We start from the raw sequence: 56,507 nt of genomic DNA, 5'->3' as shown, positions 1-56,507 counted from the left end.
TACGCGGCCACGGGCCGTGGTCGAAGGCCGTGCGCGCGGCGGCTACCGCCCGGTCGACATCGGCTACCGACGCGGCGGGAACCCGGGCGACGAGCCGCTCGGTGTGGGGCGAGATCACCTCGATGGTCTCGGCGGTCGTTGGCGTCACCCAGCCTCCGGCGATGAAGAGGTGTTCGGATGTCACCACGGGTGTGCCTCGCACGAGATCGTCTCTGCTCATCACGGTGCGGGCGCGGTGATGTCGCGGTAGAAGCGGACGGTCGGCGGCGGGTCGGTGGACAGCCCGACCGGCGCTGAGAAGCCACCCGCCTTGGTCGTTTCGCCCAAGCGGGCCTGCACGAGGGCGATATCCTCGGCCTCGATCTCGTAGATCGCGACGAACGGGCCGTCGCCGGTGACAGGCGCGAATCGCCGGGCGGAGACGATGCCGTCGATTCCCAGCATCTCCTTCATGTGGGTCCGGTCGTACCAACTGGTGAACGCCGCCGCTTCTTCGGGCGAGTTGGGCCGTGACTCGACGTACAGGATTCCCTTTGCCATGTCGTACCTCCTGGTATCGGATGAGCTCAGCAGTGTTTGTGGACCCGGCCGTCCTTCATCACGAACCGCACGTCCTGGACGGTGGTGATGTCGGCGGTGGGATCGCCCGGCACGGCGATGATGTCGGCGAGCAGTCCGGGGGCCAGCTGTCCGCGGTCGTCGACGCCGATGAGTTCGGCGCTGGTGACGGTAGCCGCGCGCAGTGCCTGACTCGGTGTCATGCCGCGATCGACCAGTGCCCACAGCTCCTTGGCGTTGTCGCCGTGGGGAACAGCGGGCGCGTCGGTGCCGCAGGCGATCTTGACTCCGGCCCGGATCGCCTTGCGCAGGGTCTCCCGTGCCCGGGGAAATACCTCGGCGGCCTTCTTCTGTAGTGCCGGTGCGGCTTTGGAGACGTCGAGACCTTCGGACAGATAGCTGGTCGGCACGAGGAAAGTACCGTGTTCGACCATCATGGCGATGGTGTCGTCGGTGGCCAGGGAGCCGTGTTCGATGCAGTCCACGCCTGCCCGGATGCAGGCGACGATTCCGGCGTCGCCGTGCGCGTGCGCGGCGACCCTGACACCGGCGCGGTGTGCCTCGTCGACGATGGCCGCCAACTCCTCGTCCGAATACTGTTGTGCCCCGGCGACGGTGCCGTGCGACATCACTCCCCCGGACGCCGAGATCTTGATGACCTGTGCGCCGTATTTGATCTGGTATCGCACGCATTCCCGGACTTGGGGGACGCCGTTGGCGCGGCCCTCTTCGACGCTGAGCGGCATGATGTGCGGGGCGAGACGTTGGAACATGGTGGGGTCGAGATGCCCACCGGTCGGCGTGATCGCGTGCCCGGCCCCGACGATGCGCGGGCCTTCGACCCAACCCTGTTCGATCGCGCGGCCCAGATCCACGTCGAGCAGGTAGCCGCCGGTTTTCACCATCAGGCCGAGGTTGCGGACCGTGGTGAATCCGGCGTGCAGGGTGGTGCGGGCGTTCACGGTGCCGCGCAGGGTGCGGTACACCGGGTCGTCCTGCACACCGTGCATCGGATTCGGCAGCCCGGTCGGCGTATCGGGCCCGCCGATGAGCAGGTTGATCTCCATATCCATCAACCCGGGCAACAGTGTGAGCTCGCCCAGATCGATGACCTGGGCGCCGGCGGGCAGTTCGGGTGGGTCGATCGCGGCGATGAGATTGTCTTCCACGACGATCACTGCCGGTGTGTGCACCTCGCCGGTCGCCACGTCGACCCAGCGCGCCGCTTTCAACACGACGACGTTACGGCTCACAGGGCCGGCTCCACGACACAGGTCAGGGTCGCCGTTCCGGTGTCGGGGATGCGCGGCTGGCTCCACACCTCGACCGGGAAGGACACCATGATCATCGAATACAGCAGATACATGAGGTTCTTGGCGTCCTCGGGCATGTTCTCGATGGTGAACTTGTCGCAGTAGGTGAGCGCGTCCTCGGCGCGAGGAGTGATCGCGTCGTAGAACCGCTGCATATCGGCCATCGAACTGGACAGACGTCGGTCGTAGCGTTCGGGCTCGGTGGGCAGACACCACGTCGAGGCGAACTGCTCGAGATCGGCGAAATCGTCGGGCAGCAGGGTTTCACTCATCGCTCGGTCTCCTGGCGCTCACGCTGGTAGTCGCCTACCCAATCCGCGGCGACCTTGTGCAGGTGCCGAAGCAGGATTTCCTGGTCGTTCAATTGGAAAGTCGTGACCGCACGCGATTCCAGCATCATCTGGGTCGCTTCCAGGGTGCTCGAGTCCTGTAGCCCGTATTCCTTGAAGGTCAGCGCCGCCATTTCGTGTGCGACACGGTCACGGGGGCTGCGTGCGGGCACGAAGTACAGATTGCCCTCGAAAGTGTGGGTGTTGTACGAGGTCGGCCAGTACTGGTAGGTCAGATACCAGCCGCCCGACCAGATCAGGATCACGAAATTGGGCCACAGCTGGAACGAATCCAACCCCCACGGATCGCAGCCTGCCGGGTTGAGTCCCTTCGGCATCGGTCCGAGATCGGGGACGTCCCAGGGGCCGAACAGTCCGCTGCGGGTGATGTCCTCCATGGGTTTACGCATGGTGGGATCGAGTTCCCAGGTGACGACACCGGAGGTGCTGACCAGCCGGTGCGGACCGTCGAGTTGATAGTGCGGCGCCTCGAAACCGGCCTGCTGTGCGGCGACGGAGAAGTTGTCGGGTGTCTGCTTCCCGTGCAGGATCGGCGCGTGGTAGAACTCCTGGAAAGCGTCCATGTACAGCTTCCAGTTCGCCCCGACCTCGGACCGATACGAATAGCGTTCGGTCAGTTCGTCGAAGGGGTAGCCCTCGAGGTCGGTGACCATGGGTCCGAGGAACTCGCGCAAGCTCTGACGTGGTCGGGAAGCGAGGTTGACGAAGATGAAACCCGCCCAGACCTCGCAATGCACCTTCGCCAATCCGAGAGCGCTCTTGTCGAGGTCGAAGAACTCTCCCTCCTGCTGCACGAAAGCGAGCGATCCGTCGAGCCCGTAGCGCCAGCCGTGGTATTTACAGGTGAACTGGCGACAGGTACCCGAAGTCTCCTCGCGCGGGAATTCGTCCCACACGAGTTTGTTGCCGCGGTGACGGCAGATGTTGTGGAAGGCGTTGATACCGCCGTCACGATCGCGCACGACGATCACCGAGCTGTGCGCGACCCGGATCTCCTTGGTGAAATAGCTTCCGGTGCGCGGAAGTTGCTCCACCCGACCCACATTGAGCCAGGCGCGTTTGAAGATCGCCTCGCGCTCGAGTTCGAAGAACTCCGGCGAGATCGAATCCTCGTACGACATCGGTTCCGTGCCGAGCTCGGGATAGTGCTGCGTCCAACTGCCTTCGGCGGGTTTGGGCCAACGAGCCATGGTGTAACTCCTGAAACGGGCTGTGTGACGGGGTTATACGATCGGTTCTTCACCGAGCACGGTGGTGCGCAGCATCTCTCGCGGCGAGTCCTGCGGATACGGGGCCGCGCGATGGATGACACCCCGGTTGTCCCAGATCACGGTGTCACCGACCGACCACTCGTGGCGGTAGACGCGGTCGGGCGCGGTACCACGACGCAACAGTCCATCCAGCAGAGCCCGGCTCTCACTCGGCGGCAGGCCGACCACATGGTCGGTCGACGCGCCGAGCACCAGTGAGCGCCGCCCGGACTTGTGCGTCCAGATCAGCGGATGTTCCTTGGTCGGACGGCGGCGCCACGCGGCGAGTTGTTCCGGTGTCGGATCCGCGGTCACTCCTCGCTGCGAGGCCTCGAGCGAATGCACGACCCGCATCGGCGCGAGATACTTCTGTTCGGCGGCACTGAGATTGTCGAAAGCCTTGTAGGTACTGGCGAATTCGGTCTCACCACCACTGGTGGCGACCGCCTTCGCGGTGAGCATCGTCGCCATCTGCGGGTAGGCGTCGTCCTCCGGGGTGCAACCGTCGATATGCCAGTCGAAAGTCGCGCGCAGATAGCTCGCCGACGAGTTCTTCGTAGTATCCAGGCTGACGCGGTAGATGCCCTCGACGGGATGATGTCCGGGTGAGGTGTCGACCTGGCCCAGTTCGCGGCAGAACGCCACCTGTGTCTCCGGGTCGAGATGCAGGTTTCGGAATACCAGGACACCGTGCTGTTCGAGGGCGTCGAGAATGGTCTCGGGCAGCGTCGGGTCGGTGAGCAACCTGTCGGCGTCGACGCCGTCGACCTCGGCGCCGACTTCGTGGCTGAGCTTGGCGATGGTGATTGTCATGAGGGTGTGATCCTTCCGGCCGAACCCGCTCGCGGCGGCGCGGCCGAGGTGGAGGAACAGGTCAGGGCCAGGGTTCAGCGACGCGTTCGAGTTCGGCGTCCGCGCTGTCGACCGGTTTGGGCTGTTTGAAGATCTCGATCGCCATCGCGACGATCACCAGCGAATACACCATCTGCAGCAGATGGATCGCGTCGTCGGGTAACTCCTCGAGCGGGAATTTGTCGCAGTAGGTGATCGCGTCGTCCACCCGCGGGAAACAGGCGTCGTAGAACGCTTGCATCTCGGCCATCGATTTGCCGAGCCGCTGCTTGTAGCGCTCGGATTCGACAGGCAGACACCAGGTTCGCGCGAACGGCTCGAGGTCGGCGAACGCGGCGGGCAGCATCGTCCGGGTCATCGCCCACTCCCCTGCGCCAGGTCACCGCGATATTCGTCGACCCAGTCGGCGACCGCCTTGTGGAAGTGGCGGACCAGGATTTCCTGGTCGTTGACCGGGAAATGCGTCATTCCCGCGGTCCGGTACGCCGACTCCAGCGCGGTCTGGGTGCCTGTGAGCATGCCGGCATCCTGGAGGGCGAATTCCTTGAACACCACCGAGGCGACTTCGTGTTCGACCCGTTCGCGCACGGTGCGGGCGGGCTGGAAGCACAGCATTCCCTCGAAGCGGTGAGTGTTGTAGGAGGTCGGCCAATACCGGTAGAGCAGGTACCAGCCCCGGTAGATGAGGATCTCGATATTGGGGAAGATCTGGAAGTTGTCGATACCCCACGGTTCGACCCGGCCGGGATTCAACCCTTTCGGCATCTCACCGAGATCCGGGGATTCCCACGGCCCCACCAGACCACTGCGGGTGACCCGTTCGATCGGATACATGAACTCCGCGGGCATCGTCCACCGTCGCGCACCGCCGGTGGACACCATTCGGTGCGGACCGTCGACCTGGAAATGCGCGCACTCGAAACCCTTTCCCGGTGTGCGCACCGCGCTGGGCACCTGCTGGGAATGCAGGCCCGGCACGTGGTAGTACTCCTGGAACGCGTCGGCGAACAATTTCCAATTGCTCTGGTTGTCGGCCTTGAATTCGTACCATTCGGTCATCTTGTCGAACGGATAGCCGTCCAGGTCGGTGATCATCGGGCCGAGGAATTCCCGCAGCGTCTGGCGGGGTTCGGCAGCCAGATTGACGAAGATGAATCCCGCCCACACCTCGCAGTGCACCGGGGCGAGTCCGAGGTTCTTCTTGTCCAGGTCGAAGAACTCGCCTTCCTGCTGCACGAACGTCAGGGCACCGTCGAGTCCGTAACGCCAGCCGTGATACTTGCAGGTGAACTGCCTGCACGTACCGGAATCCTCCGCGCGCGGGAATTCATTCCATACGAGCTTGTTACCGCGATGGCGGCACACATTGTGGAATGCGTTGATGCCACCGTCGCGGTCACGCACGACGATGAGCGACGCGCGTGCGACATCGAGTTCCTTGGTGAAGTAGCTGCCGGTGCGGGGAAGTTGTTCGACGCGTCCGACATTGAGCCACGCGCGTTTGAAGATCGCTTCCCGCTCGAGTTCGAAGAATTCAGGGGACACCGAATCCTCGAACGACATCATGCCGGTACCCAACTCCGGATAGTGTTGGGTCCAGCTGCCTTCGGCCGGTCTGGGCCAGAGTCGCTGGGTGGTCGGTTCGCTGGCGAGTTCGGTCACGGTTGTTCCTCCATTTCCGGGGGTGCGGATGGTCGTGGCCTGTCGTTTTCCGGGTCCGGTTGCAGAGCGACGCTGTTGAACACCATCGCCAGGCACAGATAGGCGCCTGCGACGAACAGCAATTCGATGAGCTGACGTTCATCGAAATACCGGGCCAATTCGGTCCAGGTGCGGTCGGTGACGCAGTGGCGTTCCATCAGTTCGTCGGTCATGGTCAACAGCAGTCGCTGCACGGAGGACCACCCCGGTGCGTCGGGACCGCGACGCACCGCCGCGACCTGCTCCTCGGTGAACCCGAGACCGGCCGCCATCCGCGCGTGCTGACGCCACTCGTAGTCCGAGCCGCTGCACCACGCCACCCGCAGGACGACCAGTTCTCGGTCCAGCGGATCCAACGAGGGACGCTCGAGCAGCAGACCGTTGAAAGCCAGCCACGCCGAAGCCAATTCGGTGTGATGAGCGAGAACGCCGAGGATATTGGGCACCGGTGGTGCGTCGGGATCGCCCGACAGGTACCGATCGGCGGAGCGCACATGCCCGCGCAACATCGCCCGTGTCCGGTCGTCCCATTTCTCGAGTGGTAACGGAGCCAGACGGGGAGAGACGGATTCGGTCATATCACCGATCCGCCGTTCACCCCGAGCACCTGGCCGGTGATGTAGCCGGCCTGATCGGAGCACAGGAATACGCAGGCGGCGGCGATATCGTCGCCGGTGCCCAGATGGCCGACCGGGATCGCCTTCGCAATCACGGAGTCGTCCGGAAGAAATCCCTCCGCCTGCGACTTCCGTTGCATGGGGGTGTCGATACCCGAAGGCGGAATGGTGTTGACGGTGATTCCGCTCGCGGCGTACTCGCGCGCCAGGCCCTTGGTCATCGCGACCACCGCACCCTTGGCGGCGGTGTAGTGCACCATCCGCGGTGATCCGCGCTGCGCGCTCGAGGACGAGATGGTCACGATCCGGCCCCATCCCGCCGCCACCATGTCCGGGATCGCGGCTTGCACACAGTGGAATACGCCGTTGAGGTTCACGTCGACGACTCGGTTCCACGCCTCGGGCGAGATCTCGGTGAACGGGGAGAAGCCGACCAAACCCGCACTGGTGACCAGGATTTCGATCGCGCCGAACTTGGCGCGGGTCTTGCGCATCGCCTCGTCGACCGCTCGGCGATCGGTCACATCGACCTCACACGCGATCGCCGCGCCACCCGCGGTCCGCAGTTGTTCGGCGACACGCTGAGCAGCGGCGCCATCGATGTCGAGGATCGCGACCCTGTATCCGCTCGCGGAGAACGCTTCACAGATGGACAACCCCATCCCCGAGGCTCCTCCGGTGACCATCGCGACCCGAGAGCGCTGAAACGGACGCGGGTCGACGCCCTCGGGACCGGGCGTCGGGTGTGGGCCGGTCACAGGTCACCGGCCGGAATACTGCGCACAGCGAGGCCACCGGACATGCGACGCGAGCGGACGCCGCGGACAGGCGTCGACAGTCGGGGCTGCCGTATCGCCGAGTTGAGGAACGGGAGATTTTCCACGCGCAACACCACATTCTTCGTTCGGACCAGCGACGACCGGGGTCGCGCCGGAGACATCGAATGACCACGAAGGTCCAGAGAAGGAGTCTTAAGCGACTGATCAATTCAATCGAGTGATTAAGTAATACGTGACGCGCTTCACCCCTGTCAAGATCCGTGCGCGAGCCCGGCCGCCCGGCACCTCGGCGGCAGTCGAAGGACTACGCCGCGGTCAGCGCCCGACGCCTCGCCGCCCGAATGGAATTCGTCGCCCTCGACACCGCCCACGACGAGGCGATCGAACTCATCGAGTCTTTTCTGCGTGAGGTCGAAGGCGAACGTCGCCGGCCCACAGACCCATTCGCGAACCAGCCAGTCCCATCGGTTTCCGACGAATCGGTGCGTCGTGTCGGCCCGAAGCAGCAGGTCGAGTTGTCGACCCCTCATTTTCCTTGCTGGTACGGAACGATCTCCGGAACAGTCACACCCTCCGGCAGGACGAGTCGACCGTCCTTGTCGATATAGCCGGATCCGTACCGCGGCAATGGCAGAGCCGGATCGGGGCACGGTTTGTCTGTCCCGGCACCACAGATGCCGCCGTTGAAGTACGAACGTTCTTGTATGTCCACCGGCCAGGGGTCGGCATGCATGCCGAACCACTGGGCGGGAACGTTGTAGAACACGAAGAAGATCGCGCTGACCGCGGCGAAGATCGCCAGGAAGCGGGTGGCTTGCTGTTGAACGACACCGCCTCGGAGCCGGTCCAGCCCCCGCTCGACCACCGTGCGTCCACGATCGTCGGTGAAGTAGTACAAGCAGCACAGACCCGCCTGGACTCCGCCCCACATCAGACCCTCATAGACCGGCCATTGGTAGTAGTGGCCCGCGTTGAACGACACGGACCGGATGGCGCCGGGGAAGGTGTACAGGCCTATCGGCATCAGCACCAGACCCTCCATGACGAAATCGAAGACGAAAGCCCAGACCGCCACCACTCCGATCAACCGGAGGTTGCTGATCGTCGGCCACTTCGCTTTGACCCGGCGCATGACCCAGGCTCCGAAGATCGTGCACAGCAGAACTCCGTAGGCATATCCCGGTGCGTTCATCAGCAACGGTTCGGCCACCTGATGACCCGGTTCCTCGGGCGAGACCCAGCCCGGAATGTGTGAGGACCAGGAGCCGCGGTTGAACATCCAGGTGTTGTAGGTGCACCACGTGTTGAAATAGTTGAGCAGTGGGTCCTGAAAGAACATCAGGCCGGTCGCGACGAGAAACATGCCGTCGAGGGTGATGCGCCGTTCACGGCGCCAAGGCCTGACGATGAACCACCAGATGCCCAGCGGCAGGCCGATCACGATGCCGATCGTGTAGACCGTGAGGATCGTCTTCATCAGCGTGGGCAGTTCGGTCGGTCCTGCGGGGACCCGCTCGAAATAGGGTCCGGTGACCCACCGAATCCACACGTAGACCTGAAGAATCAGAAGCGCCGCGCCGACCGCCGCCCAGATTCGGACGGGCTTGACCGAGGGCTGAGGCTCGCTGCCGAGTGCGGCCGTTTCTCCGATCGGCTCGGTGACGGTCGAGGCCTTCTTCCTGTCCCAGGGCGCGCTCATCGCAAGCCCCGCTTTCCGACCACGAAGGCCTGGCGCTCGCGGACTTCGCCTGGGACGAGAAATAAATCTGCCACGACCGCGGGGACGTCCTGGTCGTGGCACACATCTGCGGTGGTCGGTGCCGTCATCGGTCACCCTCCTTAAGTAGCCCAACGTCCGTAAAGATACCACTGAGAATCTCAATGACCACCCAGTCTTCAAGAATCTGAAAGAGTGATTCCCGGTGGCTCAGCCGCGATCGACAAATGCAACCCCGCGGCGCCTACTGCTGTCGCTTCTCCGCGACACAGCGTCAATGCCGGACTGTCGCCGACATTGCACAAGCTGTTACTCCACGCGAAATCGGCTGTCCGACAACAACTCAACGGTAGGGAGATACTTCCGCGAGGACAGCTCGCCGACTCGGCACGAGATCGGCTCCGGCGCCCTGGCCGCACGAGTCGCGGTGCGCCGATGTGTCCAGGGTCAAGGGGCGCCGATCAACATGGAGGATCTACCCACGGCGTCCACGACCTCCGAACACTCTCGTCGGCAAGCGACGATCACACCTGATATCAGGGCAATTTGATTGCCGACAGGTACATTTCGAGGACCGGTCGGTAGAGGTCGACACCGTCGAGTTGGGTACCCAGCACGACGGAGTCGGTCGTGTGGACGAGGATGCGCGCGAACGTCAACGGGGGGATCAGCAGCGTCGCACCGATTCGGTCGAGACCCTCGATGATGAATCGCGCCAGCGCTTCGACGACCTCTTCGCGTTTGGCCGCGACCCGTTCCTGCGCCTCGGGGTTGCGCAGCAGATACAGGGTGAATTCCAACCCCAGCGCGGCATGGTCGGCGCCTCGGTCGGCACTGAGTTGCCGCCACAGCGCCGCGACCTGGTCGAGTTCGTGCGCCTCCACCTTCGATGCCGCCGACAGCACTTCGGTGAAGGTGTCGAAGTAGCGCTGCCAGTACCAGTCGTTCACCGCCAGGAAGAGTTCTTCCTTGGTCGGGAAGTGCTTGTAGATAGCACCTTTGGTGTAGCCCGCGGCATAGGCGATGTCATCGAGGGTCGCCGCCGTGAAGCCCTTCTCGGCGAACACCTCCTGCGCGGCATCCAGCAGCAGTCCACGCGTGCGCTCGAGTCGTCGCTCCCTGGTCCAACGCTCAGCCATACAGCGAGTATGCCACGAATCTGAGAAACCCTTCCAATACATAGATTCTTGTTGGTATATTTTCTCCCGCACAGCTACTGAAGGAGGGCGAGCGATGGCTGCCCGAGCAACAACAGACCAGTGCCGCGACACCCACGTTGTCGCAGTCACCACCGATCCACCTCCGAGTCCCCACCGGATCAGAGTGCGTCGGACCACAAGGACTCAGCGGGAGGGAACGCGATGAGCGGACCGTGGGACAGAAAGAAGTCCTCGACAGTCACCGAGCCGCTCGGCGAGGCGGCTGCACTGGGCGCCAAGGTTCAGTCGACGAGCAAGCCGGTCAAGATCTGGGCGATCATCGGAGCGCTGATCCTCGCGTTCCAGGTCTACATCTGGGTTCGGTGGGCAATCGGACCGCACTTCGAACGGGTTCCCACCGGCCCCAGCGATCCGCCGACGTGGATGAAAACGATCCTCATCGTGTGGACGACCGTGATCCTGATCGGTTGGCCGATCGGCGTCTACTACTTCATCATCCGGCCGTGGCGGCGCGAGCGGCGCATCACTCTCGACGGCATGCTGCTCGTTGCCTGCGGACTGCTGTTCTTCCAGGATCCGCTGCTGAACTACTTCAACACGTGGAGCACGTACAACACCTGGATGTTCAACCGCGGCTCCTGGGTTGCCGAGATCCCGGGCTGGCGATCGTATTCCGAACCCGGCGCGATGATGGCCGAACCGTTGCTCATGAATGCCGCCGGATACTCCTACGGAGTGCTGCTGTGCACCATTCTCGGCTGTTGGATCATGCGCCAGGCCAAGAAGAAGTGGCCGAATATCAGCAATATGGGGCTGATCGGGGTGCTCATCGTCTGGACATTCTTCTTCGATCTCGTCATCGAGGGCATGTTCCTCATGCCGATGGGACTGTTCACCTACCCCGGCGCCATCCAGTCGCTATCGATCAATGCCGGTACCTACTACCAGTGGCCCATCTATGAAGGGCTCATGTGGGGAGGCGTACAGGCGGGTCTGTGCTCGTTGCGCTACTTCACCGACGATCGCGGTCGCACCTTCGTCGAACGCGGCCTCGAGAAGATCCAAGGCGGTTTCGCCAAGCAACAAGCCACGCGTTTTCTGGCGATCTTCGCGGCATGCAGCATGTTCTTCTTCGTCTGCTACAACCTGCCCGCGCAGTGGTTCGCGATGAACGCCGATCCGTGGCCCGAGGATATCCAGAAGCGTTCCTACTTCGACATGGGCATCTGCGGCGAAGGCACCGACCGGCTCTGCCCTCATCCGATCCTGCCGATCCCCGGCAAGGACACCGGCTACATCGATCCGGAAGGCCGACTCGTCCTGCCCGAGGGCGAGAAACTACCGGAAATCGTCCCCTTCGAGCGAGGAAATTGAGATGTCGATCAGTCAAGCCGATAAGGTACTCGCCGAACTGGATGCGCCGTTCTACCGAGCGGTCGGTGACGAGGTGGAAGTCTTCCAGGCGGCGGCTCGGCGTGGTTCGCCTGTTCTGCTCAAAGGTCCGACCGGGTGCGGCAAAACCCGATTCGTGGAAACGATGGCTCATGGACTCGGCCGTGAACTGATCACCGCCGCGGGCCACGAGGATATGACCTCGGCGGATCTGGTCGGACGGTTCCTGCTCAAAGGAGGGGAAACGGTCTGGGCGGACGGGCCGTTGACCCGGGCCGTGCGCGAGGGCGCCATCTTCTATCTCGACGAGGTCGTCGAAGCCCGCCAGGACACGACCGTGGTTATCCATCCGCTCGCCGATCACCGCCGTGAGCTACCGATCGACAGACTCGGCACGACATTGCGCGCGGCGCCCGGTTTCCAGCTGGTGATCTCCTATAACCCCGGCTACCAGAGCGTCTTGAAGAGTCTCAAGGAGTCGACCCGTCAGCGTTTCGTCGCCATCGAACTGGACTTCCCGCCTGTCGATATCGAGACCGAAGTGGTCACCTACGAAGCCGGGATCCCACCCGAGACCGCGAGCGCCCTGGTAAAGGTCGGTCGCGCTATTCGCACTCTCGACGGGTCGCCGCTGCGGGAAGTGGCCTCCACCCGGCTGCTGATCCTCGCCGGCGGCCTGGTCGCGGAAGGACTGAGTTTGCGCAGTGCCGTCCAGTCGGCCGTCGTCCAGGCTCTCTCCGACGATCCGGACGTGGTGCGCGCGCTCGGTGAACTCGTCGACGCGGTCCTGCCACGAGCATGAGCGCTTCCGATCCGAACAGTCCCGAGCGGTTTCGACTGCTCGGCACCTTCCTCGCGGGCCGATCCGTCGCCATCGTGGAGGCGCCGGGAGACCAACCAGCTCACACCGACGGCCGGGCGATTTTCGTCTCGGCGGGCCGCCCGCTCGCCGAGCAGCGCCGCGAGATGGTGGTCCAGACCGCATTACTCGGCGCAGGGAGTCTGGACCAACACTTGGTGAAGACCTTTCGGGCACGTCCGGCGACAGCGCGCAGGTATCTGGCGCTGGAAGGTCGGCGAGTGCTCGCCGACCTGGCCGGACGGATTCCCCTCGCGGCCACCCTCGACCTCGACGAACCACCGAGCACTTCCGACGCCGAACAGTCACTTGCTGTGGCAGTCGGTCGTGGGCCTGTCACCGACCCACCCGAGTGGTTCGGTGTCATCAAAGCCTCCCGACTGTTGGGCCCCACCAACGCCCCGGGAGGGCGGGCCACCAACAAAGAGCTGCGCTTGGATTTCGATCCCATCGACCTACCCGAGTCCGACGACGAAGACGAAGACGGCGGAGATACCGAACAGCCCGGGGGCAGCAAGATCCTCAAACTGTTCGAGAACCCGCTGTTCAACTCCAAAGCACTGTCGGACCAACTGCGCAAGTTGTTCGGCAACTCCCGCTCTCCGGGCGACGGCGCCGCGGGTGCGGAGATGCAGGTCCGCGCTGTACGCCGAGTGCAGCGAGTAGGACCGAACGCCCAGCCTCTGCCCACCCGTATCCAATTCACCGACGACGGCAAGCCAGGCACCGCCCTCGGAGTAGGCGGCGCCTTGCATCCGGAATGGGATGTACACAACAACCGCTACCGACCGGACTGGTGCCGAGTCATCGACTTCCCGCTGACAGTCGCTGCCGACATCTCCGCCGCGGGTATTCCGCCCGACGACGTCCTGCGGCGGCGCCTGTCCCGTATCGGACTGGGTCCCAAGGTGTTGCGTCGCCGTCCCGACGGTGACGAGCTCGATATCGAGGCGCTCATCGATCTGGTCGTCGATCTGCGCTCTGGATACTCTCCACCGGAAAACGTCTATCTCGAACATCGGAAACTCGAACGCAATCTCGGCGTGCTCGTCCTGCTCGACGCCTCGGGATCGGCCACCGACACCGACACCGACGGTTTGGCGGTCCACGACCATCAACGACGCGCGGCAGCCACACTCGCGCTGACCCTCGAAGAGCTCGGTGACCGTGTCGCGGTCTACGCGTTCCGGTCCCAGGGTCGACACGCTGTCCATCTGCCCGCGATCAAAACGTTCGATCAACGTTTCGGCGCCCTCGGGCGCGCCCGCCTCAATCAGCTGCAACCCTCGAACTACACGCGGCTCGGCGCCGGTATCCGCGGGGCGGGAGAAATCCTCAAAAACGAAGCGGGAACACAGAACCGGCTCCTGGTCGTCCTCTCCGACGGCCACCCGTACGACGACGGATACGAGGGCCGCTACGCCGAAGCCGACGCCCACAAGGCACTCGAGGAACTCCGCGCCGACGGCGTGGCCTGTCTCTGCCTTTCCATCGGCGCGACGACCACTACCGACGCACTCGCCCGCGTCTTCGGCTCCGCCAGCCATGCCAGCGCGACCACCCTGTCCGAACTGAGTCCTCGAATGGACGAATTGTTCCTTTCGTCCTTGAGAGAACTGGCTGCACCCCAACCGCGCTAGGGACAGATACGCGCAGGCGAACCCCCTCGGCACCCACGTCGAGGGCCGATCTGTCGTGCGCACCCCGTCGACGCCGATCACATCGAGACCGAACAAGGGAGGCTCATAGTGACATTCGATGAGACCCCGACTATCCACCCGACCACGCCCACCGCGGTCGCCGAGATCAAGGACTGGTCGAAGGATTACGCCCGGCGACACCCGATCGCGTCGCTTCGGACCGTCGGACGGCAGGTCGCACTCGGCCGACAGGCTTTCCGCTATCTGTTCACCGACATCGCCGCACGTCGTTTTCCCTTCGACGAGTTCGTCACCCAAGCGGTGTTCATGATCAAGACGTCGCTGCTACCGACGATCGCGGTGGCAGTGCCGATCAGCGCGACACTGTCGATCCAGTTCGGTCTGCTGGCCGGGCAGGTCGGTGCCACCGCATTGGCCGGGGCGGCAAGCGGACTGGCGGTGATTCGGCAATCCGCGCCACTGGTCACCGCCATTCTGCTGGCGGCAGCGGTGGGTTCGGCGTTGTGCGCCGACCTCGGTTCCCGCAAGATCCGCGACGAGATCGACGCCATGGAGGTCATGGGAGTCTCGGTGCTGCGCAGGCTCGTGGTACCGCGATTGGCCGCGGGCATTGTCATCGCCATGGCGCTCACCAGTGTCAGTTGTTTTGTCGGATTCCTCGCCGGCTATCTGTTCAACGTCTATGTCCAGGACGGAACACCGGGTAGCTATATGGCGACCTTCTCCTCCTTCGCGACCGCGGGAGACCTGTACCTCGCCATGGCCAAGGCCGCGGTATTCGGGGTCATCGTCGTCGTGATCGCGTGCGAGAAGGGCCTGAACACGCGAGGTGGCCCGGGCGGTGTCGCGAACTCGGTCAATGCCGCGGTCGTCGCGTCCATCGTCGTGCTGATGGTGGTCAATCTCGGTTTCACCCAGATCTACACCATGCTGTTCCCGAGGACGACCCTGTAATGGCCACCATCTATCGCCCGCCGGGAGTTCGGGCCGTGATCGCGGTAACGCGTCCACCGTGGCACGGCATCATCCGACTCGGGCACATGTTCACCTTCTTCATGCGCGCCGTGACCGCCATCCCGGTGGCGCTGCGGAACTACAGGAAGGAATCGTTGCGGATCCTGTCCGATGTGACATGGGGCAACGGCTCGCTCATCGTCGGCGGCGGAACGGCGGGGGTGATGATCATCCTGGGAGCCGCGGCCGGGGGCATCGTCGGTATCGAGGGATTCAACGCGTTGAAGCTACTCGGAATGCAGCCCGCCACCGGGATGATCGCCGCGACCGCCGCGACTCGCGAACTGGCTCCGATCATGGCCTCGATCGCGTTCGCCGCGCAGGCGGGATGTCGATTCACCGCACAGCTGGGTGCGATGCGGATCTCCGAGGAAATCGACGCCCTCGATTCGATCGCGATCCGCCCCGTTCCCTTCCTCGTGTCGACACGGTTGATCGCCTCCGTCGTGGCGGTGATTCCCCTGTTCCTGGCCGGATTGGCCGCGGACTACCTCGCGGTGAAGCTGTTCGTCGGATTCGTCGGTGGTCAATCGTTCGGCACCTACGACCACTACTTCGATCTGGTGCTCAGCGGCACCGACATCGTCTACTCACTGCTGAAAGCGATCGTGTTCGTCATCGTCACCACGACCATCCAGTGCTACTACGGCTACTACGCGCGCGGAGGGCCACAGGGAGTCGGCATCGCGGCCGGTCGCGCGATGCGCGCGAGTATCACCGTGATGATCTCGGTCAACCTGCTGATGACCTTGGCACTGTGGGGATTCGACGCCGGTTCGAGGATAAGCGGGTGACGCGATGACGATAATCTTCGAATCCGACGACAGGCATCTGAGCAATGCGGGCCTGTTCGTGCGCGGACTGGCGGTTCTGGCGGTGATCACCGCTACCGCCACGGCGATGATCGCCCGGTCCGAAGGCGCGTTCACCGACACTGTCGCGGTCACGGCGATGCTGGTCGATGTCGGCGACGGCCTCCCCACGAGATCCGACGTCAAGTACCGCGGTGTCCTGGTCGGCAGCGTGCGGGAGGTGGTGCCCGCGGCCGGCGGCGGACCCAACACGGTGCGCATCGACCTACTGCCGGACCATGTCGCCGGGATTCCCTCGACCGTCACCGCACGGGTGGTCCCGAGCAACGTATTCGCTGTTCCCTCGGTACAACTCATCGACAACGGTCCCGGTGCCACGCTGTCCGACGGCGCCTCGATTCCGGAGGATCACAGCCGCGCCAGCGTGCAGTTGCAAACCTCTCTGACCGCGTTGAGTCACATCGTCGCCGCCGTCGGACGCCCGGATTCCGACCCCACCGTCGGCATCTTCGAAACCCTCGAACGAGCGACCAGCGGCCGAGGCCGAGATGCGCTGGCCGCCGCGACCCAGCTCGAGCGAATCGTGCGCGCCTACAACGCGGAGACGACCACCGACGACGAGTACTCCTTGCTCACCGGCCTGTCGGAAGCGGTGCACGGGCTGCAACAATCCGCCCCCGACCTGCTCGCCGCGCTACACGAAGCGGTCGGACCCATGCGCAGCGTGGCCCAGCAGCGACTTCGTCTGGCGCAGTTGCTGACCGGCGCCGACGCGACCACCGCAACCGTCGGCACGGCGATGACCAATCGCACCGACACCCTCATCGACCTCAACAGCAGAATGGGACCGGTCCTGCAGATTCTCGCCGCGGGAAGCCCCAACTTCGTGCAGATGACCACCTCACAGACCCGCGTCGCCAGGGTGTTCGCCCACGATTTCTGGAACACCGACAACCAGAGCGGCACCGCCAAGGTCATCGTCGAACTCACCCCGCACAAGCAGTACACCCGCACCGACTGCCCCCGCTACGGCGAGCTCGCGGGAGCGAGTTGTGAGAACGGTCCGACCGCGGGCCCTCCCGTGATCGGCGCGCTCGACGGTCCGGTCAGCACCGCCGAGCAACGACAGCGTCTTGCCGAGCGCCTCGGCCTACCACCCGAATCCGTCGGTTTCGCAGAGCTTTTCGGCTTGACAGGCCAGGAGCCCGCCGCCCCGGGCACTACCGGTGCGCCGGATACCGCCCCGACGAGCTCTCCGGTACCGACAGCGGGAGAACCACGATGAAACGAAGCCGTGAACTCGTCGGCCTGACCGCCTTCCTGCTCGTCGCCGCCCTGCTCACGTGGATGGTCCACGTGACGCTGCGACGAGATGTCACCGGCGACACCCACACCTATTCGGCGATTTTCACCGACGTCTCCGGACTACGCGTCGGCGACGACGTCCGGGTCGCCGGAGTGCAGGTAGGCCGCGTCGACGACATCCAGGTCCACGGGCCGCAGGCCGAGGTCGGCTTCCGGTTGCGCCGGGACCAGACCGTGTACGGCAACACAGTCGCTTCGGTCACCTACCAGAATCTGATCGGACAGCGCTACCTCGGACTGAGCCTGTCCGACGTCGGCGAACAGGCTCCGCTGCCACCCGGCGCGCAGATCCCCCTCGAACAAACTCGAGCGTCTTTCGATCTCTCCGGGCTGCTCAACGGTTTCCAGCCGTTGTTCAGCACTCTCGATCCGAACGACGTCGACAACCTGACCTCCGCGCTGATCCGCGCACTACAGGGCGACGACGGCGCGGTCGCCGCGCTGATCACCCAGACCGCGACGCTGGCGCAATCCTTCGCCGGACCCGACCAGATCCTGGGCACACTCATCGACAACCTCTCGGTCGTCATGAGCACGCTGGCCGGTCAGAGCGCCGGGATGCAGACGACAATCACCCAGACCCGCAAGATCTTCGACGGACTCGAAACTCGCCGCGACACCCTGATCGAGCAGACCAGCCGAATCGCCACGGTCCTGTCGGACGCCGCCACCGTCGTCGACGGCGCCGCCCCGGCACTGAGCGAGTTCGTCCGCCGCGAACCCGGCTTCGCACACCACTTCGTCGACGGCCGGGACCGTTTCGCCTACCTCGGCTTCAATCTTCCCCTGCTGCTGGAAGCCATGGTCCGGGCCACCGACAGCGGCGCCTTCGTCAACGCCTACGTCTGCGATATCGAATTCAGCGTCGTCCCGGGAATCGACCCGGTGATCTCCCGGATCCTCGCAGGCTCCTCCCCCACCGGCCGTCCCCAGAACTCCGCGATCTGCAGGTAGAACGATGATGAGACAACTACGTGCCCTCACCCGCGGACGCTCACGGACCGGCCGAGACCACGTCGACACGACCGACACGGACACGTCGCTGCGTCTCGGGATCACCGCCGTCGGCGCGGTGGTACTGGTACTGGTCGCGATGGTCGGAATCAACTCGCTACACCTGGGTTCACGCACCTGCCGAGCCGATTTCGCGCAGGCCGCCGGACTCGGCGCGGGCGACGCGGTGACCTGGGCCGGAATCCCCGTCGGCTCGGTGACCAGCACCCGACTGGCCGGTGACCACGTCGAAGTCACCATGACGATCGACAACGACGACGTCACACTCGGCGCGGACACCGAAGCCGCGATCAAACTCACCACACTGCTCGGCTCCCGCTACGTCGAACTGCGCTCCAGCGGCACCGGAGAACTGCCGGACAATCGGATTCCGCTGTCCCACACCACTGTTCCCTACGACCTGGAAACCGCGCTACAAGACGCCACCACCACCTTCGACCAACTCGACGCGGACCAGATCGCCCGGTCGATGGCCTCGCTCTCACGCGGACTCGACGGCGTGCCGTCGCTGATCCCCGGCATCCTGCGCGATATCCGATCCCTCTCGACCGTCATCGCGCAGCGCCGCGACCAGATCGGCGCGCTGCTCACCAGTACCGCTCGGGTCAGCACCGTCATCGGTGAGCAGCAAGCCGATCTGGCCGCCGTGATCGGCCAGGGCCGCACCGTCCTGCAGCAGATCAACGCCCGCCAGGACGCGCTGCGCCGACTACTCGAGGCGACCACCTCCCTGGTACAGCGACTCGAACCGATCGTGGTCGGTGAGCACGCCGAAATCGAACAACTACTGACCGATCTACACGACATGACCGCGATGATCGCCGGCCACGACGATCTGCTGCGCAACATCCTGCAGATCCTCCCGGTTCCCTGGCGGCTTTTCGCCAATGCCACCGGCACGGGTGCCGAGCTGAACGCCAATGCCCCCGATGGAGCCTTCGTCGACTCGTGGATGTGCGCGTTGAGCGCCGTCGCCGCAGGCCGCGCCCCCTACCTCCAGGACTGTCGATGAGCGCCACCCTGTCCACTCTCAAGCTGGCCGTGCTCGCACTGAGCGCGGCATGTCTGGCCGGATGCTCGTCCGGTCCCGGCGCCGACACCACCACGATCACCGCCCGATTCGCCAACGCCAACGGACTCTACGAAGGCAACTCGGTCTCGGCACTCGGGATGCGTGTCGGCCGGATCGTCCGCATCGATGCCCGCGGCACCGACGTCGAGGTCGAGATGGACATCGACAACGGAATCCGGCTACCCGCCGACGTGCAGGCGGTCACGGTGTCGGACTCGATACTCACCGACCGCCATATCGAACTCACCCCGATCTACCGAGGCGGTCCCACCCTGCCCGACGGGGCGACGCTCGACACCACCCGCACGAAAACCCCGGTCGAATTCGACGCCCTGCTCTCGATGGCACAGAAGCTGTCCACCTCCCTGTCCGGTGACGGCAACGGCTCGGGCCCGATCGCCGATCTGATGAACCTGGGTGCGGCGGCCACCAGTGGAAACGGCGACGACATGCGAGCCGCGCTCGGTGAACTCTCCCGCGCGCTGCAACTCGGCCAGGACAACGGCGCCGCCACCCGCGACGCGATCACCACCGTCGTCACCAACCTCGACTCCCTGACCGACGCAGCCGCACGCAACGATCAGACGCTCCGCCAATTCGGCTCCGCCGTAGCACAACTCAGCGACTTCCTGGCCCAACAGCACTTCGGAACAGGCGAGACCGGTGCCGCGCTCAACCGGATCATCACGCAGGTCACCGACCTGCTCCAACGCCACCGGGGCACCATCGCCGGCCTCACCGGCAACGCCGACACCCTGGCGACATCCCTGGCCGACTACGACTACAACCTCGCCGACTTCCTGGACGTATTCCCCCTGGTCACCGATAACGCCTACAACGCGATCGATCACAACGTCGGCGCACTGCGTGCCGCGGTCGATGTCAACAGACTCCTGCTCGACGGCCAGATGGTCAAGGAAATCTGTAATCTGTTGCAGCTCAACAGTCTCGGCTGCGCCACCGGCACCATGCGGGATATGGGACCGGATTTCGGCATCACCGCCATCCTGACGGGACTCGCGGAAAAGAACAGCCGATGACACGACCGACGCGTGCGATATTCTTCGCCGCAACCGCCGCCACGCTGGCACTGTCCGTCACCGGATGCGCCGCCGGACTCGACCGACTGCCGCTGCCCGCCCCCGGACTCCGCGGCGACACCTACACCCTGACAGCGACATTCGACAACGCACTCAACCTACCGACCAAAGCGAAAGTCAAACTCAACGGCGCCGATATCGGACAGGTCGACTCCATGTCCGCCCGCGACTACACCGCCGTCGTGACGATGCGAATCAACTCCACCGTGCGCCTGCCCGAAGGCACGTCGGCAGAACTGCGATCGGCCACGCCGATGGGCGATGTGTTCGTCGCCATGAAACCGCCCCCCGCCGCCGAGGCCGGCACCGCGACGCTCGGCGAGGGCGGCGCGATTCCCCTCGAGTCGACCTCGGCCGCGTCCACCATCGAGGAAATGCTCACTCGCGCATCACTTCTGGTCAGCGGCGGCACCATCGACTACCTCACCGAGGTCATCGCCGCGCTCGGCGAGCACGTCGGCGGCCGCGGCGAACGACTCGCGGCGCTACTCGACCAGACCCGGACCCTGTTGGGCACCCTCTCGGCCCGGTCCACGCAGATCGGCGACGTCCTGCGCTCCGCGGCCGACCTCAGCGCGACCGTCGCCACCCAACGCGCCACCCTCACCGACACCGTCGCCGCGGCCGGACCCGCCATGGAAGTCCTCGCCGAGAACACCGACTCGTTGCTCACCCTCGTGGACCGCATCGACGTGATCACCGCACAACTGGCCAGGTTCCCCAGCATCCAGGGCACCAACGACACCAGCATGGCGGCCAATATCAATCAACTGGCCGCGGGCCTCAACGCCGCGGCGCTCAATCCCGAAGCCGACCTCGACGAACTCAACACCATGCTGGGAATCGTGATCAAGATGATCAGCGGCCCCAACGGCCACGTCGACGTGGACGTCACCCAGGTCGCGGTCGGCGCTGTCCCCGACCCCGGATTCCCCGGAACCCCCGGCGGCAGGCTCCCCGACGTGACGGACTGGACCGCCTTCGTCGGCTCGCTGCAGCACATGCTCGATCGACTGGGTAACCGTCTGGAAGGCACGCCGCGATGACCACGACGATCCACCGAAGCCCTTGGGAGGCGCCAGCTCGCCTGCTTCTGGGTGTCGTTGGCCGCGCCCACCGCCACCGAATCGCCGTGTCGTTGCTCGGGTTGCTCGCGATCCTCGGCAGCGCCGGCGGGTATCTGCTGCTGGGCACCCTCGACATCGATCCGCTCGACGACCCGTATCGGGTGCACGTGGAACTGGAGCGATCCGGCGGGCTACTCCCGGGGCAGGATGTCACCCTGCGCGGAGTTCGCGTCGGACGCGTCGAAACCGTCGAGGTCGCCGGTGACAAAGTGGTCGCCGTCGCCGCCATCGACGAAGACGTTCGCATCCCCGCCTCCGGTCAGGTCCGCGCCGCCGCTCTGTCCGCTGCCGGTGAGCAGTACCTGGACTTCCTCCCCACCACGAATGACGGCCCCTATCTCACCGACCACGCTGTCATCACTTCCGACCGCACGACCACCCCCGTTCCGCTCTCGGACATGCTCGAAAGCCTCAGTGCCACACTCGCGCAGATCGATCCGGCGCGGCTCACGGCGATCTCCCGGGAACTCGGTGTCGGTCAGGCCGGCCCCGACAAACTGGCGACGATCATCGACGGCGGCACATTCCTCATCTCGACGCTGGACGCGACCCTCCCACACACGGTGAACCTGCTCCACAACAGCAGAGTCGTCCTGACCACCCTGACCGACGGCCGGCACGCACTGCGGTCCACCTCGGCCGACCTGTCGACCACACTCGCCGGGGTGTCCTCGATGACCGGTGGTTTCGAACAACTCGTCACACAGACACCGCCGATGCTGTCCACGCTCGACGTCCTGCTCGCCGAGAACTCACCGACCATGGTCCAACTGCTCGGCAACCTCGTCACCGTCTCCCAGGTCGCCTACTCCCGAATCCCGGCGCTGAACGAGTTCTTCTTTCCCCAACAGCGAAACGGCTCGGCGCTCGACGCGGTGACCTCGGCATTCCACGACGGCGGCGTCTGGGCCCTGGCCAGCATCTATCCCCGCTACGCCTGCGACTACAACCTGCCACGCCGTGCCGGATCGGCGCCCGACTACGCCCCGCCCTACCTGCACGCGGACTGCACCGACCCCGACCCCACGCTGATGCCACGCGGAGCCCGCAACGCCCCCCGCCCCCTCGAGGAGCCCGTACCCCGGCCACCGGTCACCGATCCACAGCGGACCGCAGACCCGGCACCGATCGGCCCCCTGTCCATCCCCACCCCCTACGGCGGACCCCACGCCCCGGTCCCACGGTGAAGCAGGCATCGCCGGCTGTGGTTGCTTCGACAGCGACAGGGGCCGAGATATTCTCATGACCGCTCGAATCGCACCTACACCAACGGTTCTCGCCGATCGAGGACGACCGCGAAAATCAATGCTCGTTCGCGAGCAGCAACTCAACGGACTCCTTCGAGTCGCGCTGAAGACGATCGCGATCCACGGCCCGTCGACGTCCATGGACGATATCGCGAGAGCGGCCGGCATGAGCAAACCGCTCATCTATACGCTGTGCGGATCGAAATCCGGATTCTCGGCCGCCATGGTCGATTACGTCTTCGGTGACATGCTTTCTACGATTGCCGGCTCGACCGAAGAATTTCCGGTCCGACTGACACAGGCCATCGACGGAATCGCGACCGCGGTAGCGCACAATGTGGATGTGTATCGGTTTCTCGTAGACAGACACACGCTGGCGAATCAACCTTTGTTAACCACACTGGCACCGCTGATCTCGAAAATTTTCGAGGTCGAGAAAACACCCGCCGAGATCGGAATCACCCCGGTACTCGCGATGATTTTCAGTGGACTCGAATGCTGGATCCTGGACGAGAACCGCATACCGCAAAACATCTTCGTCGAGAGAATGACGAAGATGCTGTCCACCGCGCTTGCCTAGGTCGAACCGGAAGATCAGAACAGTGATGACGCGCCCGGTCGACCGGTATCGGTCACGCACGGAATTCGAGATAGGTCGACTTCTCCCGTTGCTCGGGGTCGTCGGCGATCGCACGCGCGAAAGCCGCCGGATGCGGCACCGACAGCGCGGTGACCGAGTCGATCCGTTCCGGGTGATGAGCCGCGGTCGCCCACGCGACGACCGCACCCCGGTCATGGCCGACCAAATGCACAGTATCCAGGAACAACTCGTCACAGAAAGCAAGGACGTCGCCGAACAGTTCAGCCGAACGATAGTTTTCGACTCCGGCAGGTCGGGCGCCGCGCGAGTAGCCGCGCTGATTCGGCGCCCACATCGACACACCTTGGGTAGACAAGCAATCGGCGACTCACCGCGCGCCCGTGACCGGTGCCGCGAGCCGCTGCTCGTGCACTATTTGCTGTAGTTTGTCGATGGTCTCGTCCAATCCGGCTCCGCATCGCGGACCGGGGGTGAAGGTCGCGGGAAGTTTGCGCATACCTTGGATCAGGCCGATGGTTTCATAGTGGACCGCACCTTCGGGGTCGCAGTGGAAGTCGGGCATGCGATCGAGCACTGCGATCAACATCCGTTTGAACACCGTTCGTGCCACGTTGGACCCGATGCATCGGTGGATACCGAGCCCGAAACTCAGATGTCGGTTGCCTTTCCGATCCAGCACGACCTCGTTCGGGGACGAGAAGACGGTGGCATCACGATTGGCCATCGCCCAGGACAGCCATAGTCGCTCACCTTCCTTGAACTGCTGACCGGCGACCTCGCAATCTTCGGCGATGGTGCGGCCGTCCCCCGGCGCGGGAGTGAAGTATCGCAGGAACTCCTCGGTTGCCGAGTTCAGCAGGGTCTCGCGTTCCCGACTGAGAGTTTCACGGTCATCAGGGTGCTGCGACAGCCATTCCAGCGAATGGGCGGTCAGTGCCGTCGTCGTGTCGAATCCCCCGCCGATGAGTAGTCCGAGTATGCCGAGAAGGTCGATCTCCTCGGGTTTGTGGCCGTCGATCTCCATGCGCGCCAAAGCATCGATCAACCCGGGGCGTGGATCGTCGCGTATCTCGTGCAGATTGGACATCAGGTCCATCCCCATCTCCATGTTGAGGTTCTGGACTCGTTCACGATCAGGTGAATCCGGAGGGGTGTAGACCGCGGCGTGCGCCGGCTCGTTGTAGACCGCCCACTTCCGCAGCGGGATGCCCAGCATGGCGAGTGTCAGGACGGCCGGAACGATATTGGCCAGATCGTCGACGAAATCGATCCGCCCGGATTCGATCCGCTCATCCAGGCAAGCCCGCACTATCTCATCGATGAACGGCTCCCACCGAGACACCGCACTCGGCGACAGATACGGGTTGAGTACGGCACGAAAAACCCGATGCTCCGGGTCGTCCATCTCGAGGATCCCGTTGCGTAGGGGTATGACCGGCGCGCTGTAGGGGATCGTGATCCCGAGATAGCCGCGACGCTCGTTCTTGTAGTCCCGATCGTTGGAAACGTGTGGGCAGCGGGCGAGCTCGAACACTTCACGATTGCCCGCGGCGACCCAGTGTCCATCGTAGGTATCACTCCACGCTATCGGACACTTCGCGTGCATCTCCTCGGTGATCGCCTCGAACCGAAAGCGATATTCGGGTGTGTGGCGGTCGAACTGGTAGCGGCTCCGCTCACGATGCGGCTCCATCGACCAAGGGTTCGAACTCACTTCTACGTCCTTTCGAGAGGCCCGATCGTCTGCTTCCGATTCGAAGGTGACGCACGAAAACTCTTGCGGCCGAGCTTCGTACCGCCCTCGCGACTCGGCGCGAGACAGAGGGAGTCCGAATCCCGCGCGAGGTATGTTCCGCTCCCACCAACTTGCTATCCGATCAGGATGTCAGAGTCTATCAGGACACTCAGATACTTTGTAGTATATCAATGTGGCTCCGGTATCGCGGGGGCCGGAGTCGTTGTGCCCATAGTTGCGGAGGTCCGATGGAATCCACCGAACGCGCCGGACTGTCCGCCGCCCAACGCTGGCTGCTGACACTGTCGTGTCTCGCGGTGGTCCTCGTCATCGCCTCGACGGTTCACACAGCCACCGGTGGGTGCGGCGCGCTTCCTGGCGCCGCGCCCGCCCCACTCCTGGGACGGTGTCCGTAACGCTTTCGAGTTCGGACCGCCGCCACCGCAGGATCCGGGGATCTCCGGGCTGACCGGCATGACCGACATCCCCGCTGGTGACGACTGGCTCACCGTGAATGTGTGGACGCCCGAGCCGGATTCGGCCGCGAAACGGCCCGTCCTGGTGTGGATCTACGGCAACGCATACAAACTGGGCTTCGCGGGCAGTCCAGGTTATGACGCGTACCGGGTCGCTCGCGACAGCGATGTCGTCGTCGTCACGTTGAATTACCGAGTCGGCGTGGAAGGGTTCACCCGGATCGACGGGGCTCCGGCGAACCGAGGTCTGCTCGATCAGATCGCGGCACTGCGCTGGGTGCAGGAGAACATCGCGGCCTTCGGCGGCGACACCGACCGAGTCACCGTCTGCGGCGAGTCCGCCGGTGCCGGATCTGTGGCAGCACTGCTGGTCATGCCCGACGCCACAGGGCTTTTCCGGCGAGCGATCATCCACAGCATGCCCGGCAAGTATTTCTCCGACGAGTTGGCTTCCGACGTCGCCGGGGCGCTCACCGCGACCATCGGCCTGCGGCCCACGGTCGCCGAACTGTCCGAGGTTGATCCGCGTCGGCTGCCGGAAGCCGGCGTCATACTCAACGCCGAGATGCGCCGATATACCCGAACCTGGGGAGTCGGTGCCCACCTGCTCGCCCCCTTCGCCCCCGTCGTCGACGGCCAGGTGCTGCCGACGGCACCGTGGCAGGCGGTGCGGGCACAACCGTGACGAGTGCCGACTGTTCCTCGCGCTCAGCGGAACGCTGGCGACAATCGATGACGCCCGCGCGAGCGCCGATCTGGAAGTGTTCGGGCCGGGCCCGGACAGCGAGGGCGCCTACCGTGCGGCCTTTCCCGACGCCTCCTCGGTCCCGAGCCACCCGCCGAGGCACGCGAGCTCTCAGCGCAGATGCGCACGGCCTGGGGAGCTTTCGCGGCGACCGGAGATCCGGGCTGGCCCGCATACGATCCGGACCGACGGCTCGTCCGCCTGTTCGATGTGCACCCGGAAACCGCCGCCTATCCCGAGGAGGCGTCTCGCCGCCTCTGGGAGCACTACACCTTCGGTCCGCTGCCGCTGCTGCATCCATAACCTCGTCGGCCGAGAAGACGGTTCGCACGACCACGGGGATATCCCACAAATCCGGGTCGGCCTCGATACGTTCGAGGATCAGGTTGATCGGGGCACCCCGGGCTGAAACGGTTCGACGCCGAAGGCTCTCGAGAATGTGGCGGCAGCGGCAGCAGCGATCGGTCGGACCGAATCGCGCGGGAGACGACACTCCGCCGCAACGACTTTCACCCTCCCTCGGTCGGCCGAAGTACTGGACAACGAATCCCCCGCGGCGGACACTAGAGCGAATTGCTATCAAAGGGGTGAGTCGAATGGTCAGAACACACACCGTGGTCGCCGGGGAGACACTGCCGATGTTGGCGTTGCGCTTCTACGGAGACCCTGAACTGCATACCCTGATCGCCACCGCCAGCGGGATCCCCGATTCCGACCGGGTGGACGCGGGCCGACAACTGATCGTTCCCGACTACTCGAGATACGAAGTCGTGCCCGGAGACACGTTGTCGCAGATCGCACTCCGCTTCTACGGGGACCCCGCGCTCTCACCACTGATCGCCACCGCCAACGGCATCCCCGACCCCGACCACCTCGACGCGGGCCGACAACTGATCATTCCTGATCTCACGAGATACGAAGTCCTCGCCGGAGACACGTTGTCGCAGATCGCACTCCGCTTCTACGGCGACCCCGCGCTCTCACCACTGATCGCCACCGCCAACGGCATCCCCGACCCCGACACCATCGACGCGGGTCACACACTGGCCATATTCCTCGGGCGCAGCGACGGTTTCGGGCTGTCGATCGTGGACCGCAACGAGAGCGACCCCCGCCTGTGGTACTACCGCTTCCACACCGCGGCGATCGGCTGGAATCCCGGAGTCAACGTCCTGCTGCCCGAGGACTACCGCACCAGCGCAGAGAACTATCCCGTCCTCTACCTGCACCACGGCGGAGGCAGCGACCAGGACTTCCGCACCTTCGACCAACTCGGCATCCGCGAGCTGACCGCCGGTAAGCCGATCATCGTCGTCATGCCCGACGGCGGACACGCGGGCTGGTTCTCCAACCCGGTCAGTTCGTTCGTCGGTCCTCGCAACTGGGAGACCTTCCACATCGCCCAGTTGCTCCCCTGGATCGACGCGAACTTCCGGACCTACGCCGACTACGACGGACGCGCGGTCGCCGGATTCTCCATGGGCGGCTTCGGCGCACTCAAATACACGGCCAAGTACTACGGCCATTTCGCCTCGGTCAGCAGTCACTCCGGCCCGGCGAGTCTGCGCCGCGACTTCGGCCTGGTCGTCCATTGGGCGAACGTGTCGTCGGCGGCAATGGATCTGGCGGGCGGCACGATCTACGGCGCACCGTTCTGGAACCAGGCCAGGGTTACCGCGGACAATCCGATCGAACAGATCGAACGCTATCGCAACAAGCGGATCTTCCTGGCCGCGGGCACCAGCCCGGATCCGCTCAACTGGTTCGACAGCGTGAACGAGACCCAGGTGCTCGCGGGCCAGCGGGAATTCAGGGCACGCCTGCGCGACGCGGACATCCCGCACGAATGGCACGAGTTGCCCGGCGGTCACACCTTCCGGCCCGACATGTTCGCGCTGGATCTCGAAGGCATCATCGCTCGGCTACGCCCCGCGGCACCGGTGTCCTCCAGGAGCACGGTGTCGCAGCTGTGACCGGACGCCGTTCGGGTGTCGAACGAAATGCCGGCGACACGCTGTGATCTCCGGTGGAGCTCACAGCCCGCGACCATCGCCCAGTCGATCCCCGAACGGCGTACCCACCGATATCGACGAACCCTTCAGTCGTTGGTATCGCCGTGTGTTGCCTGCTCACCGGCTAGCCGAACGCCGTGGCCTGGTGGGCGGCAATCACCCTGGCGACGTCTCGATGTTCACCAGCGTGATCCGCCGAACTCGTCGTCACCCTCTCCTCCACGAGCTACGTGAGGATCCTCGCGCACTTGGAGAGGATCGGCGCATACTGCGTCCTATCAGCGCATTTCAGCCCGGTGTCGGCGGTTTCGGACCTCGGGAGGAGGGTAGGCCGCTGGCATGGAGGACAACCACACACTGACCGCACAGGCACCGGTGGCCGACGAGACGGTCGTCGCTGCGGCGCGCCAGGTCATCGAGCAGGCCAAAGGCGCAGTGATGCTGGTCTACAGCGTCGATGCCGACCAAGCCTTCGCGATCCTGCGCGTCGCCTCCCAGGACGCCAACGTCAAACTTCGCCAACTCGCCGCGGCGGTCGTGGCCGAACTCCCCGAGGTCGGCACACCCCACGACATCGCCGCTCTCCGCGAGTCTCTGGACCGAGTCCTGTTCGCCGCCAAGCAATCCCAACCCGACTGATAGAGCGTTTCGACAATCCCCGACATTTTCGACGCGCCCTGCATTAACAGTGGCGGTGAAACTCGGGCGGGCTCGACGCTTGTGCCCATCTATCGAGGGGGACCGGCACCGTCGCCCTCTCGCGGACACGAGGAACCTCGTGCCGACCTACCGGCCACAGCCGATCAGCGCTGGTTTCACCGGCGCGATAGCGGGCATTCGGTCTGCGAAGTTGGCTCGTCGACAAGGAAAAGACATGGCTCGAGGCATCGTGAAGTGGTTCAACAGCGAGAAGGGCTTCGGATTCATCGCCCAGGACGGAGGAGGCCCCGACGTCTTCGTGCACTATTCGGCGATCGGCGGATCGGGCTTCAAATCCCTGGACGAGGGACAGCAGGTGGAGTTCCAGATCGGTCAAGGACAGAAGGGCCCTCAAGCCGAGGACGTCCGCGTCCGCTGAGTTATTCCTTTCACGGTTCTATCGACCGCGATACCTTCGATGGCCCCGTACCGGGAGACCGGTACGGGGCCATCGGCGTGTGTAACCACGGCACGCATCGATGAACAGCGAGGCCCATGGTCGAACCCTCTCGAAGGATGCGGGCGGAGGCGATGGTGCGGGTGATGTTTGCGTCCTTGTTCCGAATTCACCTACATTTCGAGCCCGACCTGCGACATTCATGCCGGACCTGGGATCGAACGGCGTATTGCCGTCGATCGCGGGGACGCCGGTCGTGGATCAGCGAGGTCCGGGCCAGACGCGAATCCTGCGGCACAGCAGTCCCTTCCCTCCACTCGTCCATATCTTCCGACAGGTTTCCTATTCTAGGTACTTGCACTCACATGTATAGAATGCTAAAACAAACCTATGCCAGATGACAGAGGTTATCTGGACCTACCACAGAGATTGGAGTGTTGGAGGTGGCGACCATGCTGATGCGTACCGATCCCTTCCGCGATCTGGACCGACTCACGCAGCAGGTGTTCGGCACAGCGGCCCGTCCCGCGGCGATGCCGATGGATGCCTGGCGCGACGGTGAGCAATTCCGGGTGGAACTCGACCTTCCCGGCATCGACCCGGACTCGCTGGACCTGGACATCGAACGCAACGTCGTGACCGTACGAGCCGCACGCCCGGACCTGGACTCGAGCCAGTCGATGATCGCCGCGGAACGACCCCGCGGAGTGTTCAGCCGCCAGTTGTTCCTCGGCGAGGGCCTCGATACCGACAACATCACCGCCGACTACACCCACGGGGTACTGCGGTTGACGATCCCGGTGGCCGAGAAGGCCAAACCACGCAAGATCAAGATCGGCCACAGCGACACCGGCCGACAGCAGGCCATCGACGTCTGAGGCCCCCGTCCCTTCGTATCCGACGCTCCTGTCCTGGAGGTGGTGGCGTCATGACTACGAAACTCGACACGTCCCCTTCCGGCGATGTCGAACCGGTGCTGGATCTGCTCGACCCGGACCTGGAAACGTTGTTCGACGAGGTCGAGCAGATCCTGCGCCGCACCCTCACCGAAACAGTGGCCACCGCGGCCCGGCTCCGGGCCCCAGCGAGATTCCCGCTGCGGACGTACGCCCGGCGGTGGTCACGAGGTCGGCGCCCCGAGGCCGGGCGGGCGACCCAGCGCGGGCCTCCGACGCGACGGCCCGACGAACCGAATGCAGTGCGACCCTGGCGAATACGATGTCGGCGCGAGGAAAGTGAGGTGATGCCTGTCGCAGACACGTCACGTTGTCTTCCCTTCGTGGGTGGGTCCGGGCCTGCAACCGGACCCACCCTCCCCCGATCCTCGAGGGGACATCGCCGACATCGAGCCACGAACGCCGGAGGTTTCCGCGATGACCACGATCCCCACCCGCACCGAACAGCTGCTCCCTGTCACCGTCGGCGCCGACCTCGGCCCGCGAACCACAGCGGTGCCCCCGCTGGCCGAGCGAATCCGCGCCGCGTTCGAGGCCGCCGACCGCGACCGCATTACTCCGATACCCGATGACGACTACCTTCTTTTCCCTTACTGAGCACAACACCGAGACGCCTGCCGATCCCCGCGAGTGGCGACACGGTGTGGTGGCCTGGTTCAACGCCGAAAAAGGATTCGGATTCATTCACCCCGACGACAAGACCGGCGCGGTGTTCGTGGAATACAGCAGCATCGACGCCACCGGCTACAGAACCCTCAGCGGCGGTGACCCCGTCGTGTTCACCACCACCGCCACCGCCCGCGGGCCCGAAGCGGCCCGTGTGCGCCCTTACCGTCGCGACACAACCCACCAGCAAGCCGACGATCAACCAGTCGAAAGAACCCACCGCGATGGCTCTGCTGCACACACCCCACTACATCCTGACGATCCTGCTCACCGCCCTGACCGCCCTCGCCGCGCTCGACGCCCCGCCGAAAGTACTGCTGACACTCCCCGTGCTGGTAGGCACCGCGATCGCCCTCCTGCTACTGCGACCGCTTCCATCCACCGCAGCACACTCGACGCAGTGCACCCGTCGGCGAGCGCCGCGGCGAGACAACGCCGCTGAAGATCCGCATACCGCGCCCGACCGCCTCAATAGGCAGGTACACGCTGCCGGGGGTCGATGAATTCACCCGCATTCGCGTCCCGACCACTGCGACCGGGAGTCGCACACGCGTCTATGTCCGGGCGGCGACGGAGGCCGTGTGCCGAGCCGGAAACCGGAGGGCAGCCACACGGGGTACCACCTATTCGAGTGTCACGGCCGCACGCCCTTTGCCCGAACTGCGGCCGTGACGAGCAGCGACACTAGCGCCAATACTCGCCGTGTGGCACGAACACACTGTCGACACGGTGTGTCGTGAGTTCCGATATCGGTACGGCTTCGAGGCGCTTCACGAAGCCGGGGAGGTCAGGTCGCGTGGATCCACCATACAGCCTTCTCACGGATTTCCTCGCTGTCGTCGTTGTCGCTCGTAGCTGTCCGAGCTGTCAACTTCGTAGGGTGGTCGCATGGAGTTTTCCGCGTCACCGCGAGCCGCCGAGCTCACCGAAGCTGTCGGCACATTCATCGACGAGCACATCGCGCCGGTCGAGGCGGACTATCACCACCGGGTGGGCCGACTGCGCGCCGAAGGCGCGGACCCGTGGCAGCCGCTGCCGATACTGGGCGAACTGCGTGCGCGGGCTCGTGCCGAGGGATTGTGGAATCTGTTTCTGCCGGTCGGGCACGAGGGCCCCTATGCCGAGCGTTACGGCACACGTGGCGGCGTCGGGTTGAGCAATGTCGACTACGCGCCGATCGCGGAGGTGATGGGCCGATCGTTGATGGCCCCGTACGTGTTCAACTGCAACGCCCCCGATACGGGCAACGCGGAGGTACTGCTGAAATACGGGTCGGAACAGCAGCAGAGACAGTGGCTCGACCCGCTCTTGGCGGGAGATATCCGCAGCGCGTTCTGTATGACCGAACCGGCGGTGGCTTCCTCCGACGCCACGAATATGGAACTCACCGCGATCCTCGACGGCGACGAGGTCGTGCTCAACGGCCGCAAATGGTGGTCGACGGGTGTCGGACATCCCGATTGCCGGATCTTGATCGTGATGGGCGTGAGCGATCCCGACGCCGACCGGTATCACCGCCACTCGATGGTGCTGGTGCCGCGTGAGACTCCCGGTGTCCGGGTGGAGCGGATGCTCGACACCATGGGGTGGCAGGACGAGCCGTACGGGCACGGCGAGGTCGACTTCACCGATGTCAGGGTTCCCGCCGAGAACATCGTCGCGGGCCCCGGTCGGGCGTTCGAGATCGCCCAGGGCCGCCTCGGGCCCGGCCGCGTGCACCACTGCATGCGGCTGATCGGTCTGGCCGAGCACGCCCTGGAGCTGGCCTGCCGACGCGGGCTCGAGCGCACCGCCTTCGGCAAGCCCCTGATGAACCTCGGTGGCAACCGGGAGCGGGTCGCCGACGCGCGTATCGCGATCAACGCCATGCGACTGCTCGTTCTCGACGCCGCGTGGAAACTCGATGAGGGCGGCGCGCTCAACGCGCTCTCGGAGGTCTCCCAGATCAAGGTCGCGGTGCCGAACATGGCGCAGCAGGTCATCGACTTCGCCATGCAGATCCACGGGGGCGGCGGTCTGAGCAGCGACTTCCCGCTCGCTTCCGCCTGGACCGTCGCTCGCGCGATCCGCTTGGCCGACGGTCCCGACGAAGTCCACCGCGGGGTGGTCGCGCGCATCGAACTCGGAAGGTACGGAGCCGCGCGATAATCGCCGCCGGTCGGTCGGTTTCGCCCACACGCTCACGGGTACCGCGCGACAGCCGGTCGAAAATCCGAGGGAGGAGTTCCCATGCAGGCTGTGACATGGCAGGGCAGACGTAAGGTCGCGGTGGAATCCGTGCCGGATCCACGCATCGAGAAACCCACCGACGCGATCATCGAGGTCACCTCCACCGGGATCTGCGGATCCGATCTGCACCTGTACGAGGTGCTCGGCCCCTACATGCACGCCGGTGACGTGCTCGGCCACGAGCCGATGGGACGAATCATCGAGACGGGGTCGGCGGTGACCAACCTGTCGCGCGGCGACCGCGTCGTGATCCCGTTCCAGATCAGCTGCGGTGACTGCGTCATGTGCCGCGACGGCCTCAGCACCCAGTGCGAGACCACACAGGTTCGCGAATATGGTTGTGGTGCCGCGCTTTTCGGATACTCCGAACTGTACGGCCGAGTGCCGGGCGGTCAAGCCGAATACCTGCGGGTGCCGCATGCCGATTTCACCCACATCAAAGTTCCCGAAGGCCCCGACGACGACCGTTTCGTGTACCTCTCCGATGTGCTGCCCACCGCGTGGCAGGCCGTCGAGTACGCCGCGGTCCCGCCCGGCGGTTCGCTGACGGTGCTCGGTCTCGGCCCGATCGGGGATATGGCGTGCCGGATCGCCGCTCACCGCGGCTACCGCGTCATCGGGGTCGATCTGGTGCCCGAGCGCCTCGACCGGGTGGCCCGACGCGGAATCGAGGTGATCGATGTCGGCGCCGTCGGCAACGACCTGGGCGATGTCATCCGTGACCGCACCGACGGTCGGGGCACCGACGCGGTGATCGACGCGGTCGGCATGGAGGCACACGGCTCGCCGGTGGCGTCGTTCGCTCAACGCGCCGCGGCGCTGCTGCCGGACGCTGTCGCGCACCGCGTCATGGACTTCGCCGGAGTCGACCGTCTCGCCGCGCTGGAGGCCGCCGTCGACATCGTGCGTCGCGGTGGCACCATCTCGGTCATCGGGGTCTACGGCGGGATGGCCGATCCACTCCCGATGCGGGTGCTCTTCGACAAGCAGATCCAATTGCGTATGGGGCAGGCGAACGTCAAACGCTGGATCGATCCCATCATGCCGCTGCTCGATGACGGTGATCCGCTCGGCGTAGACGATTTCGCGACCCACAGGCTTCCGCTGGCCTCCGCACCCGAGGCGTACCGCACGTTCCAGGAGAAATCCGATGGCGCGGTCAAGATCCTCCTCGATCCGCGGGCCGACGCGGTCGCCTGATCGCGGCAGGCACCCGGGCCACCAACAGGTTTGCCCGCGAATCACGTGGTACTCGGACAACAGCGAGGTACCGATTCGGACTCGCGGGAACATCTGTAGGAGGATTTCATGGCCGAGAAGAGTTATCGCTCTGCCGAGACCGGTGAGTACGTGTCCGAGGAGACGGCTGCCGACAATCCCAGAACCACCCTCGGAGAGGACGAACCACACGAGGGTGCCGATCGGCGAGACCGCTCGGCGATCACGGGCCATTTCGTCAAACCCGACACCAGTCGGCGTCATCCGGATACCACGGTGACCGAAAACGGCTGACCGATAGCCCTTTTCATCGATCGGACCACTCACGAAGGCGCGGCCCACCCGGCCGCGCCTTCGTGGTCGATGCCGCCGGGTCCGCGCCTCACTTCCGCGGTGTGTCCGCCCGCGTGCCGAACAGTAAGTCCTCCAATGCTTCTCGAACGGACTCCAGGTCCGGTGTGATGCCGAGATCGGGAAGTTCCGCGACGACCTCGGTGGCGATCTCGCGAACCTTCACATTGGTGTCCTGGGAGGCCGCGCGCAGAATCGCGAATGCCTGCTCGGCGTCCACGCTGTACACCAGCATCACCACACCTTTGGCCTGCTCTATGGTCTCGCGCGCGGCGGCGACCACTGCGTCATCGACCGCTGCCTTCTTCTGCATGGTGTGCAGCTACCCGCCTCGTCCGGTTCGAACCAGGCCGTGATCGCCCTCTTCACCGATAGTCGGCCCCACTGCCGGGCACGCTCGGTTTCGCCTCGTCATCGACGGGTAGGCAGCCGACATGGAACGGTTTTGTGCCCTCCAGCAGAACGACCGGATCCGCGGGACTCACCATGACCACCAGGGTGGCGTCCTGCCTGGCTCGACGAACCCGGCGGGAGCTTGTCGCGGGCCGGGAATGACCGATCGCCGCCTCGGCACGTCCGCGTGAACGGGCCGAGAACCTACCTCGATCACGCCGAAGGAGCAGACCTTGACCGATCTCACCTCCACCGTCGTGAAATCCGTGTTCGACGCAGGCGCGCGGGTTCGCCACGCGCGTGTCTTCCACCCTCGGGGCATCAAACTGGCCGGGCGTTTCCACGCCGACACCGAATTCGAGCCCTGGTTCGGGACAGGAGAACGCGCGGTCATCGCCAGGCTCTCCAAAGGAATCGGAACGCCGGGAGCCGTCCCCGATGTGATGGGCCTCGCCTTCCGTGTGCTGGATCGCGACGAGAACCCCTGGGATTTCGCGCTCGCGACCACGGGGACCGGTACGGTCGGGCGGTTCGTGATCACCGCCGCCCGCGGCTGGTCCAGCGCCCGTTACGGCAGTCTGCTCCCCTACCGCTTCGGCGACGCCGGGCTGACCTGGCTGTTCGCCGAACCCGCCGTACCGCAGCCCGGCTCCGCCTCGTTGCAGGCCATGAGCGAGCATCTGCGTGACCACGATGTGCGATTCGAGATCACCGCGAGCGGTCTGGGCGCGGCACCGCGACGGGTGGGTGAGCTGACGTTGCACCACGCCGATGCCCATGAACACCGGACCGACTTCTTCGACCCGATACTCAACCATCCGGGCGATATCGCGCTCGAACCCGGAGTCGTCAGTCGTCTTCGCGAGTTCGCCTACGAAGGCAGCAGGGAAGGCCGCGGGGAGCAGAACTGACGCGAGACGAGGCCGCCGGGATCGCGGCGAGATCCTGCTTCGTCCCGGCCCCGTCGTTCGCAAGTGTGCAAGACTGGTATGACGGCTCGCGCACGGAGCCGGTTCAGTCACAAGAGCCCGTTCCGTGTCTGCTCCCCACATGGGCCGTCCGAGGTTGCTATGACCAGCCGATACTCGCACACCGATGCCGATCCACGACGTCGCGGACAGCATGCCGACTCGTATGACGGCATCGAAGATCTCTTCCAACTCTTGACGGCGCTCGAACCGCGGTCCCCCGATCGGATCCGGATGCGTGAGGACATCGTGCGACGATGCCTGCCGCTGGCCGATCACATCGCCCGCCGCTTCACCGGACGCGGCGAACGCCACGACGACCTCTACCAGATCGCCTCTCTCGGACTGGTTCTGGCGATCGACAGATTCGACGCCGACAAGGGCTCGTCATTCCTGGCTTTCGCGATTCCGACCATCATGGGCGAGATCCGGCGCCATTTCCGCGACCACACCTGGGCGGTGCGGGTCCCGCGCCGGATCAAGGAACTCCAGCAGAGCATCGGTCCCACCGTCAACCGGCTGTATCAAGACCTCGGCCGGGCGCCCACGGCCATGGATATCGCCACCGAGCTGGGTGTGGACCTCAACGAGGTCACCCAGGCTCTGATCGCCGACAACGGCTATCGCACCGACTCGATCGACCCGCTGAGCGAGAACAGCGACGATCAGCGCGCGACCCGTCATCTCGCCGGACTCGGCCGCATAGAGCCCGCCTACGACATCACCGACGAGGCGCTCGCGATCGCTCCGCTACTCGCCCGACTGCCTGCCTTCGAAGCCCGAGTTCTGCACCTGCGTTTCTTCGACGATCGCACCCAGAGCCAGATCGCCGACGAACTCGACGTCTCCCAGATGCACATCTCTCGCGTCCTGTCCCGGACGCTTGACCAGCTTCGACGTCAAGCCGAACGCGAATGATCGGCGTCATCCGGTTCGGCTCCCGCTCGATCATCAGTCGACGATCATCACGATCAACCCGATCGCGATGACGGCGAACAGCGCCACGAGTGCGAGCGCCAGCAGGGTGGCGATGATTCCGGTCGGCGGGAATCGATTGCTCGTCCGCGGCTCCGGTGCGGACAAACCGCTGGTCTGCGGCGTATCGGGAGGTGTCGCGCCCGGTGGCACGCCGCCACCGCGTTCCAGGTCCGGCGTGCGGGCCGGGTCGGGATCCATGGCTTGATCGTCGGTCATCGGGGGTCTCCCTTCCTGTCGTGGGGACTTCGCCGGGCGACTACCCCCTCCCTGCCGCCCGAACCAGCGCGGTTCGCACCGACTGTTTCGTGATCGAGTCGCGACCGATCGGGTAGCGCACTCGCTCGAGTAGCACACCGGGATCCGAAACAACCACGCGCGCAGGCCGATCCACGGAGCAACAGCCGCCGGACCGTCGCCGAATCTGCCACCGACGGCGCAGACCGAAAACCAGTGCGATGGTGAGGATCCCGGTACCGCGCTCATCGCCTGACCGCGATCGGGAATTCCGCGGACGCGCGACGGCGCCCGGATGTACAGCTTCGCACGGGCCGTACGCCTCGATTGATTGCGCCCGCTCATAGTGGGCAATCGCGGACGAGGAACGATATCCGGCCCCGGTTCTCCGGTGATTCGTCGCGGTCTCGGCCGCGCGGCGGGTATCACGCGAACGCAGGAGGTATTGCCTTTGTCTGTCGACCGGCAGGATCCGAATGTCGTGATCGACGCCGACCGCCCCCGTGCCGAGCACCCGAGCGAGGTCGCCGCCGCCGAAAGGTTCGTGGCCCGCGGCGGCGTCGCCCTCGCGGGTGTCGCGGCCATCGGAATCGGATTCGGCGCGCTGACAGCACTCGTCAAGGCACGCTGGGAGCCGCTGTTGACCGCGGATCAGGCGGTGACCGACACGGTGGTCGCGATGGTCGCGCGCAACACCATTCTCCGTGAGATCGTGTCCGGCGTCACCGATCTCGGAGCGACAGCCACGCTGATCCTGGTGCTCGCCGTCAGCACACTCTGGCTGCTGCTGCGCCGTCAACCACGCCTCGCCGCCTACGTCGTGCTCACGGCGACGGGCGGGCTGATACTCAACCCGGTCGTCAAAGAGCTCGTCGCGCGGCTGCGTCCGGTGGTGCAGACACCCGTCTACCGCACGGACGGCTGGAGCTTTCCCAGCGGGCATGCCATGAGTTCCCTGGTGTGTTACGGCATCGTCCTGCTGGTTTTCGCACCCGCCCTGCGAACGAACACCCGCCGTGTCACGGTCGGGTTCGCGGTCGTGATCGTGACCGCCGTTGGGCTCAGTCGGATCGCGCTCGGCGTGCACTACCTCACCGATGTCCTCGCCGGTTGGCTACTCGGAACGCTGTGGCTGGTGCTGGCCACGATCGCGTTCCACCGATGGCGTGGTGACTCCCACATCGAAGGCGCCGGTCCACTCCCGGGTGACGTGCCGCCCGTCGATCGAGACGACCTTCGTCCGGTCCCGGATCGGCATCCACCCCTGGCCGCCCACCCGTGGCGCAAGGTGGGTGAACTCGCGGTCGCCTGGGTCATGCTCGTCGGAGCGCTCATCGGTCTCGGCATGCTGGTGCGCGGCCCGCAGGGCGACACCCCCGCGCTGCGGTGGGACCACACCGTGGTGGCGACCCTGGCCGAAAACCGCACCCCCGCATTCACTTCCGTTCTGGACGTGTTCGGCGAAATCGGCAACACCACCGCGATCATCGTCGCCGCCCTCGTCGTCGCCGTCTTGGCGGTGGCCGTTCTCCGCAGCCTGCGACCGGTGCTGTTCCTGGGTGTCGCACTGGTCGGTGAGATCACCGTATTCCTGACCACCACGGCGATCGTCGACCGCTCCCGACCACAGGTCCCGCACCTCAACCCCGATCTTCCCCCCACCTCCAGTTTCCCTTCCGGGCACGTCGCCGCCTCCCTGACGCTCTACGCCTGCACCGCCGCACTCATCTGGGCGACCACCCGACGATGGCCCTACCGGATCGTCGCCGTCGCGGTGATGATGATTCCCGTCCTGGTGGCGGGGCAGCGTCTCTACGCGGGTGCGCATTATCCGACCGACATCGTCGGCGCGGTCCTGCTGTCCTCGATATGGACGGCCATCGCCTGGTGGGTCATCGAACCCGTGGTGCACTCCGACCGGTCGTCGCGGGCGGGTACCGCCTCTCCGGACAGCGCACTGTCACGTCCCGAAAGCCCATCGATGGCCGAGACGTCGCCGCCGGCTCGCTAGGCGTGCACCCGACGAGACCCGAGATCCATTCCAGCGCAGCGGATATCGGTCGTGTCCGGCATCGGCTGCCGGATGCTCGGCTCTGTTCGGTTTCGAATCTCCGGGGCAGGGTATGCCGACGGCGCCGATACCGTGGCCGCGCGGCCCACGGTTCTGCCGCCTGTCAGCTCCGTTGTATTCGAGGACGCCATGACCGCCACCATTCGCTCCGACGAGACGATCCACGCCGATACCACCGGCCCCGCTGCCGACCACCACCACCGAATGGTCACCCGGATGGCGGTGTCGCGCGCGGCGCAACTCGGCGTCGCACTCGGCCCGACCGAGCACCTCGACGCGGCCACCGAACACGATCTGCTCAACGCGGTACAGAACGCCGCGCTCGCTTTCGACAACATCGCCCACGGCGTCGACCAGCAGTACAACCGTCGGTGCTACCGGCAATCCCGTCGCGCACTCGTGCCGCTGCTCATGGCAGCCGGTATCGGTGCCGATTCCCGGAGCGCGGTCTGCTCCCTGCTCGACGACTACGCCCGCGAAGCCGAACAGCTCGGCGAATCAGCCCCGACCTCGGCCTAGTGTCCCGAGTTCACGTGCCTCACGGGTCGATGGGGTCACGCGGGAGCAGCGTCCCGAGCGGCCCGAGGTCGATATTGAGGTCTTGCGGAGTGAGCCCGAAGTGGTCGCGTAGTTCGTCCATGCGCTGTTCGAGCAGCATCAGCGTGGTGCCGACCCGTTCGATCTGGGTGTCTGTCAGGTCACCCGCGTCGACGCGTCGTAACGCTTGACGCTCCATCAGCTGGCGCAGCAGTTCCACCAGGGTGAGGACGAGCGTGACCAACCCGCGTTCGACGGATTCCGGATCGGTGTCGATACGCGGCGGGATGCCGCCGAATTCAGTCATCGCCGCGCCGATTCGACTCCACGGCGCACGAGGGCGTCGACAGTGTGCTGATGGAGGAGATGAGGGCGCGCAACGAGATCTGGACCAGGTCGACGTCGGCGATGGCCAGTTTGATGTCGCCGGAGATCACCACACCCCCGGCGAGCACGCGGTCGAGCAGGTCGACCAGAGCGACGCGACGCTCGCCGTCGGTCGTCGGGTCGGGCCGGGTCACGGCGGGTCTCGTTCGGTGCCCGCGAACGAGTACGGCGGCCACGGCCCGGTGAGTTCCAGTCTGATGCCAGGGAATTCGACGCCGAGGCCGCTCACCGTCTCGGCGAAGTCCTCGGTGCTCGAATCATCGACGAGGTAGGTCCCGTTGAGCACCATCCAGTCCCGACGGCCGCTCACAGCGGGATCGGTCAGCGCTTGGCGTCGGCCCGCCGCCGCATGCCGCACCAACCTCGTATGGATCTGTTCGGCCCGTTCGGCGGCGTCGCGTTCGATCGTCTCCTGCGCGGACAGTTGCGCGCGACGGCGAGCCAGGTACGCGGCACCGGCTCCGGTACCACCACCCGTTCTCGCGGTTCTGGCCTCGGTCACGGCGGCTGTCAGCGCGGCGCGGTCGCCGTAGGCCTTGACTCCCCACTCGGTGCGACCGCTGACCAGGGCCAAGGCGGAACCGAAGTCCGCGCGGCGCTCCGCGAGTGATTCGCGCAGCCGGTCTTCGTCGTGGAAGACGGTGGCCAGTCGTAACGGAACGGCGGGACCGCGCCGAACCAGGGCGGAGACGACCGCGTCGTGTGCCCGGGCAGTGGTCTCCAGCCAGTCGAGATCCTCCAAGTGCCCGCGCAGCGGTTGCTCGCCGAAAACCTCGAGCGGCACCGAGCCGACGACTGCGATCAGGTCGTCGGAGACCACCGTCCGCACCGGCTCGCCCGCGACGCCGGTCAATCCGCCGGGTAGTTCCCGCCCGGCATCACGGCTGGATGTGACCGCGTAGAGCCAGACCCCGAGACCGCCGGTCACGACCGTTCCTCCTCGCGTTCGTGACCGCGTTCGATGAGTCGGCTGTGTTCGTTCGCCGCTTCCAGTCGGGCGATCCGGTCGCGCAGTTCCCGATTCTCCAGTTCGAGATCCCGATCCTGCTTCTCCAGCATGCGGGCGTTGCTGTTGAGCCAGGGATCGGTCTCCCACCAGTCGATGCCTACCGACTTCGCCGTCTCCAACGAGGCGATCACCAATCGCAGTTTGATGGTGAGCAGTTCGATGTCGAGCAGGTTGACCTGGATGTCGCCCGCGATCACCAACCCCTTGTCGAGAACTCGCTCCAGGATATCGGCGAGATTCGTCGACTGATGCCCCCCGCCGTAGGGCTGCGGCGACGACGATCCGCCTCCCACCACCGTCATCGCCGCCCCCTCCCGCCGATGTCGGTGCTACTGCGGTTGTAGCGATTGATCCTGCGATAGGCCAGCAGATTCCCGTCGAGATCGATCTCCACCTCGTAGAGCGCCAGAATGTCGGCCGACGGGGGGATGTGGCGGTCTTCGAGTACCTCGATCTCCACCAGCCAGCCGTCCTCAGTCGGCTCCATGCAGGTCACGCCCTGCATCGGTTTGGACGTCAGTTCCTCGAGTCGTTCGCACGCCGCCGCGGCGGCTCGGGACGCGGTCAGGGCGGGTTGCGCCTCGGAGCCCGAGAGGTCGGCATTGTCGGAAGCGCTCTTGTTGGTCACTCGGGTCACTCCTTCCGGTCGGACCCGGTCGTGTCATCCGCGGTTCCGGTCATACGATCCAGGACCGCCTGCTGGGCATCCCTGGCCTCCGCGTCGGAGATGCGCCCGGCCGCGGCAGCGCGATCGATCTCCTCGAGTTCGCCGCGTAGCGCCGCGGGATCATGCATCTGCTGCTCGACCTGGTCCTGGATCACTTCGCTGAGCCAGATCACCCCGCGCACCGGCGCGAGGGGCAACCCCACTATCGCTGAGAGCAGGCCCATGACCTCACCCCGCGGGTTCCCGCTTGGTGACGAAGTCGTAAGCCGCCATCGGTCCGAGCAGGTCCAACTCCACCCGGTTGTCCCAGTCCTCGGCGAGCCGACGCAGAGTGTCTTCCAGTTCCTGTTGCCGTGCCAACTCCACCAGCACCGCGATGTGGACGGCGTCCTCCTCGCTGCTCGGTTCGCGGTGGTTGATCAGCGGCTCGAACCTCTCGAGTTCGGAAACCGTCCTGCGGGTGTCCTCGGCTCGTTTGACCTCGATCGCCTGATTGATCAACTCGCCCAACGCGATCCGGGAATCGCGGGTGGCGTCCTCGGATCTGTCGCGGATCTCCTCTCGGAGTCGAGCCGCCTCGGCGTTCTCGTCGAGCAGTTCCCGCAGGACGGTGTCCTCGACATAACGGCCCCTGATCACGAATTGCGCGCGACCCTCGAGTTCGGCCAGAGCTGCCTCGAATTCGGTCTCGTTCGCCTCCAGCAACTCGCTCTCCACCGCCTCGACATCGGTCATGACCGCGCCGAACCGCAAGGGCAGCACCGGTGCCACGGTGGCCGACCCGTCGAGCAACTCGGCGTGAACGGTGAGATCCTCGGGTGTGCCGAGGGGCCGATCGGAGGTGAGCGTGCTGATCAGCGCGGCGATCTCGCCGTGGCGAACCACCGCGACTTCCCCGGGCGGTTCGCCGACGCCGATGGCGTGCGGCTCGGGCTCGACGTCGGCGGGCACGATGCCGTAGACGTAGACCCCGGTCGTGTCGGTACCCATCACCGCTCCTCGCGACTGGATTGCCGGCGCTTTTCCTGCACGTCACCGAGGAAGTCACCGACCTTCTCCCCCGCTGCTTCCAGCGCGCCCTTCGTCTTGTGTTTCGCCGCGCCTTCGGTGACACCGCCGACGATATCGGTCAGGCCCTTCGGTTCACTGCTCGATATCTCGAGCCGGTTGACCGCCTCGGCGAAACGCAGATACGTGTCGACACTCGCCACCACGACGCGCGCGTCGATGGTCACCAGTTCGATGCCGACCAGCGACACTCTGGCGAACGCGTCGATGACCAGGCCCTTGTCGAGAATGGTGTCGATGACATCGGCCAGGCTGGAGGAGTTCGGCTTCGCCATCGTGCCGGTACCGCCGCCGCTTCCCGCAGGTTCGATGGTCATCGGCTCACCTCTCGGCTCTCCCGCGAGCGGCGGGTCACCGTGCTATTGCGACGCGCGGCCGGTCTGCGGCGCACCGGTGCCGGTTCCTCCTCCGTGTCCGACTCCGACCGGTCCGGCACGTGCTCGTCGGTCTCGTCTTCCTCGGTCTCCTCCGGTTCTTCCTGCACGGAGTCTTCCTCGGCGAGTTCGTCGTCGGAATCTTCCTCGGCGTGCTCGTCGGCAGAATCCTCCTCGGCACGCTCGTCGTCGGAATCCTCCGCTTCCTCACGCCGTGCTGTTTCGTCGTCCACGACCACTTCGCCGTCGTGGATCTCGCCGTGCCAGCCCACGATGTCGTCGCTGTGCAGCACCGCGTCCGTCATGACCTGCCGCTGGAACTGCTTGAGTTCCAGGCGACACCGGCGACCCGCAGCACGCCAGAGATTGGCGGTCTTCTCGAACACTCCCTGAGGGTGGTACTCGAGCACCACGAGGATGCGGGTGAGACCCGGCGTGAGCTCGTGGAAGGTGACCGCGCCGTCGATATAGCCTTTCGCGCCCTTGGAACGCCAGACGATCCGCTCGAACGGCACCTGCTCGACGATCGTGGATTCCCACGTCCGCCTCGACCAGAACACCTTGCCGGTCCAGCTCAACTTCTCATCGGAGACTTGCTCGACCTGTTCGAGTTTCTTGGTGAACTTCGGGAAATCCCCGAACTGGGTCCACTGGTCATAAGCCAGCTCGAGCGGGACGCCCACGTCGATGTACTCGACGATATTGGTCAGCTTCAGCTTCTTGCCGCCTTTTCCCTTTCCCTTACCTCCGGTCAACGATTCCTTCACCGACGCGAACTTTTCGCGGACCGAGTGCCCGAGCTTGCTCACACCGCCGCTGACTGCCGCCTTCAGGGGCGAGGCGCCTCCGGCCAGCTTCTCCGCACCGGTCACCGCCGCCAGCAGGTTCCCTTCGCCACCGTCGGAGTACTCCGTCAGCCGTCCGGCGGTGTTCGATACTCGATCCGACAGCTTCGACACCGCCCGCTCGGCCAGGGTGCCCGCGAGGTTCCGCACCGACTGCTGCAATGCGCTCGTCGGGGTGGCGGTCTCCGCGGTCTTCTGGGCTGTCGATCCGGCCCGGGTCGCGGCTCCTGTGGCCCGCCCCGCAGTCTCGGTCGCCATCTTGCCGACTCCGGTTGCCTTGTCACGCAACGTCTTCGTCATGTCCCCTCACCTCCTCGTACGACGGACCGGCGCTTCGTCGGTCTCGGCACGACTACGGCGTCGGGCGGCCGGGGACGACGTCCGATCCGCGGGTCCTGCCCTGCGGCCCGTGGTGCGAGAGCCGGATTTTCCAGCGGTCGAGGTTCCCGTGCGACGAGTCGGCCTCCGCTTGGCGGCAGGCCGTCCGGCGTCCGCCTGGTCCTCGTCGTCGAATTCCTCGTCCTCCTCGGCAGAGCCTTGTTCGTCGTCTCGGAACTGTTCGTCGTAGTCGTCTTCGTCGGATTCGGTTTCTTCCGGCTCGTCGCGGCCCTCGTCCGCGACGAGGGTGGTCCCCTGCTGCAACCGATGGTTGAGTGCGTCGATGCGGTTGCTCGCGGCGGTGACCGCGGCCGACCGCACCGCCCCCAGCAACTCCCCGCGCACGGTGTCGGTGAGCTGGGTCAGCTCCGGCGACGATTTCACCAGCGAAGTTCCCAACTCCAGCAGGTCCCCCTTCGTGCCCGAGGACCGCCGCGCCATCGCCGCACCGGCCAAACCCAGCGCGAAACGCATCTTGCGGGTGCGACCCAGCACGTATCCGATTCCCACCCCTATCGCGATTCTTGTTCCACCCTGCATGATCACTCCTTGCTCGTTCGACTGCCGCGGCGCCGGTCCGGTCCAGGTCGGTCGAGCTGTGACACCCCGATGTGGAGTTAGACCACAGTGCATATGGCCGCACTTCAGCGTATGCCTAGTTACCGCATGGGTCGATGGTTCTGCCTGCGAAAATTCATAAAATATGCTAAGTCCGCCACCGTCCAGCGATCGACAAGTCAAGAGCCGTTCGACATCTCCGTCTCACCCGCCCCGAATCTGCCCAGATGCCTTGGGGCGCCAGGTCACTGAGCGCCGAGGTCATCGACCGCAGTTTCCCGATCAAGTCCGAGTTATGGATTGGGCGACAGCGGCCGCGCGAATTCGACTGTTCCGCCGTGCCGCTTTCCCGCGCGGGCCGAGTTCCGCGAAGGCGCGACAGTCTCCCGATGATCCGCTACCGCATACTCGTCGCCGCCCCGCCGAGGACTCATCTGTCGGCCGCGGATCAGGGTCCTGCGGGATCGCCGCGTTCGCCTGTCGCGGCGAGCTGTTTGAGGTCATTACCTGCGGGTACGGCATGTCAGTACATCGGATCGACACCGCCCGACCGGCCACGAGAGTGGTCGACCGGCGAGCAATCTTGCGCTCCACCGCCCGAAGGGAGGTGCGCGGATGTGCCCGGGCAAATCCGGCATCGGTCGACACGCGATGCCGAGCGTCGGCACCGCGGAGACAGTACGCGTCGTCGAATGGGACGTCCTGTTGTTCACCCTCGACAGCGGCTATCCGCACGCACGCCACGCCGACTGCATCGAAACTGCATCGTTTCGCGTAGGATGAACGAATCCGCTTCGGAAAGGGGTCGTCGTGAACAGCACCGGCACAGGTTCCGGCGAGCGTGCGCGAGTCGCTCGGCGGTCCTGCCCGAGGCCGTCGCGGACCGCGGGTCGGATGCCACGAGCAGCGGAATATCGACAGATCCGCCGAGTGCGGGATTGATGCCGTGGCCCGATACCTGCTCGCCGCCACCCCCGTCCCCGGACATGTGACGCCCATGCTCGCGGTCGCCGCCGACCTCCGTCGCCGCGGGCACGAGGTCGCGCTGCTCACCGGCGCGGCATTCCACCGAGCGGCGACTCGAATCGGCGTCACCCCACTGCCGCTGCCCCCGGCGGCGCAACCCGCGCCGATGTCGTCCCGGCGTGGCCCGCTGCCGGGGATGGTCCACCGCTGGCAGATCGGCCGTTCGGAATTGCGGGCGGCCTTCCTCGCCCCGCTCGCCTCGCAGTACCGGGCATTGAGCGCCGCGATCGACCACGGTCGATACGACGCCGTCCTCGTCGACGTGATGTTCACCGGTGCGATTCCGCTTCTGCTCTCCGGGCGGACGCGCCCGCCACTGCTGGCATGCGGTGTCGTGCCGCTGATGTTGTCCAGCGTGGATACGACGCCGTTCGGTGTCGGGTGGCCGCCACGCAGAGGTCGCGACCACACGATGATGAACAGATTCGTGCACGAGGTGCTGTTCCGTGCGGAGCAGGCACGACTGGACTCGATCCTCGGTGAACTCGGGGTGGGGCGCGCGCCGGTCTTCTTTCTCGACTGGCCGGTACTGGCCGATCGTCTCCTACAGTTCGGCTCCCCCGCTTTCGAGTATCCGCGCCGCGACCTGCCGCCCTCGGTGGTGTTCACCGGCCCCCTCCCGCCGCCGGACACCGGGATGGCACTGCCCGAGGGATGGGATGTGTTCGCGAGTGGGCGGACGGTCGTGCACGTGACGCAGGGGACGTGGGACAACGAGGATTTCGGTCGACTGATCCGGCCCACCCTGTCGGCACTCGGCGGACGCGACGATCTGGTCGTCGTGGCCACTACCGGCGGGTCGTCGGCCCCGCTCGGCCCGGTGCCGCCCAACACACTGGTCCTCGACTACGTGTCGTACGCGAGGCTGTTGCCCCAGGTGGACGTCATGATCACCAACGGCGGGTACGGCGGTGTACAACAGGCCCTCGGCCACGGCATACCCGTCATCATCGCCGGAGATACCGCCGACAAACCCGAAACTGCCGCCAGAACAGCATATTTCGGCGTCGGGATCGATCTCGGAACAGCGCGCCCGAGCGCCGCGAGAATCGCCGCGGCGCTCGATCGCGTACTGGAAACCGACGACTTCCGCGCAGCGGCGCGGCGAATGGCCGACGAAATGGCCGAACACACACCGTTCCGGACGATTTCGGATCTTCTGGCCTCCCTGACACGGCCACCGCGGCCGCGAACAAGTGAGCGGACTACACGGAAAGAGAGACTCCGGTGAGCATCGCACCTCCGGGCCCGGCGTGGCCACCGACACCCACAGTGGCCGACTCCGACTCCATCGGATTCGACGATTGGCGAGCGGACGTGCGCGGCCGCGTACTCGGCGAAGTCGTCGACTTCCTCCGCGAAGTGCGGATCGACGCATCGCTCTGGCCCGGCGCCGAAGACGTACTGCGGCAGTACGCCACCGGCGGCAAGGGCCTGCGATCGACCTTCATGTACCTGGGATGGCTGTGCGGCGCCGAGCCGGACGCCGCCGCCCTGCGCGCCGCGGCCAGTCTGGAACTGGTGCACGCCTTCGCCCTGCTCCAGGACGATGTCATGGACGACGCGGCCCTGCGCCGTGGTGAACCGGCGGCCCACGTCCGCTTCTCCCGTGGCTATCGACACGACGATGCCACGGCCGCACTGCGTTTCGGAGCATCCGCGGCGATCCTGCTCGGCGATATGTGCCTGGTGTGGTCCGAGCAGATGCTTCGCCAGAGCGGGCTGGAGGCGAGCGCGGCGGCGCGGGTGTGGCCGCGCTACGACGCCATGCGGATCGAACTGGCGATCGGTCAGTACACGGATCTGACCAACGATGTCCGTCGTCGCCCGACGATGGACGATGTACTGGCGATCGCGCGGGCGAAATCCGGCAACTACACCGTCGCGCGGCCCTTGCAGCTCGGCGCGGCGATGGCCGGATGCGACGATGGCGTACTGAACATGTTGACCCGCTACGGAACTCGCATCGGCGAGGCGTTCCAGCTGCGGGACGACCTGCTCGGGATATTCGGTTCCGCCGCGGTCACGGGCAAGCCCGAGGACAGCGACCTCGGGCAGCACAAGGCCACCACCGTCGTGGTGGCTGCGCTCGACGCGGCAACCCCGGCGATGCGGCGAGAGCTGTCCGAACTGGTCGGCCGCCCTGTTCTCGACCACGCCGCGCTCGAGCGTTGCCGGGACCTGATAGACGCCTCGGGCGCGCCCGAACGCGTCGAGGCGATGATCACCGATCGGGTCGACGACGCGCTCCACGCGCTCGACGATGGTCCGCTGGCCCCCGGGCGGCGGACCGCACTCGAACAGATGGCGCTGCTGTGCACCGCACGGCAGCAGTGAGGAGTCGGTCGTGCGCGTAGTCGAACGCAATGCGGAGCATGTCGTCGTCGTGGGCGCCGGTTTGGCGGGTCTGTCGGCCGCCATGCATCTGGCAGGCCGCGGACGCGCCGTGACGGTGGTGGAGCGAGCCTCGGTGCCTGGTGGCCGCATGGGCCGCCTCGACGTGGACGGCTACCGGATCGATACCGGCCCGACGGTACTGACCATGCCGGATCTGATCGACGACGTCTTCTCGGCGGTCGGGGAACGGACCGCCGATCGCCTCGATCTGATGCCGGTCGCGCCCGCCTATCGCGCGCACTACGCCGACGGGCGCACCCTCGATGTGCACAGCGACCGCGACACGATGCTGCGGTCGGTCGCCGAATTCGCCGGTCCCGGCCAGGCGGACGGCTATCGTCGGCTGCGCGACTGGCTGACCCGGCTCTACCACGTCGAATTCGATCGTTTCATCGCCACCAATTTCGATTCACCCCTCTCGATGCTGACCCCCGACCTCGCCCGACTGACCGCTCTGGGCGGCTTCCGCGGCTGGGATCGCCGCATCGCCGAGTTCGTCACCGATCCGGATCTACGACGCATCTTCACTTTCCAATCGCTGTACGCGGGCGTCGCGCCCGACAAGGCGCTGGCGATCTACGCGGTCATCGCCTACATGGACACCATGGCGGGTGTCTACTTTCCGCGTGGCGGGATGCGGGCGTTACCCGACGCGCTCGCCGCCGCGGCCGAAGCCGCCGGGGTGCGGTTCCGCTACGACACCACCGTGACGAGCCTGGTGCGCGAGGGGTCGAGTGTCAGCGCCGTGCACACCGATCACGACGAGCGAATCGACTGCGATGCCGTGGTGCTGACCACCGAGCGGCATCGCGCCTACGCGCTGCTCGGCCATCGTTCGCGTCGCCCGTTCCCGGTTCGGGCCGCCCCCTCGGCGGTGGTGCTGCACGTGGGGTGTGATCGTGGCTCGCTCGACCTCCCCCACCACTCGCTGCTGTTCGGCGCCGCCTGGGAATCGACCTTCCGGGAGATCATCGGCGACGGCCGGGTCATGTCCGATCCTTCGCTGCTCGTCACCCGTCCCACCGCGAGCGATCCGACGCTGGCACCGGAGGGTCGCGAACTCCTCTACATACTCGCCCCGGCTCCGAATCTCGAGCGAGGCGAGATCGATTGGCCGAACTTCGCCGCCGAGTACGCCGAACGGATTCTCGCCACCATCGGGCAGCGCCTAGGAACCGCCGCACTCGCCGATCCCGAAATCCTGCGCGTGGTCACCCCCGCCGATTGGGCCGCCCAGGACATGCTGGCAGGCAGTCCGTTCGCCTTGGCGCACACGCTGTCCCAGACCGGCCCCTTCCGGCCCGCCAACATGATTCGCGGCATCGACAATGTCGTACTCGCCGGCGGTTCCACGGTGCCGGGCGTCGGAATCCCCCCGGTGCTGATTTCCGGACGCCTGGCAGCGGACCGCGTCACCGGACCCGTACGCACCGATCCCACCTCACCCATCCGCCCCTACAGCCGATCGGAGCCGAGATGACGCGCACCGAACTCGACGCGGCGGGGATCACCGATCCCTCGCTACGCGATTCCTACCGAATCTGCCGCGAACTCAACGCGCGCCACGGCAAGACCTTCTTCCTGGCGACCCGACTGCTCGCACCGGATCAGCGTCCCGCCGTACACGCGCTCTACGGCTTCGCCCGCCGCGCCGACGACATACTCGACGAATTCGATCCTCGGCTCACCACCGACGATCGCGCCGCTCGGCTCGGCACTCTGGCAGCACAATTCGACCGGGGCGACGCGGACGGCGACCCGGTACTGGCAGCGGTCCTGCACACCGCGGACAGCTATCGCATCGGCGACGAACTCTTCGACGCCTTTCTGACCTCGATGCGGATGGACCTCTCGGTCACCGACTATCCGGATCGTGCCGCACTCGACGTCTACGTGTACGGATCGGCCGAGGTGATCGGGTTACAACTACTGCCGATCCTGGGAACGGCCTGCCCTGAATCCGAGGCGGCACCGTACGCGGCGGCGCTGGGCAAGGCGTTCCAGCTCACGAACTTCCTGCGCGACATCGACGAGGATCTGGCGCGCGACCGCGTCTATCTGCCCGCCGACGAACTGGCCGCCTTCGGCGTGGATCGCGAACTGCTCGGGTGGTGCCGAGCCAACGGCAGGGTAGTCCCGAAGGTTCGTCGCGCGCTCGCCGCCCAGCACGAGACAACAAGGCGGATATACGAATTCGCCCGCGAAGGCATCCGATCCCTCGCACCGAGATCCCGACCGTGCGTATCGACGGCACTGCTGCTGTATTCCGACATCCTGGGCTGCATCGAGGACCGCGACTTCGACGTGTTCGGACGCCGCGCCACCGTCGGAAACCGACGACGCGTCCGAGTGGGGGCCGAGGGTCTGCTGAGGGCATGGTGGGCGCGCCACGGTGCGCGCGATCCACGTCCTTCCACGACATCTCACGCGGGTTCCCGGTCGAGCGGAACCGGGACGATGCGGTGAGGACCGCGCCCGCCGTCTACGGCACCGACGAGCGGAGGGTGCGCTACCCGGGTGCGCCCGGACTCGCCGACGTGGCGGTGGACGGCGTCCGGCCGCGCGCGGTGGTGATCGGAGCCGGGATCGCCGGTCTGGCGGCCGCGACCGGACTCGCCGAACGTGGTTTCCACGTCGAGGTGATCGAACGCGAACGCTATCTCGGCGGCCGAGTGGGCGGCTGGACCGAACGACTGCCCGACGGCACCGAGGTGGCGATGAACCGCGGCTTCCACGCCTTCTTCGCCCAGTACTACAATCTCCGAAAGTTGTTGGTGCGCAGCGACCCCGAGCTCAACCGATTGCGTCGCGTGCGCGACTATCCGCTCGTCGACTCGCAGGGGCGCCGCGACACCTTCCGCGGTCTGCCTCACACGCCCCCGTGGAACGCGCTGGCCTTCGCCTTCCGTAGCCCGACCTTCCGATTGCGTGATCTGATCCGCGTGAACGCGCGTGCCGCCGCACCTCTCGCCGCGGTGTCGGTCCCCAGGATCTACGAGCAACTCGATCATCTCGACGCGGAGACATTCCTGCGCGACATCAATTTCCCCCATGCGGCGCGCCACCTCGCCTTCGACGTCTTCTCCCGCAGCTTCTTCATCGAGCCACACCGGATGTCGGCCGCCGAACTCGCGACGATGTTCCACATCTACTTCCTCGGATCGAGTGAGGGACTGATATTCGATGTGGCACAGGACAACTTCGATATCGGCCTGTGGATACCGCTGGCGGAATATCTCACCGTCCCCGACGTGGCGGGTCGGCCTGGACGCGTGGAATTCCGTACCGGCGTCGGTGTCACGGGTATCGACAGCCGCGACGACGAGACCTTCCGGGTGACCGCCGACGACGGCACCGCTGTCGACGCGGACGCCGTCGTCATCGCCACCGATATCGCGGGTCTGCGTGACATCGTCTCCGCGTCACCGACGCTCGGGGATGCCGACTGGCGCTCGCGTGTCACGGCAGCGGGGATCGCGCCCGCCTTCGCGGTGCTGCGATTGTGGCTCGACCGGCCGGTCGATCCCGACCGGCCCGCGTTCCTGGCGACCGGAGACCTCGCACCACTCGACAACATCAGCGTGCTCGACCGCTACGAGAACCAGGCGGCCGCGTGGGCGCGCCGCAATGACGGAAGCGTCGTCGAGTTGCACGCCTACGCCGTGCCCGACGGCGCACGAGACGCGCTGCGTGGCCGTCTCTTGGCGCGTCTGCACGAGATCTACCCCGAAACCATCGACGCCGACATCGTGGGAGAGTGCGCGGTGTGGCGTCGGGACTGTCCACGGTTCGGCCCCGGCGATTTCGCGCGACGCCCCGGCATAGCGACACCGCATCATCGGCTGATGCTGGCGGGCGACGGCATTCGCGTCGACCTGCCCGTCGCCCTCATGGAACGCGCCGCCACGACCGGATGGCTCGCCGCCAATGCTCTGCTGCGGCAATGGGGCGCGGCCGAGCACACCGTGCAGACCGTCCCCGCCGATGGTCGCTCGGCGCTCCTGCGCACATTGGCCACCCACGGTGGTGGCCCCCGATGAGCCCCGGTCACGATCGGCCGAGACGCCCGAGTCCGTTGCAGCGTTTCTCCCCCGAGCGGTGGTCGAAACAGGAGCCCACCTATCGCGACGCCGACCCCGGCCTGATCGCGGCCGCGCTGCGCTGGTCCCAGCAACGCCCCTCCGGCAACTGGTTCGCCTTCGCCGCCGCCACCGATATCCGCGGTGACCGTCCCTTCGGCGCGGAGGTCGGGGGCGCCGAGATCGTCGCGTGGCGAGACGCCGCGGGTACCCTCCGTGTCGGACCGGGCGCGTGTCCGCATCTGGGCGCGCCGCTGGCCCTCGCCGCGGTCGAGGACACCGCGTTGATCTGCCGCTGGCACGGCATGCACGTCGGTGCGGGCGATTCGGGCCGCTGGTGTCCGTACCCGGCCTTCGACGACGGCGTCCTCGCCTGGGTTCGGTTGGACGCGCTCGGCGGCGAAACACCGACGGAGGCGCCGATTCTGGGCCCCCGACCGGCGGATACGACGGTGCACGCGGTGACGCGCGTGGTCGGCGTGTGCGAACCGCGCGACATCATCGCCAACCGTCTCGACCCCTGGCACGGCGCCTGGTTCCACCCCTATTCCTTCGCTCGGCTACGGGTCATCGGGACTCCGCCGCGGAAGGAGATCACCGTCGACACGCACCCCTTCGTGGTCGAGGTGACCTTCCGGGTGACGCGCCGATTCGGGGTGCCCGTGGAAGCCGAGTTCAGTTGCCCCGGCCCGCGCACCATCGTCATGCGCATTCTCTCCGGCGAAGGTGCGGGCAGTGTCGTCGAAACACATGCGACGCCGATCGGCCCCGGCCACGACGGCAGGTCACGGACGGCGGTGATCGAGGCGGTGATCGCCGACTCCGACCGGCCGGGGTTCCGGCACGCGCGCAGGGCCTTACCGCTGCTGCGCCCCCTGATGAACTACGCGACGACTCGGCTGTGGCGCGACGATATGGCCTACGCGGAACGGCGCTACGATTTGCGCCGTCGAACCGGCACCGTGTGAATTTCGTTCATACGGTCACTGTCAATGCCCTACTTGATCGGTCAGGGCGAGGCCCTCTTTGGCTTTGATCCGACGGTGCTCGAGGATCAGCCAGCCCGAACCGCCCAGAATGGCGACGGCGCACACGATCGCGGCGATGATCGCCCACCCGTTGAAGCCGTACGCCGCGGCGGTCAGGGTGAGCCCCAGAGCGACGATTCCGATCGCCCACAATACGATCCCGGGAATGTTGTAACCGTCCTGGATACCTTCACCGGCGTGGCTGCGCGAGGTCCGCGCGTGATCCGGGAAATTCACATACCCCTCCGGGGCCGCGCCCCGATGGTGGGTGCGTTCCGTTTCACTATCCGGCATGACAATTCTCCTTCGAACGCTGTCCCCGCCCACATCCTGGGGCTTCACCGTTTCGACGCGGGTAAACCGGCTCCCGATCATCGATCCCATTACGATCGAGACGTCACCGCTTTTCTCGGACCCGAGGTGGTCGTACCATACCCGACGCTTTTCGGAACATTTTACCGCAATGAATACTTCATTGACAGTTCACGGAGCCCCCGGGTACATTTGCGGACACTAAATTTGTTGCAGCACGGTCCATTCGGCATATCGAATAACCACCCACCGAATGTCGACAACGAAAAGGCCGGTCGCGTAGCGAGTACGACAACGGTACCGGGTCGTCATCAAAGGTCGCCGGTGAGCAGATCGGGCGGCAGCAGGACTTCGACGGACATAATTCGACTCACATGGATGGCTGTTATGGTCTTCGAGGATTCGGAATCTCGCGACCCGAAGCGCTATCTCTGGATCATGGGCACGATAGCTCCGGGTTGCGCACTGCTTCCGGTAATTCTGGTTACCGTCACCGGTTTGCAATTATTCTGGTGGATCGGCCCGATCATCGTCTTCCTACTGGTACCGCTGTTGGACCTGGCGATCGGCGACGACCACAGCAACGTACGCGACGAAGACTACGAATCCCTGTCCGAGGATCGGTACTACAGGTGGTGCACCTATCTGTTCCTGCCACTCCAGTTGACCGGCCTCATCGTCGCGGGATACCTGTGGTCCGACATCGGCTTGAACCTGCTCGACAAAATCGGGTTGGCGGCGACGCTGGGCGTCGTATCGGGTATCGGCATCAACGCCGCTCACGAACTCGGCCACCGTTCCGAACACCTCGAACGCCGGATGGCGAAGCTCGCCTTGGCGCAATCCGGATACGGCCACTTCTACGTCGAACACAACCGCGGACACCATGTCCGCGTCGCGACCCCCGCCGATCCGGCAAGTGGCCGATTCGGCGAGTCGCTGTGGGAGTTCTTGCCGCGCACCATATTCGGAGGCCTGCGCTCGGCGTGGACACTGGAGCGCGAACGCCTGTCCCGCAAGGACAAGCCCTGGTTCAGCCCCGGCAACCACATCCTCCAGGCGTGGTCGTTGACGTCGGCCTTGTTCGCGACCATGATCCTGGCGTTCGGCCACGTCATCATCCCGTTCCTCCTGCTGCAAGCGCTGATCGGGATCGTGCTGGTCGAAGCCGTGAACTACATCGAGCACTACGGCTTGCTGCGCCCACGCCGACCCGACGGACGCTTCGCCCGCTGCTCGCCGCGCGACAGCTGGAACAGCGATCGCCTGGTCACGAACGTCTTCCTGTTCCACCTCCAGCGGCACAGCGACCACCACATCAACCCCGGTCGTCGCTATCACACGCTGCGCGGCTACGAGCAGGCGCCACAACTCCCCGGCGGCTACGCCTCGATGATCCTGCTTGCCGCCGTTCCTCCGCTCTGGCGTGCCGTCATGGACCACCGGGTGCTCGCGCTCTACGGCGGTGACATCGCACTCGTCAATACCAAACCCGCGCCCCATCGCCGACTGCCACGGCTGCGACGAAGGACCGGTCGGCGACGCGGAGGGGGCAGCCCCCCGGTGCTGTCACCAGCGGATTCTCGGTAGCCGCGCTGTCAGCCGGACATCGCTTGACTCATCGATGTGACGGGGATCACGCTGAAGTGGCGGAGTGTATCTTCCGCTCCGCACTCCGACACACGAGAGGACGGAGCCATGTCCGGCAATCATCCATCCGAAGAGCCGCAATCACAGCGAGGAGCCGAGGGCTCACGGGATACCGGCTCGGACAGCCCCGGTGGCGGGCCCGCGGATCGCCCGGCCGGAGCGTTCGAGGAGGACGAAGTCACCTCAGCACCCGCGCAAGACCCGCACAGCGACAACCCGGGGTCGACCGGGACCCTGCCGCCTCACGACGCCGAACCGGCGACACCCCCGTACGAGGGCCGACGCACCGGCGCTGAAGAGTAGTTCGCCGGACGAGCCCGCTGCCGCCGTCGCATGTCAGGTCGTCAGGGTGAACTGCATGACGTCGAGATGCCCGCTGCGGAAGCGTGCCGCGCAGCCGGTGAGATACCTCATGTAGCGGTCGTACACCTGCTCGGAAGTCATGCGGACCGCTTCGTCCCGATGCGCCATGAGCGCCTCGGCCCACAGGTCGAGGGTCCGCG

General features: G+C 65.6%; 62 protein-coding genes and 2 pseudogenes (2 of these 64 running past the window's edge). 35 read left to right on the top strand and 29 right to left on the bottom strand.

From position 1 onward, the window contains the following. The 12 genes from DAT37_RS18655 to DAT37_RS18595 all read right to left on the bottom strand — a co-directional run. Positions 1–184, bottom strand: the beginning of a protein-coding gene (locus DAT37_RS18655; protein ID WP_232839841.1) for an aldehyde dehydrogenase. Its footprint begins 1,331 nt before the window's first position; only the first 184 of its 1,515 coding nucleotides appear in the window; its start codon is at positions 182–184; its stop codon lies off the left edge, out of view. 35 nt (positions 185–219) lie between these two features. Beyond that, on the bottom strand, positions 220–540 hold the full coding sequence (locus DAT37_RS18650) for a hypothetical protein (protein WP_109526027.1): 321 nt from the start codon (positions 538–540) through the stop codon (positions 220–222). Positions 541–566: 26 nt separating this feature from the next. Next, complete coding sequence (locus tag DAT37_RS18645) at positions 567–1,811, bottom strand: metal-dependent hydrolase family protein (RefSeq protein WP_109526026.1); 1,245 nt, start codon at positions 1,809–1,811, stop codon at positions 567–569. After that, positions 1,808–2,143, bottom strand: coding sequence for a hypothetical protein (locus DAT37_RS18640; protein ID WP_109526025.1), 336 nt, complete (start codon positions 2,141–2,143; stop codon positions 1,808–1,810). The genes DAT37_RS18645 and DAT37_RS18640 overlap by 4 nt, the downstream gene beginning before the upstream one ends. After that, positions 2,140–3,411 (bottom strand): aromatic ring-hydroxylating oxygenase subunit alpha, encoded by a 1,272-nt coding sequence (locus DAT37_RS18635; protein WP_109526024.1) that lies wholly within the window; start codon positions 3,409–3,411, stop codon positions 2,140–2,142. Before DAT37_RS18635 ends, DAT37_RS18640 begins: the two co-directional genes overlap by 4 nt. A 33-nt stretch (positions 3,412–3,444) precedes the next feature. Next, on the bottom strand, positions 3,445–4,284 hold the full coding sequence (locus DAT37_RS18630; RefSeq protein WP_109526023.1) for a TauD/TfdA dioxygenase family protein: 840 nt from the start codon (positions 4,282–4,284) through the stop codon (positions 3,445–3,447). A gap of 61 nt (positions 4,285–4,345) precedes the next feature. Further along, on the bottom strand, positions 4,346–4,681 hold the full coding sequence (locus DAT37_RS18625) for a hypothetical protein (RefSeq protein WP_109526022.1): 336 nt from the start codon (positions 4,679–4,681) through the stop codon (positions 4,346–4,348). After that, positions 4,678–5,985 carry an aromatic ring-hydroxylating oxygenase subunit alpha gene (locus DAT37_RS18620; RefSeq protein WP_232839832.1) on the bottom strand — a complete coding sequence of 436 codons (1,308 nt, stop codon included), beginning with the start codon at positions 5,983–5,985 and terminating at the stop codon, positions 4,678–4,680. The genes DAT37_RS18625 and DAT37_RS18620 overlap by 4 nt, the downstream gene beginning before the upstream one ends. Next, positions 5,982–6,602, bottom strand: a complete 621-nt coding sequence (locus DAT37_RS18615) for a carboxymuconolactone decarboxylase family protein (RefSeq protein ID WP_109526021.1) — start codon at positions 6,600–6,602, stop codon at positions 5,982–5,984. The genes DAT37_RS18620 and DAT37_RS18615 overlap by 4 nt, the downstream gene beginning before the upstream one ends. Beyond that, positions 6,599–7,327 (bottom strand): SDR family NAD(P)-dependent oxidoreductase, encoded by a 729-nt coding sequence (locus DAT37_RS18610; protein ID WP_109526020.1) that lies wholly within the window; start codon positions 7,325–7,327, stop codon positions 6,599–6,601. The genes DAT37_RS18615 and DAT37_RS18610 overlap by 4 nt, the downstream gene beginning before the upstream one ends. Before the next feature lie 619 nt (positions 7,328–7,946). Next, positions 7,947–9,119: a spirocyclase AveC family protein gene (locus DAT37_RS18600; RefSeq protein ID WP_109526018.1), complete on the bottom strand. Its 1,173-nt coding sequence runs from the start codon at positions 9,117–9,119 to the stop codon at positions 7,947–7,949. 554 nt (positions 9,120–9,673) lie between these two features. Next, on the bottom strand, positions 9,674–10,276 hold the full coding sequence (locus tag DAT37_RS18595) for a TetR/AcrR family transcriptional regulator (RefSeq protein WP_109526017.1): 603 nt from the start codon (positions 10,274–10,276) through the stop codon (positions 9,674–9,676). Positions 10,277–10,498: 222 nt separating this feature from the next. On the opposite strand from DAT37_RS18595, the gene DAT37_RS18590 reads away from it, so the two are divergent. From DAT37_RS18590 to DAT37_RS18535, 12 genes are all read left to right on the top strand, one after another. Next, positions 10,499–11,671, top strand: coding sequence for a spirocyclase AveC family protein (locus DAT37_RS18590; protein WP_109526016.1), 1,173 nt, complete (start codon positions 10,499–10,501; stop codon positions 11,669–11,671). Between the two features lies 1 nt (position 11,672). Further along, positions 11,673–12,491: a CbbQ/NirQ/NorQ/GpvN family protein gene (locus DAT37_RS18585; protein ID WP_109526015.1), complete on the top strand. Its 819-nt coding sequence runs from the start codon at positions 11,673–11,675 to the stop codon at positions 12,489–12,491. Further along, positions 12,488–14,188 (top strand): nitric oxide reductase activation protein NorD, encoded by a 1,701-nt coding sequence (locus tag DAT37_RS18580; RefSeq protein ID WP_109526014.1) that lies wholly within the window; start codon positions 12,488–12,490, stop codon positions 14,186–14,188. The genes DAT37_RS18585 and DAT37_RS18580 overlap by 4 nt, the downstream gene beginning before the upstream one ends. A 108-nt stretch (positions 14,189–14,296) precedes the next feature. Continuing rightward, on the top strand, positions 14,297–15,163 hold the full coding sequence (locus DAT37_RS18575) for an MlaE family ABC transporter permease (RefSeq protein ID WP_109526013.1): 867 nt from the start codon (positions 14,297–14,299) through the stop codon (positions 15,161–15,163). After that, positions 15,163–16,017, top strand: coding sequence for an ABC transporter permease (locus DAT37_RS18570; protein ID WP_109526012.1), 855 nt, complete (start codon positions 15,163–15,165; stop codon positions 16,015–16,017). Before DAT37_RS18575 ends, DAT37_RS18570 begins: the two co-directional genes overlap by 1 nt. Positions 16,018–16,021: 4 nt before the next feature. Next, positions 16,022–17,320 carry an MlaD family protein gene (locus DAT37_RS18565; protein ID WP_109526011.1) on the top strand — a complete coding sequence of 433 codons (1,299 nt, stop codon included), beginning with the start codon at positions 16,022–16,024 and terminating at the stop codon, positions 17,318–17,320. Continuing rightward, a complete protein-coding gene (locus DAT37_RS18560; protein WP_109526010.1) occupies positions 17,317–18,354 on the top strand; it encodes an MCE family protein in 1,038 nt (345 codons plus the stop codon). Before DAT37_RS18565 ends, DAT37_RS18560 begins: the two co-directional genes overlap by 4 nt. 7 nt (positions 18,355–18,361) lie before the next feature. Continuing rightward, positions 18,362–19,426 (top strand): MCE family protein, encoded by a 1,065-nt coding sequence (locus DAT37_RS18555; protein WP_109526009.1) that lies wholly within the window; start codon positions 18,362–18,364, stop codon positions 19,424–19,426. Beyond that, positions 19,423–20,526: an MCE family protein gene (locus tag DAT37_RS18550; RefSeq protein ID WP_198654327.1), complete on the top strand. Its 1,104-nt coding sequence runs from the start codon at positions 19,423–19,425 to the stop codon at positions 20,524–20,526. Before DAT37_RS18555 ends, DAT37_RS18550 begins: the two co-directional genes overlap by 4 nt. Further along, entirely contained in the window at positions 20,523–21,632 is a 1,110-nt protein-coding gene (locus DAT37_RS18545; protein ID WP_109526008.1) for an MlaD family protein, read from the top strand. Before DAT37_RS18550 ends, DAT37_RS18545 begins: the two co-directional genes overlap by 4 nt. Before the next feature lie 86 nt (positions 21,633–21,718). Further along, positions 21,719–22,900 (top strand): MlaD family protein, encoded by a 1,182-nt coding sequence (locus DAT37_RS18540; protein ID WP_232839830.1) that lies wholly within the window; start codon positions 21,719–21,721, stop codon positions 22,898–22,900. A gap of 55 nt (positions 22,901–22,955) precedes the next feature. Next, positions 22,956–23,540, top strand: a complete 585-nt coding sequence (locus DAT37_RS18535) for a TetR/AcrR family transcriptional regulator (RefSeq protein ID WP_109526006.1) — start codon at positions 22,956–22,958, stop codon at positions 23,538–23,540. A 52-nt stretch (positions 23,541–23,592) separates the two neighbouring features. Here DAT37_RS18535 and DAT37_RS18530 read toward each other — a convergent pair whose 3' ends face one another. Together DAT37_RS18530 and DAT37_RS18525 are read right to left on the bottom strand one after the other, a co-directional pair. Then, positions 23,593–23,916: an alpha/beta fold hydrolase gene (locus DAT37_RS18530; RefSeq protein WP_269814783.1), complete on the bottom strand. Its 324-nt coding sequence runs from the start codon at positions 23,914–23,916 to the stop codon at positions 23,593–23,595. Between the two features lie 12 nt (positions 23,917–23,928). Continuing rightward, positions 23,929–25,275, bottom strand: a complete 1,347-nt coding sequence (locus DAT37_RS18525; RefSeq protein WP_408637417.1) for a cytochrome P450 — start codon at positions 25,273–25,275, stop codon at positions 23,929–23,931. 372 nt (positions 25,276–25,647) lie between these two features. Here DAT37_RS18525 and DAT37_RS18520 point away from each other — a divergent pair. The 12 genes and pseudogenes from DAT37_RS18520 to DAT37_RS18475 form a co-directional block, all read left to right on the top strand. Then, positions 25,648–26,457 (top strand): annotated as a pseudogene (locus DAT37_RS18520) (carboxylesterase family protein); the annotation flags it as partial. Positions 26,458–26,637: 180 nt separating this feature from the next. Beyond that, a complete protein-coding gene (locus DAT37_RS44930) occupies positions 26,638–26,820 on the top strand; it encodes a hypothetical protein (protein ID WP_198654325.1) in 183 nt (60 codons plus the stop codon). A gap of 293 nt (positions 26,821–27,113) precedes the next feature. Beyond that, a complete protein-coding gene (locus tag DAT37_RS18515) occupies positions 27,114–28,490 on the top strand; it encodes an alpha/beta hydrolase-fold protein (protein ID WP_109526004.1) in 1,377 nt (458 codons plus the stop codon). A 378-nt stretch (positions 28,491–28,868) separates the two neighbouring features. Beyond that, entirely contained in the window at positions 28,869–29,168 is a 300-nt protein-coding gene (locus DAT37_RS18510; protein ID WP_109526003.1) for an ANTAR domain-containing protein, read from the top strand. A 235-nt stretch (positions 29,169–29,403) separates the two neighbouring features. Continuing rightward, positions 29,404–29,607: a cold-shock protein gene (locus DAT37_RS18505; RefSeq protein ID WP_109526002.1), complete on the top strand. Its 204-nt coding sequence runs from the start codon at positions 29,404–29,406 to the stop codon at positions 29,605–29,607. Positions 29,608–30,077: 470 nt separating this feature from the next. Further along, positions 30,078–30,503, top strand: coding sequence for an Hsp20/alpha crystallin family protein (locus tag DAT37_RS18500; RefSeq protein WP_109526088.1), 426 nt, complete (start codon positions 30,078–30,080; stop codon positions 30,501–30,503). A 495-nt stretch (positions 30,504–30,998) separates the two neighbouring features. Further along, positions 30,999–31,178 (top strand): hypothetical protein, encoded by a 180-nt coding sequence (locus DAT37_RS18495; protein WP_109526001.1) that lies wholly within the window; start codon positions 30,999–31,001, stop codon positions 31,176–31,178. A 46-nt stretch (positions 31,179–31,224) separates the two neighbouring features. After that, positions 31,225–31,404: pseudogene (locus DAT37_RS45525) on the top strand (cold-shock protein); the annotation flags it as partial. 67 nt (positions 31,405–31,471) lie between these two features. Continuing rightward, positions 31,472–31,750: a hypothetical protein gene (locus tag DAT37_RS45520; protein ID WP_232839842.1), complete on the top strand. Its 279-nt coding sequence runs from the start codon at positions 31,472–31,474 to the stop codon at positions 31,748–31,750. Positions 31,751–32,135: 385 nt separating this feature from the next. Then, positions 32,136–33,395: an acyl-CoA dehydrogenase family protein gene (locus DAT37_RS18485; protein WP_109525999.1), complete on the top strand. Its 1,260-nt coding sequence runs from the start codon at positions 32,136–32,138 to the stop codon at positions 33,393–33,395. An 81-nt stretch (positions 33,396–33,476) separates the two neighbouring features. Further along, complete coding sequence (locus tag DAT37_RS18480) at positions 33,477–34,676, top strand: alcohol dehydrogenase catalytic domain-containing protein (protein ID WP_109525998.1); 1,200 nt, start codon at positions 33,477–33,479, stop codon at positions 34,674–34,676. Positions 34,677–34,784: 108 nt separating this feature from the next. After that, positions 34,785–34,988: a hypothetical protein gene (locus tag DAT37_RS18475; protein WP_109525997.1), complete on the top strand. Its 204-nt coding sequence runs from the start codon at positions 34,785–34,787 to the stop codon at positions 34,986–34,988. Positions 34,989–35,076: 88 nt separating this feature from the next. Here DAT37_RS18475 and DAT37_RS18470 read toward each other — a convergent pair whose 3' ends face one another. Beyond that, entirely contained in the window at positions 35,077–35,358 is a 282-nt protein-coding gene (locus DAT37_RS18470) for an ANTAR domain-containing protein (RefSeq protein ID WP_109525996.1), read from the bottom strand. A 52-nt stretch (positions 35,359–35,410) separates the two neighbouring features. Next, positions 35,411–35,533 carry a hypothetical protein gene (locus DAT37_RS46065; RefSeq protein ID WP_269814782.1) on the bottom strand — a complete coding sequence of 41 codons (123 nt, stop codon included), beginning with the start codon at positions 35,531–35,533 and terminating at the stop codon, positions 35,411–35,413. Between the two features lie 138 nt (positions 35,534–35,671). Between DAT37_RS46065 and DAT37_RS18465 the strand changes: the two genes are divergently transcribed. Then, positions 35,672–36,349 (top strand): phosphodiesterase, encoded by a 678-nt coding sequence (locus DAT37_RS18465; protein WP_232839829.1) that lies wholly within the window; start codon positions 35,672–35,674, stop codon positions 36,347–36,349. Positions 36,350–36,508: 159 nt separating this feature from the next. Further along, positions 36,509–37,324 (top strand): SigB/SigF/SigG family RNA polymerase sigma factor, encoded by an 816-nt coding sequence (locus tag DAT37_RS18460; protein ID WP_109525995.1) that lies wholly within the window; start codon positions 36,509–36,511, stop codon positions 37,322–37,324. A gap of 33 nt (positions 37,325–37,357) precedes the next feature. Here DAT37_RS18460 and DAT37_RS18455 read toward each other — a convergent pair whose 3' ends face one another. Then, the gene (locus tag DAT37_RS18455) at positions 37,358–37,600 is read right to left on the bottom strand and encodes a DUF6480 family protein (protein ID WP_109525994.1); all 243 of its coding nucleotides are present in this window, start codon (positions 37,598–37,600) and stop codon (positions 37,358–37,360) included. Between the two features lie 469 nt (positions 37,601–38,069). Between DAT37_RS18455 and DAT37_RS18450 the strand changes: the two genes are divergently transcribed. Continuing rightward, entirely contained in the window at positions 38,070–39,629 is a 1,560-nt protein-coding gene (locus tag DAT37_RS18450; protein WP_157978536.1) for a phosphatase PAP2 family protein, read from the top strand. 189 nt (positions 39,630–39,818) lie between these two features. After that, a complete protein-coding gene (locus tag DAT37_RS18445) occupies positions 39,819–40,208 on the top strand; it encodes a hypothetical protein (RefSeq protein ID WP_109525992.1) in 390 nt (129 codons plus the stop codon). Positions 40,209–40,227: 19 nt separating this feature from the next. On the opposite strand, the gene DAT37_RS18440 is transcribed toward DAT37_RS18445, so the two are convergent. From DAT37_RS18440 to DAT37_RS18395, 10 genes are read right to left on the bottom strand one after another with little or no spacing between them, the layout of a single operon-like run. Next, positions 40,228–40,533 carry a gas vesicle protein K gene (locus DAT37_RS18440; RefSeq protein ID WP_109525991.1) on the bottom strand — a complete coding sequence of 102 codons (306 nt, stop codon included), beginning with the start codon at positions 40,531–40,533 and terminating at the stop codon, positions 40,228–40,230. Continuing rightward, a complete protein-coding gene (locus DAT37_RS18435; RefSeq protein WP_109525990.1) occupies positions 40,526–40,747 on the bottom strand; it encodes a gas vesicle protein in 222 nt (73 codons plus the stop codon). Before DAT37_RS18435 ends, DAT37_RS18440 begins: the two co-directional genes overlap by 8 nt. Continuing rightward, on the bottom strand, positions 40,744–41,541 hold the full coding sequence (locus DAT37_RS18430) for a GvpL/GvpF family gas vesicle protein (protein ID WP_109525989.1): 798 nt from the start codon (positions 41,539–41,541) through the stop codon (positions 40,744–40,746). The genes DAT37_RS18435 and DAT37_RS18430 overlap by 4 nt, the downstream gene beginning before the upstream one ends. Then, positions 41,538–41,924, bottom strand: a complete 387-nt coding sequence (gvpJ, locus tag DAT37_RS18425; protein WP_109525988.1) for a gas vesicle protein GvpJ — start codon at positions 41,922–41,924, stop codon at positions 41,538–41,540. Before gvpJ (DAT37_RS18425) ends, DAT37_RS18430 begins: the two co-directional genes overlap by 4 nt. Then, positions 41,921–42,250, bottom strand: coding sequence for a gas vesicle protein GvpO (gvpO, locus tag DAT37_RS18420; protein WP_109525987.1), 330 nt, complete (start codon positions 42,248–42,250; stop codon positions 41,921–41,923). Before gvpO ends, gvpJ (DAT37_RS18425) begins: the two co-directional genes overlap by 4 nt. A gap of 5 nt (positions 42,251–42,255) precedes the next feature. Then, the gene (locus tag DAT37_RS18415) at positions 42,256–42,513 is read right to left on the bottom strand and encodes a gas vesicle protein GvpG (RefSeq protein WP_109525986.1); all 258 of its coding nucleotides are present in this window, start codon (positions 42,511–42,513) and stop codon (positions 42,256–42,258) included. 4 nt (positions 42,514–42,517) lie between these two features. Beyond that, positions 42,518–43,279: a GvpL/GvpF family gas vesicle protein gene (locus DAT37_RS18410; RefSeq protein ID WP_109525985.1), complete on the bottom strand. Its 762-nt coding sequence runs from the start codon at positions 43,277–43,279 to the stop codon at positions 42,518–42,520. Further along, positions 43,279–43,674, bottom strand: coding sequence for a gas vesicle protein GvpJ (gene gvpJ, locus DAT37_RS18405; RefSeq protein WP_109525984.1), 396 nt, complete (start codon positions 43,672–43,674; stop codon positions 43,279–43,281). The genes DAT37_RS18410 and gvpJ (DAT37_RS18405) overlap by 1 nt, the downstream gene beginning before the upstream one ends. Then, on the bottom strand, positions 43,671–44,876 hold the full coding sequence (locus tag DAT37_RS18400; RefSeq protein ID WP_109525983.1) for an SRPBCC family protein: 1,206 nt from the start codon (positions 44,874–44,876) through the stop codon (positions 43,671–43,673). The genes gvpJ (DAT37_RS18405) and DAT37_RS18400 overlap by 4 nt, the downstream gene beginning before the upstream one ends. A 6-nt stretch (positions 44,877–44,882) precedes the next feature. Beyond that, the gene (locus tag DAT37_RS18395; RefSeq protein WP_109526086.1) at positions 44,883–45,494 is read right to left on the bottom strand and encodes a hypothetical protein; all 612 of its coding nucleotides are present in this window, start codon (positions 45,492–45,494) and stop codon (positions 44,883–44,885) included. Positions 45,495–46,458: 964 nt separating this feature from the next. On the opposite strand from DAT37_RS18395, the gene DAT37_RS18390 reads away from it, so the two are divergent. From DAT37_RS18390 to DAT37_RS18365, 6 genes are read left to right on the top strand one after another with little or no spacing between them, the layout of a single operon-like run. Beyond that, entirely contained in the window at positions 46,459–47,769 is a 1,311-nt protein-coding gene (locus DAT37_RS18390) for a glycosyltransferase (RefSeq protein WP_109525982.1), read from the top strand. Beyond that, positions 47,766–48,875: a polyprenyl synthetase family protein gene (locus tag DAT37_RS18385; protein WP_109525981.1), complete on the top strand. Its 1,110-nt coding sequence runs from the start codon at positions 47,766–47,768 to the stop codon at positions 48,873–48,875. Before DAT37_RS18390 ends, DAT37_RS18385 begins: the two co-directional genes overlap by 4 nt. Positions 48,876–48,885: 10 nt before the next feature. Further along, on the top strand, positions 48,886–50,415 hold the full coding sequence (gene crtI / locus DAT37_RS18380; protein WP_232839828.1) for a phytoene desaturase family protein: 1,530 nt from the start codon (positions 48,886–48,888) through the stop codon (positions 50,413–50,415). Further along, positions 50,412–51,401, top strand: a complete 990-nt coding sequence (locus tag DAT37_RS18375) for a phytoene/squalene synthase family protein (RefSeq protein WP_109525979.1) — start codon at positions 50,412–50,414, stop codon at positions 51,399–51,401. Before crtI ends, DAT37_RS18375 begins: the two co-directional genes overlap by 4 nt. Then, a complete protein-coding gene (locus DAT37_RS18370) occupies positions 51,398–52,975 on the top strand; it encodes an FAD-dependent oxidoreductase (protein WP_408637416.1) in 1,578 nt (525 codons plus the stop codon). The genes DAT37_RS18375 and DAT37_RS18370 overlap by 4 nt, the downstream gene beginning before the upstream one ends. Continuing rightward, positions 52,972–53,982, top strand: coding sequence for a DUF5914 domain-containing protein (locus DAT37_RS18365; protein ID WP_109525977.1), 1,011 nt, complete (start codon positions 52,972–52,974; stop codon positions 53,980–53,982). The genes DAT37_RS18370 and DAT37_RS18365 overlap by 4 nt, the downstream gene beginning before the upstream one ends. Positions 53,983–54,003: 21 nt before the next feature. Here the strand turns inward: DAT37_RS18365 and DAT37_RS18360 are convergent, their stop codons facing one another. Next, complete coding sequence (locus tag DAT37_RS18360) at positions 54,004–54,336, bottom strand: hypothetical protein (RefSeq protein WP_232839827.1); 333 nt, start codon at positions 54,334–54,336, stop codon at positions 54,004–54,006. A gap of 396 nt (positions 54,337–54,732) precedes the next feature. Between DAT37_RS18360 and DAT37_RS18355 the strand changes: the two genes are divergently transcribed. After that, a complete protein-coding gene (locus tag DAT37_RS18355; RefSeq protein ID WP_109525976.1) occupies positions 54,733–55,944 on the top strand; it encodes an alkane 1-monooxygenase in 1,212 nt (403 codons plus the stop codon). A 396-nt stretch (positions 55,945–56,340) separates the two neighbouring features. Here the strand turns inward: DAT37_RS18355 and DAT37_RS18345 are convergent, their stop codons facing one another. Continuing rightward, positions 56,341–56,507, bottom strand: the 3' end of a protein-coding gene (locus DAT37_RS18345; protein WP_109525974.1) for a cyclopropane mycolic acid synthase family methyltransferase. It continues 691 nt past the right edge of the window; 167 of the gene's 858 nt are visible here — the last part of the coding sequence; the start codon falls outside the window, past its right edge; its stop codon occupies positions 56,341–56,343.

The organism is Nocardia aurea (assembly GCF_003123685.1).
Lineage (GTDB): Bacteria > Actinomycetota > Actinomycetes > Mycobacteriales > Mycobacteriaceae > Nocardia > Nocardia aurea.
Note: the sequence above shows the minus strand (reverse complement) of the source record. Positions and strands in the feature narration are given on the sequence as shown.

Coding starts and splice junctions, on each gene's coding strand:
- DAT37_RS18650 (WP_109526027.1), bottom strand. CDS start 540: ATGGCAAAGGGAATCCTGTACGTCGAGTCACGGCCCAACTCGCCCGAA.
- DAT37_RS18640 (WP_109526025.1), bottom strand. CDS start 2,143: ATGAGTGAAACCCTGCTGCCCGACGATTTCGCCGATCTCGAGCAGTTC.
- DAT37_RS18635 (WP_109526024.1), bottom strand. CDS start 3,411: ATGGCTCGTTGGCCCAAACCCGCCGAAGGCAGTTGGACGCAGCACTAT.
- DAT37_RS18630 (WP_109526023.1), bottom strand. CDS start 4,284: ATGACAATCACCATCGCCAAGCTCAGCCACGAAGTCGGCGCCGAGGTC.
- DAT37_RS18625 (WP_109526022.1), bottom strand. CDS start 4,681: ATGACCCGGACGATGCTGCCCGCCGCGTTCGCCGACCTCGAGCCGTTC.
- DAT37_RS18615 (WP_109526021.1), bottom strand. CDS start 6,602: ATGACCGAATCCGTCTCTCCCCGTCTGGCTCCGTTACCACTCGAGAAA.
- DAT37_RS18610 (WP_109526020.1), bottom strand. CDS start 7,327: ATGGTCACCGGAGGAGCCTCGGGGATGGGGTTGTCCATCTGTGAAGCG.
- DAT37_RS18600 (WP_109526018.1), bottom strand. CDS start 9,119: ATGAGCGCGCCCTGGGACAGGAAGAAGGCCTCGACCGTCACCGAGCCG.
- DAT37_RS18595 (WP_109526017.1), bottom strand. CDS start 10,276: ATGGCTGAGCGTTGGACCAGGGAGCGACGACTCGAGCGCACGCGTGGA.
- DAT37_RS18590 (WP_109526016.1), top strand. CDS start 10,499: ATGAGCGGACCGTGGGACAGAAAGAAGTCCTCGACAGTCACCGAGCCG.
- DAT37_RS18585 (WP_109526015.1), top strand. CDS start 11,673: ATGTCGATCAGTCAAGCCGATAAGGTACTCGCCGAACTGGATGCGCCG.
- DAT37_RS18580 (WP_109526014.1), top strand. CDS start 12,488: ATGAGCGCTTCCGATCCGAACAGTCCCGAGCGGTTTCGACTGCTCGGC.
- DAT37_RS18570 (WP_109526012.1), top strand. CDS start 15,163: ATGGCCACCATCTATCGCCCGCCGGGAGTTCGGGCCGTGATCGCGGTA.
- DAT37_RS18565 (WP_109526011.1), top strand. CDS start 16,022: ATGACGATAATCTTCGAATCCGACGACAGGCATCTGAGCAATGCGGGC.
- DAT37_RS18560 (WP_109526010.1), top strand. CDS start 17,317: ATGAAACGAAGCCGTGAACTCGTCGGCCTGACCGCCTTCCTGCTCGTC.
- DAT37_RS18555 (WP_109526009.1), top strand. CDS start 18,362: ATGAGACAACTACGTGCCCTCACCCGCGGACGCTCACGGACCGGCCGA.
- DAT37_RS18550 (WP_198654327.1), top strand. CDS start 19,423: ATGAGCGCCACCCTGTCCACTCTCAAGCTGGCCGTGCTCGCACTGAGC.
- DAT37_RS18545 (WP_109526008.1), top strand. CDS start 20,523: ATGACACGACCGACGCGTGCGATATTCTTCGCCGCAACCGCCGCCACG.
- DAT37_RS18535 (WP_109526006.1), top strand. CDS start 22,956: ATGACCGCTCGAATCGCACCTACACCAACGGTTCTCGCCGATCGAGGA.
- DAT37_RS44930 (WP_198654325.1), top strand. CDS start 26,638: ATGCGCACGGCCTGGGGAGCTTTCGCGGCGACCGGAGATCCGGGCTGG.
- DAT37_RS18515 (WP_109526004.1), top strand. CDS start 27,114: ATGGTCAGAACACACACCGTGGTCGCCGGGGAGACACTGCCGATGTTG.
- DAT37_RS18510 (WP_109526003.1), top strand. CDS start 28,869: ATGGAGGACAACCACACACTGACCGCACAGGCACCGGTGGCCGACGAG.
- DAT37_RS18505 (WP_109526002.1), top strand. CDS start 29,404: ATGGCTCGAGGCATCGTGAAGTGGTTCAACAGCGAGAAGGGCTTCGGA.
- DAT37_RS18500 (WP_109526088.1), top strand. CDS start 30,078: ATGCTGATGCGTACCGATCCCTTCCGCGATCTGGACCGACTCACGCAG.
- DAT37_RS18495 (WP_109526001.1), top strand. CDS start 30,999: ATGACCACGATCCCCACCCGCACCGAACAGCTGCTCCCTGTCACCGTC.
- DAT37_RS45520 (WP_232839842.1), top strand. CDS start 31,472: ATGGCTCTGCTGCACACACCCCACTACATCCTGACGATCCTGCTCACC.
- DAT37_RS18485 (WP_109525999.1), top strand. CDS start 32,136: ATGGAGTTTTCCGCGTCACCGCGAGCCGCCGAGCTCACCGAAGCTGTC.
- DAT37_RS18480 (WP_109525998.1), top strand. CDS start 33,477: ATGCAGGCTGTGACATGGCAGGGCAGACGTAAGGTCGCGGTGGAATCC.
- DAT37_RS18475 (WP_109525997.1), top strand. CDS start 34,785: ATGGCCGAGAAGAGTTATCGCTCTGCCGAGACCGGTGAGTACGTGTCC.
- DAT37_RS18470 (WP_109525996.1), bottom strand. CDS start 35,358: ATGCAGAAGAAGGCAGCGGTCGATGACGCAGTGGTCGCCGCCGCGCGC.
- DAT37_RS46065 (WP_269814782.1), bottom strand. CDS start 35,533: ATGGTGAGTCCCGCGGATCCGGTCGTTCTGCTGGAGGGCACAAAACCG.
- DAT37_RS18460 (WP_109525995.1), top strand. CDS start 36,509: ATGACCAGCCGATACTCGCACACCGATGCCGATCCACGACGTCGCGGA.
- DAT37_RS18455 (WP_109525994.1), bottom strand. CDS start 37,600: ATGACCGACGATCAAGCCATGGATCCCGACCCGGCCCGCACGCCGGAC.
- DAT37_RS18445 (WP_109525992.1), top strand. CDS start 39,819: ATGACCGCCACCATTCGCTCCGACGAGACGATCCACGCCGATACCACC.
- DAT37_RS18440 (WP_109525991.1), bottom strand. CDS start 40,533: ATGACTGAATTCGGCGGCATCCCGCCGCGTATCGACACCGATCCGGAA.
- gvpJ (WP_109525988.1), bottom strand. CDS start 41,924: ATGACGGTGGTGGGAGGCGGATCGTCGTCGCCGCAGCCCTACGGCGGG.
- DAT37_RS18415 (WP_109525986.1), bottom strand. CDS start 42,513: ATGGGCCTGCTCTCAGCGATAGTGGGGTTGCCCCTCGCGCCGGTGCGC.
- DAT37_RS18410 (WP_109525985.1), bottom strand. CDS start 43,279: ATGGGTACCGACACGACCGGGGTCTACGTCTACGGCATCGTGCCCGCC.
- gvpJ (WP_109525984.1), bottom strand. CDS start 43,674: ATGACCATCGAACCTGCGGGAAGCGGCGGCGGTACCGGCACGATGGCG.
- DAT37_RS18400 (WP_109525983.1), bottom strand. CDS start 44,876: ATGACGAAGACGTTGCGTGACAAGGCAACCGGAGTCGGCAAGATGGCG.
- DAT37_RS18395 (WP_109526086.1), bottom strand. CDS start 45,494: ATGCAGGGTGGAACAAGAATCGCGATAGGGGTGGGAATCGGATACGTG.
- DAT37_RS18375 (WP_109525979.1), top strand. CDS start 50,412: ATGACGCGCACCGAACTCGACGCGGCGGGGATCACCGATCCCTCGCTA.
- DAT37_RS18365 (WP_109525977.1), top strand. CDS start 52,972: ATGAGCCCCGGTCACGATCGGCCGAGACGCCCGAGTCCGTTGCAGCGT.
- DAT37_RS18360 (WP_232839827.1), bottom strand. CDS start 54,336: ATGCCGGATAGTGAAACGGAACGCACCCACCATCGGGGCGCGGCCCCG.
- DAT37_RS18355 (WP_109525976.1), top strand. CDS start 54,733: ATGGCTGTTATGGTCTTCGAGGATTCGGAATCTCGCGACCCGAAGCGC.